46 protein-coding genes are annotated in these 50,416 nt (G+C 58.6%); 16 read left to right on the forward strand and 30 right to left on the reverse strand.

Features of this window, described 5'->3' with window-relative positions:
* Positions 1-100 precede the first annotated feature (100 nt).
* Positions 101-1,144: a rod shape-determining protein gene (locus ACH2ED_RS16010; RefSeq protein WP_395093199.1), complete on the reverse strand. Its 1,044-nt coding sequence runs from the start codon at positions 1,142-1,144 to the stop codon at positions 101-103.
* A gap of 100 nt (positions 1,145-1,244) precedes the next feature.
* On the opposite strand from ACH2ED_RS16010, the gene ACH2ED_RS16015 reads away from it, so the two are divergent.
* Genes ACH2ED_RS16015 through ACH2ED_RS16030 form a run of 4 tightly spaced genes read left to right on the forward strand, consistent with a single transcriptional unit; the run spans position 1,245 to position 6,082 of the window.
* Positions 1,245-1,766, forward strand: coding sequence for a hypothetical protein (locus tag ACH2ED_RS16015; RefSeq protein ID WP_395093202.1), 522 nt, complete (start codon positions 1,245-1,247; stop codon positions 1,764-1,766).
* 3 nt (positions 1,767-1,769) lie between these two features.
* Positions 1,770-4,328 (forward strand): DUF1592 domain-containing protein, encoded by a 2,559-nt coding sequence (locus tag ACH2ED_RS16020; protein ID WP_395093204.1) that lies wholly within the window; start codon positions 1,770-1,772, stop codon positions 4,326-4,328.
* Between the two features lie 3 nt (positions 4,329-4,331).
* The gene (locus ACH2ED_RS16025) at positions 4,332-4,754 is read left to right on the forward strand and encodes a DUF4058 family protein (protein WP_395093207.1); all 423 of its coding nucleotides are present in this window, start codon (positions 4,332-4,334) and stop codon (positions 4,752-4,754) included.
* 5 nt (positions 4,755-4,759) lie between these two features.
* The gene (locus tag ACH2ED_RS16030; protein ID WP_395093210.1) at positions 4,760-6,082 is read left to right on the forward strand and encodes a DUF1552 domain-containing protein; all 1,323 of its coding nucleotides are present in this window, start codon (positions 4,760-4,762) and stop codon (positions 6,080-6,082) included.
* Positions 6,083-6,088: 6 nt separating this feature from the next.
* Here the strand turns inward: ACH2ED_RS16030 and ACH2ED_RS16035 are convergent, their stop codons facing one another.
* Positions 6,089-6,919: a M28 family metallopeptidase gene (locus ACH2ED_RS16035; RefSeq protein ID WP_395093213.1), complete on the reverse strand. Its 831-nt coding sequence runs from the start codon at positions 6,917-6,919 to the stop codon at positions 6,089-6,091.
* Between the two features lie 42 nt (positions 6,920-6,961).
* Here ACH2ED_RS16035 and ACH2ED_RS16040 point away from each other — a divergent pair, with 42 nt between their 5' ends.
* Positions 6,962-7,462: a GNAT family N-acetyltransferase gene (locus ACH2ED_RS16040; protein WP_395093215.1), complete on the forward strand. Its 501-nt coding sequence runs from the start codon at positions 6,962-6,964 to the stop codon at positions 7,460-7,462.
* Positions 7,463-7,597: 135 nt separating this feature from the next.
* Positions 7,598-8,251: a cyclase family protein gene (locus tag ACH2ED_RS16045; protein ID WP_395093218.1), complete on the forward strand. Its 654-nt coding sequence runs from the start codon at positions 7,598-7,600 to the stop codon at positions 8,249-8,251.
* 1 nt (position 8,252) lies between these two features.
* Here the strand turns inward: ACH2ED_RS16045 and ACH2ED_RS16050 are convergent, their stop codons facing one another.
* Positions 8,253-8,939: a hypothetical protein gene (locus tag ACH2ED_RS16050; RefSeq protein ID WP_395093220.1), complete on the reverse strand. Its 687-nt coding sequence runs from the start codon at positions 8,937-8,939 to the stop codon at positions 8,253-8,255.
* A 174-nt stretch (positions 8,940-9,113) separates the two neighbouring features.
* Between ACH2ED_RS16050 and ACH2ED_RS16055 the strand changes: the two genes are divergently transcribed.
* Together ACH2ED_RS16055 and ACH2ED_RS16060 are read left to right on the forward strand one after the other, a co-directional pair.
* Positions 9,114-10,256, forward strand: a complete 1,143-nt coding sequence (locus ACH2ED_RS16055; protein ID WP_395093222.1) for a Gfo/Idh/MocA family protein — start codon at positions 9,114-9,116, stop codon at positions 10,254-10,256.
* A gap of 111 nt (positions 10,257-10,367) precedes the next feature.
* Entirely contained in the window at positions 10,368-10,976 is a 609-nt protein-coding gene (locus ACH2ED_RS16060; protein ID WP_395093224.1) for a pentapeptide repeat-containing protein, read from the forward strand.
* Between the two features lie 18 nt (positions 10,977-10,994).
* On the opposite strand, the gene ACH2ED_RS16065 is transcribed toward ACH2ED_RS16060, so the two are convergent.
* From ACH2ED_RS16065 to ACH2ED_RS16100, 8 genes are read right to left on the reverse strand one after another with little or no spacing between them, the layout of a single operon-like run.
* On the reverse strand, positions 10,995-11,840 hold the full coding sequence (locus tag ACH2ED_RS16065; protein WP_395093227.1) for an FkbM family methyltransferase: 846 nt from the start codon (positions 11,838-11,840) through the stop codon (positions 10,995-10,997).
* A 57-nt stretch (positions 11,841-11,897) separates the two neighbouring features.
* Positions 11,898-12,458 carry a sugar transferase gene (locus ACH2ED_RS16070; protein WP_395093230.1) on the reverse strand — a complete coding sequence of 187 codons (561 nt, stop codon included), beginning with the start codon at positions 12,456-12,458 and terminating at the stop codon, positions 11,898-11,900.
* Positions 12,455-13,309 carry an NAD-dependent epimerase/dehydratase family protein gene (locus tag ACH2ED_RS16075; protein ID WP_395093233.1) on the reverse strand — a complete coding sequence of 285 codons (855 nt, stop codon included), beginning with the start codon at positions 13,307-13,309 and terminating at the stop codon, positions 12,455-12,457. The genes ACH2ED_RS16070 and ACH2ED_RS16075 overlap by 4 nt, the downstream gene beginning before the upstream one ends.
* Complete coding sequence (locus ACH2ED_RS16080; protein WP_395093235.1) at positions 13,306-14,445, reverse strand: glycosyltransferase; 1,140 nt, start codon at positions 14,443-14,445, stop codon at positions 13,306-13,308. The genes ACH2ED_RS16075 and ACH2ED_RS16080 overlap by 4 nt, the downstream gene beginning before the upstream one ends.
* Complete coding sequence (locus tag ACH2ED_RS16085) at positions 14,442-15,296, reverse strand: glycosyltransferase family 2 protein (protein ID WP_395093238.1); 855 nt, start codon at positions 15,294-15,296, stop codon at positions 14,442-14,444. The genes ACH2ED_RS16080 and ACH2ED_RS16085 overlap by 4 nt, the downstream gene beginning before the upstream one ends.
* Entirely contained in the window at positions 15,293-16,327 is a 1,035-nt protein-coding gene (locus ACH2ED_RS16090; RefSeq protein WP_395093241.1) for a glycosyltransferase family 4 protein, read from the reverse strand. The genes ACH2ED_RS16085 and ACH2ED_RS16090 overlap by 4 nt, the downstream gene beginning before the upstream one ends.
* 3 nt (positions 16,328-16,330) lie before the next feature.
* Positions 16,331-17,836, reverse strand: coding sequence for an O-antigen ligase family protein (locus ACH2ED_RS16095; protein WP_395093244.1), 1,506 nt, complete (start codon positions 17,834-17,836; stop codon positions 16,331-16,333).
* Between the two features lie 27 nt (positions 17,837-17,863).
* A complete protein-coding gene (locus ACH2ED_RS16100; protein ID WP_395093247.1) occupies positions 17,864-18,907 on the reverse strand; it encodes a 3-deoxy-7-phosphoheptulonate synthase in 1,044 nt (347 codons plus the stop codon).
* A 260-nt stretch (positions 18,908-19,167) separates the two neighbouring features.
* On the opposite strand from ACH2ED_RS16100, the gene ACH2ED_RS16105 reads away from it, so the two are divergent.
* The 4 genes from ACH2ED_RS16105 to ACH2ED_RS16120 are packed head-to-tail and all read left to right on the forward strand — an operon-like array spanning position 19,168 to position 23,964.
* Positions 19,168-19,971, forward strand: coding sequence for a CpsD/CapB family tyrosine-protein kinase (locus ACH2ED_RS16105; protein ID WP_395093250.1), 804 nt, complete (start codon positions 19,168-19,170; stop codon positions 19,969-19,971).
* 51 nt (positions 19,972-20,022) lie between these two features.
* Positions 20,023-21,462: an adenylate/guanylate cyclase domain-containing protein gene (locus tag ACH2ED_RS16110; RefSeq protein ID WP_395093253.1), complete on the forward strand. Its 1,440-nt coding sequence runs from the start codon at positions 20,023-20,025 to the stop codon at positions 21,460-21,462.
* A 40-nt stretch (positions 21,463-21,502) separates the two neighbouring features.
* Positions 21,503-22,708 (forward strand): type II secretion system F family protein, encoded by a 1,206-nt coding sequence (locus ACH2ED_RS16115; protein ID WP_395093256.1) that lies wholly within the window; start codon positions 21,503-21,505, stop codon positions 22,706-22,708.
* Positions 22,709-22,716: 8 nt separating this feature from the next.
* Positions 22,717-23,964 (forward strand): type II secretion system F family protein, encoded by a 1,248-nt coding sequence (locus tag ACH2ED_RS16120; protein WP_395093259.1) that lies wholly within the window; start codon positions 22,717-22,719, stop codon positions 23,962-23,964.
* Positions 23,965-24,135: 171 nt separating this feature from the next.
* On the opposite strand, the gene ACH2ED_RS16125 is transcribed toward ACH2ED_RS16120, so the two are convergent.
* Together ACH2ED_RS16125 and ACH2ED_RS16130 are read right to left on the reverse strand one after the other, a co-directional pair.
* A complete protein-coding gene (locus tag ACH2ED_RS16125) occupies positions 24,136-25,020 on the reverse strand; it encodes a hypothetical protein (RefSeq protein ID WP_395093262.1) in 885 nt (294 codons plus the stop codon).
* A gap of 46 nt (positions 25,021-25,066) precedes the next feature.
* A complete protein-coding gene (locus ACH2ED_RS16130) occupies positions 25,067-25,657 on the reverse strand; it encodes a hypothetical protein (RefSeq protein ID WP_395093265.1) in 591 nt (196 codons plus the stop codon).
* Between the two features lie 74 nt (positions 25,658-25,731).
* Between ACH2ED_RS16130 and ACH2ED_RS16135 the strand changes: the two genes are divergently transcribed.
* The gene (locus tag ACH2ED_RS16135) at positions 25,732-26,073 is read left to right on the forward strand and encodes a hypothetical protein (protein WP_395093268.1); all 342 of its coding nucleotides are present in this window, start codon (positions 25,732-25,734) and stop codon (positions 26,071-26,073) included.
* On the opposite strand, the gene ACH2ED_RS16140 is transcribed toward ACH2ED_RS16135, so the two are convergent.
* The 11 genes from ACH2ED_RS16140 to ACH2ED_RS16190 form a co-directional block, all read right to left on the reverse strand.
* Positions 26,062-26,928, reverse strand: a complete 867-nt coding sequence (locus tag ACH2ED_RS16140) for a hypothetical protein (protein ID WP_395093271.1) — start codon at positions 26,926-26,928, stop codon at positions 26,062-26,064. The two genes, ACH2ED_RS16135 and ACH2ED_RS16140, sit on opposite strands and share 12 nt — an antisense overlap.
* Before the next feature lie 120 nt (positions 26,929-27,048).
* Positions 27,049-29,991: an ATP-binding protein gene (locus ACH2ED_RS16145; RefSeq protein WP_395093274.1), complete on the reverse strand. Its 2,943-nt coding sequence runs from the start codon at positions 29,989-29,991 to the stop codon at positions 27,049-27,051.
* Between the two features lie 69 nt (positions 29,992-30,060).
* Positions 30,061-30,912 carry a hypothetical protein gene (locus ACH2ED_RS16150; RefSeq protein WP_395093277.1) on the reverse strand — a complete coding sequence of 284 codons (852 nt, stop codon included), beginning with the start codon at positions 30,910-30,912 and terminating at the stop codon, positions 30,061-30,063.
* Positions 30,913-30,924: 12 nt separating this feature from the next.
* Positions 30,925-32,202 (reverse strand): hypothetical protein, encoded by a 1,278-nt coding sequence (locus ACH2ED_RS16155; RefSeq protein WP_395093280.1) that lies wholly within the window; start codon positions 32,200-32,202, stop codon positions 30,925-30,927.
* Positions 32,203-32,343: 141 nt separating this feature from the next.
* Entirely contained in the window at positions 32,344-33,111 is a 768-nt protein-coding gene (locus ACH2ED_RS16160) for a hypothetical protein (protein WP_395093283.1), read from the reverse strand.
* A gap of 15 nt (positions 33,112-33,126) precedes the next feature.
* Positions 33,127-33,762 (reverse strand): hypothetical protein, encoded by a 636-nt coding sequence (locus tag ACH2ED_RS16165; protein ID WP_395093286.1) that lies wholly within the window; start codon positions 33,760-33,762, stop codon positions 33,127-33,129.
* 103 nt (positions 33,763-33,865) lie between these two features.
* The gene (locus ACH2ED_RS16170) at positions 33,866-36,847 is read right to left on the reverse strand and encodes a tetratricopeptide repeat protein (RefSeq protein WP_395093288.1); all 2,982 of its coding nucleotides are present in this window, start codon (positions 36,845-36,847) and stop codon (positions 33,866-33,868) included.
* 38 nt (positions 36,848-36,885) lie between these two features.
* On the reverse strand, positions 36,886-38,115 hold the full coding sequence (locus tag ACH2ED_RS16175; protein ID WP_395093290.1) for a hypothetical protein: 1,230 nt from the start codon (positions 38,113-38,115) through the stop codon (positions 36,886-36,888).
* Positions 38,099-40,030 carry a PQQ-binding-like beta-propeller repeat protein gene (locus ACH2ED_RS16180; protein WP_395093293.1) on the reverse strand — a complete coding sequence of 644 codons (1,932 nt, stop codon included), beginning with the start codon at positions 40,028-40,030 and terminating at the stop codon, positions 38,099-38,101. Before ACH2ED_RS16180 ends, ACH2ED_RS16175 begins: the two co-directional genes overlap by 17 nt.
* Before the next feature lie 15 nt (positions 40,031-40,045).
* Positions 40,046-41,743, reverse strand: coding sequence for a hypothetical protein (locus tag ACH2ED_RS16185; RefSeq protein ID WP_395093296.1), 1,698 nt, complete (start codon positions 41,741-41,743; stop codon positions 40,046-40,048).
* A gap of 95 nt (positions 41,744-41,838) precedes the next feature.
* Positions 41,839-43,149, reverse strand: a complete 1,311-nt coding sequence (locus tag ACH2ED_RS16190) for an MFS transporter (RefSeq protein WP_395093299.1) — start codon at positions 43,147-43,149, stop codon at positions 41,839-41,841.
* A 103-nt stretch (positions 43,150-43,252) separates the two neighbouring features.
* Here ACH2ED_RS16190 and ACH2ED_RS16195 point away from each other — a divergent pair, with 103 nt between their 5' ends.
* From ACH2ED_RS16195 to ACH2ED_RS16205, 3 genes are read left to right on the forward strand one after another with little or no spacing between them, the layout of a single operon-like run.
* Positions 43,253-43,786 (forward strand): hypothetical protein, encoded by a 534-nt coding sequence (locus tag ACH2ED_RS16195; RefSeq protein WP_395093302.1) that lies wholly within the window; start codon positions 43,253-43,255, stop codon positions 43,784-43,786.
* Positions 43,783-45,246 carry a DUF1800 domain-containing protein gene (locus tag ACH2ED_RS16200; RefSeq protein WP_395093305.1) on the forward strand — a complete coding sequence of 488 codons (1,464 nt, stop codon included), beginning with the start codon at positions 43,783-43,785 and terminating at the stop codon, positions 45,244-45,246. Before ACH2ED_RS16195 ends, ACH2ED_RS16200 begins: the two co-directional genes overlap by 4 nt.
* 20 nt (positions 45,247-45,266) lie before the next feature.
* Positions 45,267-46,511 (forward strand): DUF1501 domain-containing protein, encoded by a 1,245-nt coding sequence (locus tag ACH2ED_RS16205; RefSeq protein ID WP_395093308.1) that lies wholly within the window; start codon positions 45,267-45,269, stop codon positions 46,509-46,511.
* 10 nt (positions 46,512-46,521) lie between these two features.
* On the opposite strand, the gene ACH2ED_RS16210 is transcribed toward ACH2ED_RS16205, so the two are convergent.
* The 6 genes from ACH2ED_RS16210 to ACH2ED_RS16235 are packed head-to-tail and all read right to left on the reverse strand — an operon-like array spanning position 46,522 to position 50,221.
* Complete coding sequence (locus ACH2ED_RS16210) at positions 46,522-46,941, reverse strand: EamA family transporter (protein WP_395093310.1); 420 nt, start codon at positions 46,939-46,941, stop codon at positions 46,522-46,524.
* Between the two features lie 3 nt (positions 46,942-46,944).
* Entirely contained in the window at positions 46,945-47,943 is a 999-nt protein-coding gene (locus ACH2ED_RS16215) for an ROK family protein (RefSeq protein ID WP_395093313.1), read from the reverse strand.
* A gap of 46 nt (positions 47,944-47,989) precedes the next feature.
* On the reverse strand, positions 47,990-48,166 hold the full coding sequence (locus ACH2ED_RS16220; protein ID WP_395093315.1) for a hypothetical protein: 177 nt from the start codon (positions 48,164-48,166) through the stop codon (positions 47,990-47,992).
* 23 nt (positions 48,167-48,189) lie between these two features.
* A complete protein-coding gene (locus ACH2ED_RS16225) occupies positions 48,190-49,203 on the reverse strand; it encodes a Gfo/Idh/MocA family protein (protein WP_395093318.1) in 1,014 nt (337 codons plus the stop codon).
* 42 nt (positions 49,204-49,245) lie between these two features.
* Positions 49,246-49,710, reverse strand: a complete 465-nt coding sequence (locus ACH2ED_RS16230; protein WP_395093321.1) for a PilZ domain-containing protein — start codon at positions 49,708-49,710, stop codon at positions 49,246-49,248.
* A gap of 16 nt (positions 49,711-49,726) precedes the next feature.
* Complete coding sequence (locus ACH2ED_RS16235; RefSeq protein WP_395093323.1) at positions 49,727-50,221, reverse strand: GNAT family N-acetyltransferase; 495 nt, start codon at positions 50,219-50,221, stop codon at positions 49,727-49,729.
* Between the last annotated feature and the right edge of the window lie 195 nt (positions 50,222-50,416).

The following is a 50,416-nucleotide window of genomic DNA, read 5'->3' on the forward strand; positions in this document are numbered from 1 at the left end:
TGCCACATAATTCCTCAATCTCTCCCGACATCTAGGTTCTCCCTCTACGAGCCACTTCTCAGAGAGCGATGTGAGGCACGATTTAGTCTAAACGTGAACTCTAGAGCGACCGACTCGATACCAGTGCATTGCGCAGCCCTGGATGGAGCTCCGCTTCCTCAAGAACCTCTCCGGCACCAAGAACCACACAGGAGAGAGGATCGGGGGCAATCTTTACTGGCATCTCCGTCTCTTTTTGAATCCGCCGATCCAGCCCACGCAAGAGCGCCCCTCCTCCGGCCAGATAGATACCAGAGTCCATAATATCGGCGGCAAGCTCGGGTGGTGTCGCCTCCAGGGCCATCTTTACCGCATCCACGATCTGGTTGACGGGCTCCGCAATCGCCTCCCGAATCTCGCCGCTGGAGATCTTCGTGGAGCGCGGCAGCCCCGTCAGAAGGTCGCGGCCTTTGATTAGCATCTCTAGCTCTTGCTCTAAAACAAAAGCGGAGCCGATCTGTAGCTTTACTTCCTCTGCCGTCCGGTCACCAATATAGAGATTGTACTGTCGCCGAATATAGGCCACGACAGCCTCATCTATTTCATCTCCGGCGACACGAATCGAGCGACTGGTGACAATGCCGGAGAGCGAGATCACGGCAACCTCTGTTGTCCCGCCCCCAATATCCACAATCATGGAACCGATCGGCTCCGCCACCGGCAAGCCCGCCCCGATTGCCGCCGCCATGGGCTCTTCAATTAAGAAGGCTTCGCCTGCACCGGCCTTTTTGGTGGCATCAATCACCGCCATGCGCTCCACTTCAGTAACGCCAGACGGAATCCCGACCACAACCTGTGGGGCATCAAACGGACGTTTCCGTGTCACTTTCTCGATAAAATAACGTAGCATCCGCTCGGTTTGGTCGAAATCAGCAATGACTCCGTCTTTTAAGGGGCGTACTGCAATAATATGTCCTGGTGTCCGCCCAAGCATCCGCTTAGCCTCGTCACCAACAGCTTCAACCACCTGACGATTGACATCGAAGGCGATCACGGAAGGCTCACGAAGCAAGATTCCCTTGCCGTGAACGTAGACGAGCGTATTGGCGGTACCAAGATCTATCCCCATCCGCCGCCGCCGTAGTGGAAACCCGAAAAAACGCATAATTTAAAGTTCGCTTGCCAGACGCTTCCCCCGGAGTCCGGTCCCTAATCAGGCGTGAAAATGGGAGCGGTGAAGGTAAGACGCTAATCAAAATTATATCATGGGATTGTCGCGAATTCGTCTTCTGCTCGGTACACTGGAAAACATGACATGGAGCGCTCTCGATGTGGTAGTAGTGGTGGCCTTTGCCGCACAGCTTGTCGGCTGGGTCTGCGTCGTGGCGGCGATATTCAAGATCAAAAACGGCCCGGTGACGCACGCCACCCGCCGCACCATGCCGCTCGCCACCGCCGCCAAAGAACTGGTCGCCGCGTGCAGTGTGATCGTCGCGCAGCTCAAAACACAGTCGCTGCAACTGCTCAGACGCTCAAAAAATATCCAGCGTCGCTGGACGGTAGGTAAGCCGCCCGCCGGTATGTGGATCGAGCCACAGCACCTGCGACAGGCAGCCGGAGTATTTACCCTGCTACGTCAGCGTAAGGCCACACCAAGCCAAGCATCTCGCCGACGTGTCTCGCTTGTACAACGCCTTGGCCTGCTCCCTCCGGTTCTGAGCAAGCTTGCTCCCCTTGGCAGAGTCGTCCGTATCGCCCTCCAGACCCTCAAACAACGGAGACGCTAGCCCATGCAACAGGACACTAATACCCGACGGAATCGCTCACTTCTAGGCGCTTCACTGGGGGCAGCTCTTGTGTTGAGTGGGCTCCTCCCTGCCGTACCCGCCCAGCAGGCACCAGGAGCTGATCCCGGCTATAAGACTATCGCACGGCCATTTCTCGATAAATACTGCATCGCATGCCATAGTGGCGACAAAGCAAAAGGGACATTTCGGGCTGACGGCGCACTCACACCGCGCTTCTCGGACCGCACGATCAAGGGGAAGTGGGCGGAGGTAGTTAACCAACTCAATAGCCACCTCATGCCCCCCAAAGAGACGCCGCAGCCAACGCCCACCGAGGTCTCGATGTTTATGGACTGGGTCTCTGTCCAGACAAAGAATGCTGAGGAAACACTACGGGATCGTGCACCCGTGATGCGGCGGCTCACACGCGAGGAGTATAAAAACTCCCTCCGGGATCTGACCGGCGTAGACTTTGACACCAGCGGCTTCCCCACGGACCCGTCGGCAGGAGGTTTTGATAATAATGCCCGTGCCCTCACGGTGTCTCCACTTCACATTGAGCTCTACGCCGTCGCCGCAAAACAAGTTTTAGATCGGGCCCTCGTTGACGATAGCCAGCCGCGTCCGGAGAAAATCGTCTGGCGCTTTGATCCGAAAGCCACGGCGATGGATGCGCGACGTGTCAAGCTGGATGCGAAAAATAACTTCGTGATTGTCAATGGCGGCAAGAACACCGAAGAGGGTGAGTGGGTTGTCGTGCACCACGAGAGCTGGGACAAGGGCGTGGATGCCCGTAATTTTGCCGTGCCGATTGAGGGCACCTACACTATCCGATTACGTGCCTCGGGGCGCATTCCAAGCCGTGAGCAAGTAACGGCAAGCGCTGAGAAATTTCTCGCCTTTCGCCGGGATGAAGACCTCCGTAAGAACCCCAACGGGGCGAAATATCACCAACAGACCTACCAGCGCGATCTGCTCCACTTTCAGACCGATCCGATGTACAACTATGGTTCGCCACGCGTGAAGCTCGTGCAGCATCTGGGGTCGCAGCCGCGCACGGTAGCGGAGTTCGATGTGGACGCCGCACCCAAGACCTACGAGTTCCCAGTGCGCTTTACCACACAGTCGGCGGGGTTGAACTTCCACTACGCCTACGACATCCCGCGAGTTCTGGAGAACGCCTGGTGCCAGAGCCACGAAAACTTCGCCCGCCCGGAGCTGTTGATTGACTGGTTCGAGCTGGAAGGCCCGGTCTACGATGCCTGGCCGCCCTCAAGCCACTCAAAAATCCTCTTCCCCTCGCCCTTGCGCCAGAGCAACGAGCGGGCCTATGCCAAGGAAGTAGTGGCCCGCTTCCTACGACAAGCCTACCGTCGCCCTATTGCCGAAACAGAGCTGACTGGCAAGCTCGCTCTCTTTGATCAGGCGCGGCAGGGCCAGAGCTTTGTCGAGGCGATCAAGGCTCCCCTGACGGCAGTGCTGGCCTCGCCCCACTTTCTCTTTTTGATGGAGCCTGTGGGTAAGCTCTCTGACCATGCATTGGCGGCGCGTCTCTCGTATTTCCTCTGGGGGACGCAGCCCGACCCAACACTTTCCCTGCTTGCGGACACCGGGAAGCTGCACGAGCCCGCCACGCTCCGCAGTCAGACCAACCGCCTGCTGGCCGATCCACGTGCCTCCGAGTTTGTGAGGCGCTTTGCCGGTCAGTGGCTCGGACTGGGGCAAGTGGGAGCAAATCCCCCCGCCACAGACCTCTATCCCGGCTACGACAGACACTTTGAGCTCTCAATCGTGCGGGAATCTGAGGCGTTCTTCGCCGAGATTCTGACGCATGATCTTGATGCTCTCAACCTGATCAAGTCCAACTTTGTGGTCATCAACGAGCGGCTAGCCCGCGCCTACGGCATTCCCGGTGTCAAGGGCGACTCGTTCCGCCGCGTTGCCGTCCCGCCCGGTGTGCATCGGGGCGGCGTGCCCACGCAAGCCTCGATTCTCACCACCACATCCAATGGCACGCGCACCTCGCCGGTGAAGCGCGGAACCTGGATCATGAAGACACTGCTCAACGCCGACCCGGGGCTTCCCGTTGCCAACGCCGGGGAGATTGCCGCGCGCGTGCCAGGGATCGAGAAAGCGACGGTTCGTAAGCGCCTGGAAATCCACCGGACGCGCCCGCAGTGCGCCCGCTGCCACAGCCACATTGATCCGCTCGGCTTTTCCTTGGAGAACTTTGATGCGTCGGGCGCGTGGCGTGAGCGCGAGGGCTTCGGCTACAAAGGCCGCGTCGAGCAGAACGATCCTCTGATTGATGCCAGCTCCAGCCTCCCCGATGGCACGAAAATTACCGGAGTAGACGGTCTCCAGGACGCGCTTCTGGCCCAGAGCGATGCCTTTCTCACCTGCCTCGCCACCAAAATCCTCACCTTCGCCCTAGGCCGCGAGCTAAGCCTAGCCGACCGACCACTCGTGCAAGGCGCGGTCGTCCATATGAAGCACAACAAGCGCACCCTGCGCGCTCTGATCGAGTACACCATCACCTCTGAGGCATTCCGGATAAAATAGCCTATGCCCAGCCCCTTCCCCGGAATGGACCCCTGGCTGGAGAACCGGATTCTCTGGCAAGATGAGTTCCTTGAGAGTGAGACAAGCCTGATCGAGATTGACCTGCTCCGCGTGGGAGCACACACGGTCGCGGTGCCTGTGGAGAGCCTGCGAGAACGGGGCGCACGCTGGGACTATCTGGTTTGCCTCCACGATGTCACCGACCGCTGGCGGTTTCAGGTATGGCCGCTCCTGATCGCCGACCGCCTGCCCGAGCTCCCCATTCCCCTTGGGACAGATCTCGCCCCTATCCTACTCAACCTGCAAGCTGTCTTTTCGGAGTGCTACGACACCGGGCGCTACCGTGCCCTCCTCCGCTACAACGAACCGCCCGAGCTGCCTCTCCCTGAGGAACAAACACAGTGGGTGCAGGAGCTGAGACTATGAACCCCATGAACCGACGATTTGTTTTGAGGGCGACGGGCGCGAGCCTGCTCTTACCGCTGCTGGATGCCATGCTGCCCCGCCGTGGAACGGCGCAGTCCGGGTTTCAACCGTGGGCAAAATCCGGTGCCAAGCATCCCCGCTTGATCTGCTGCTACATTCCCAACGGGGTGAATATCGCCCAGTGGGTACCCACAGACGCAGGCACGGGCTACACACTCTCCCCGACACTCTCGGCTCTGGCCTCTATGCGCGACGAGTTCACGGTGCTCTCGGGCCTCGGCCATCCTGGCTCCGAAGGGGGTCACTCGGGCGCGGACACGTGGCTGACGGGCGCGAATCTCAAGGGCCGCCCGGGCGCGGACTACGCTAACTCCATCTCGGTAGATCAGCTCCTGGCGGCGGCACATGCCAAAGCCACACGCTACCCCTCGCTCCAGCTCTCGGATCTCTCGGGCACGGGAAGCGCGGGGCACTCCCACACGCTCTCATTTGATCGAAATGGCACGCCGCTGCCCTCGGAGAACTCCCCACGACGTCTGTTCGAGCGCCTTTTTGTCCCGGAAAACGCCGCGGACCGCGCCGCTGCGCTGCGTCGGTATACCCAGCGTCGCTCCATTCTGGATGACATCGCCGCCGAGGCGAAGGCGCTGGACAAGAAGCTCGGCATAGACGATAAGCGCAAGCTCGATGAGTACTTCTCGTCGGTGCGTGAGACGGAGCAGCAAGTAGGGCGCTTGCAGGGCTGGATTGATGTGCCAAAGCCCAAGGTGCCGGAAACGGGGCTCGGCCTGAATATGCAGCCCGCCAACGCGCACGACAGACCCATGTGGCTGGATGTCATGCTCCAGCTCTCGTATCTGTCTTTTGTGACCGACACGACACGCGTGATTACGTTCGAGTGGTCCCGCGAGGCCGGAGGCTTTGGCGGCGGCGGCGAGAACCATCACGAGCTCTCGCACCACGACGGCAGCCCGGACAAGCTCAAAAAACTGGCCGAGATTGATACGTTTCATCTGAGCCGTCTGGAGCGTTTCGTGAAGCTCCTTGCCGCCACAGCGGAGGGCGAGAGCCGGATGCTGGATCGGACAATGATTGTCTACGGCTCCGGGATGAACTCAGGCACCGGCACCGGCGATCACTCTCCCAAGAACCTGCCCCTTCTTCTCGCAGGTGGGAAGGCACTGGGGCTCAAGCATGGGCAGCACCTGGCGTTTGACCAGGAAAGGCACCCTCCTCTCGCCAATGTCTTGCTGACGCTTCTGCAAAAATCCGGCATCGAGACCGACAAGTTCAGTGATGCCACGGGTACTCTGGCCGGGCTGACTTAGTGTATTCTATTTCGCGTAGTCCAGTAGGAAAGCAAGGGTCAAGCGTGCCATATCGGCGACATAGGCAAAGTCCACTTTATCGGGCGTGTCGGTGGACTTATGGTAGTGGGGATACCGGTACTCGCCCTCATAAAGACCCGTGACAACGTAGCCAAGCTGTTCAAAGGGCACGTAGTCCGATGCCTCCACGGGGTCTATTTTTGTCGGAACCTTGACCACCGTCTTTGCCAGAGTCGCCAGCCGCGCGACGAGCTTTGCGGAGGCGGCGTTGTTGGCAGGCACTCCCCCTTCGTCGCGGTCAAGAAAAAGGTTTTTGGCCTTATCCGGGTAGCCCACTTCGTCCAAATTGAAGACCAGCGTGAGCTTCTCGCCGCGCTTCTGACACGCCGCCGCATAGGCCGTCGAGCCCCAGAGGTCTTGCTCTTCGCCGGAGAAGAGGGCAAAGCGCAGCGGAACCCGCAGCGGGATATCCTTCAGGAGTCGCGCCATTTCGAAAAGAACAGCCACTCCCGTGGCGTTGTCGTTCGCGCCCGGCGCACGTGCTTCGGGTGCACCAAGATCCTCCTGGCGGCTGTCGAAATGCGCACACAGCAGGATCGCCCCCCCAGAGCCGCCAGGCTTCTGCGCTAATATATTTTGTAGTTGCTTGCCACTATGTTCGTAGGTATGACGTGTGGGCCGGTAGCCGATGGCTTGAAACCGTGTCTCCAGATGCGCCACGATTGCAAGATGATGCTTTGAGAGCGTGTGCCGAGTCGGCCAGCGCGTCGCTAGCTCTTTAACATCCCGCTCCAAATTAGATCGGGAAATTTTTGTTAGGAGTGCATATTTATCCACAAACAATTGTATCGGATGGACGCATTATGGTAAAACGATCTCGTGAGTTTTGTAATTCGTTTCGCAAAAACAGAGGATCTAGAGTCTATCCGGGCTATATATAATAATGCTGTAAAGACTAGTACTGCCACACTCGAAACCGACGAGCGCGATATTACCGCACAACGACACTGGCTCGCGCAGCACAATGGAGACCCCTACCCTTGTTTTGTCGCCGAGGACCGCGATGGGATAATCGCCGGTTGGGCCTCTCTCTCGCCTTATAATGCCAAACCGGGCTACCGGGGCGCGGCGGAGAACTCGGTGTATGTGGACACGCGGGCGCAGGGCCAGGGAATCGGGGAGGCACTTCTGCAAGCGCTGCTCGATGATGCCCCCCAGCGCCACATCCGAACCATTGTCGCCCTCATCTCCACCGATAATCTTCCCTCGGTCAGTCTGCATGAGAAGCTGGGCTTTCGCCTGATCGGAACCCTGGAGCGTGTCGGTGAGAAGTTTGGACGTGATGTGGATGTCAGTATTTTCCAGTGGCACCTCAGATAGAACCTGATGTTCCCACAGATGCGACCCGTCAGTCTGGCAAAGATAATTCCCATGGTTTTGACAAGTTGGAACGTGTAGATCACCAAGAATGTGGAGAGGAGGGCACACACGCCACGCTGTCGAACTGTCTTTTTCATGAACAACTTAGACATTCGTGATATTTCGTATCCGCTTCGAGAGGGCTTTCCGGTCTGGCCGGGGCATGAGCCGGTGAAACTGAGCATCGTCAAGAGCCATGAGGCAGGCGACGGTGTGCAGGTGACGGACATGGCGATTGGGTGCCACACTGGGACGCATTTAGATGCGCCACGGCACTTTGTGGCAGGCGGTGGACTGGTAGACAAGCTGGATCTCCAGACGCTCATTGGGCCCTGCCACGTGGTGCACTACGACGGCAACGGGCCGCTGGATAAAACCTGGTTCGAGGCGCAGAACCTTCCCAGCCCGATCACACGCCTGCTGCTGCACTGCACGATCCACGACGGCAAGCTGGAGGAGTCGCGCTTTTTCTCCAACTACGTCGGGATCACCGAGGACGCGGCGCAGTTCTTAGTGGAGCGCGGGCTAAAGCTCATCGGCATTGACTATCTCTCGATTGGGCCGTTTTATGGAGGAAACCCCGAGACCCACCGGGCGCTGCTAGGCCCGGCAGTGATTATTGTGGAGGGGCTAGACCTGCGCGGCGTCGCGGCGGGAGCCTACACGCTGGTCTGCCTGCCGCTGAGCTTGCCTACCGATGGCGCTCCCTGCCGTGCTGTGCTCCTGCCCGAAGGCGCCCTGGTCGGCTAGGTCACGCAGCGGGCCGTGAGTAGAGCTTGCGGGGGTTGTTGGGGCGCGGCTCTGTGGCAGTCGCGCTCTTTTCTACCACAATTGCACTCTTCTGCTCAACAATCTCCTCAATGGCTTGCAGACTCTCTCCCAGGGGCCGTAGCTCCATCATCGGCAGACGAACCTCCGTGGCAGGCAGCGGCACCTGAACTGCCTCGTCGGTGAGTGAGAGGCACTGAATGAGCTGATCCAACCCCTCAATTCTCTCGTTGCCCTGAAGCGTGATGCGCTGGTGGTGTTCCGTGAGCTTTTCGCGTTTCCCCCAGAGCGCATCCACGGCCTCCGTAATCTTGACTTGCTGCAGATCGAAGTTCACATTCTGGTTCTGAAGGACACTGGCAATGCGCGCTTTTTCCTGAAGCACTTCGGCAAGAAGCTGCTGAAGTGTCTGGCTCTTATTCTCCTGTGTCGCCGCCAGTGCCGACCGTAGTGCCGGAAATCGCTGGGCATCGTCGGTATCTTTGGGAAAAGCGTGAAGCATCGAGTAGGCGGCCTCAACGCTCACGCTGGCCCCCATAGGGTTGGCGGATGCGGGGACAGGAGCGGGTGGCAAGGGAGGTGCAATCGGCGCTTTATCGAGGGGCTCCAGCGCCCCCGTGGCATGTCCCTTTCCAACAAAATCCCGTATCCGCTCAGTCAGTCTTTTCATAGTGCCTCCCTCTTCTCATTGGCGTTCTAGCGATATAAATTTAGGCAAGAACTGTGCCTGAGTCTCGCTTTTCGACGGGTTCCCGTAGCTCTGCGGGGAAGGAATACGCTTGCTCGTTGGCGAAACGAGATCGGGCGGGGCCAGGTGTGCTCTGCCACAGGAGAGAAATAGCAAATGAGCAAACGTGTTGGAATCGGCGTCGTCGGGTGTGGCAGTATTGGCATTCGGGGCGCTCTGGACCATCTGGTTCTGGAAGATGTGCAAGATCAGGTGCACCTCGCCGCCTGCTGCGACCCCGCGCCGGGCCGCGCACAAGCCGCAGCGGATAAGTACGGTGTCGCAAAAGCCTACGAGACCGAGGACGAGCTCTTCGCCGATCCAAACGTGGATCTCGTGATTATCTGCTCCCCGATTGGTCTGCACTACCAGCAAGGCATCAAGGCGATTGCGGCGGGCAAGCACATCCACTTCAACAAGACCATGACGGTCACCAGCGGCGAGGCACTGGATCTGATCGCGCGGGCACAGGCCAAAGGCGTGCACTTAGTGGCGTCGCCTGGGCAGATGCTACGCCCCACGAACCATAAGATACGCGAGATTATCCAGAGCGGTGGGCTGGGCAAGCTTTCTTGGGCCGTGGCGGGCGCTGCATTCGGCTCCTACCACGAGACGGAGGGTGTCCGCACCGGGGACACACCGCTGAGCAACATCAACCCGAGCTGGTACTGGCGCAAGCCCGGTGGCGGCCCTCTGTATGACATGACGGTCTATGCGCTGCACTCGCTGACTGGCGTTCTGGGACCCGCCCAGCGCGTCACGGCGATGTCGGGAATTGGGATCAAGACCCGGCACTTCAAGGGCGAGGCGTATGAGTGCGATGCCGACGACAACACGGTGATCCTGGCGGACTTTGGCGACAATGTGTTCGCATTTATCCACGGCACGTTTGCGGGAATGGTCAGTGAGTTCGGACAGCCCAGCTACTTTGGCGAAAAAGGCTCGATTGTGGGCACCAAGCTCAACGGTGAGCCGATTGACTACCCGGGCAAGTCCGACGGCCTCTCGCCGCTGCAAGTCACACCCCACGTCGCGGGCAAGTACGCCGCCCACGGCAAGCTCGGCGAGCACCATGTGTATGAAGACACGATGCAGCTCGTGCGCTGGGTGCGAGACGGCAAGCCCAGTATCGTCACGGCAGACCACGCGGCGCACGTCATCGAGATCATCGAAGCGGGCTACGCGGCAGCAGAGACCGGGATCACCCAGGCTCTCAAGACCACCTTCACGCTTCCTGAGGACCTCACGGCGGCCTCATAAACGAGGCCATACCGCTTCGCTGCTGGCGTCCCGCCACAAAGTCGCTCCGCGACAGCGTGTAATGTGGGAGGAGGTTGGTGGCGAAGTGGGAGGAGAGAAATAGGCAAGTTCATGGATGGTCCTGATGAAGAGCCGGAGCGTGTAGATACAAACTTCAGCCATAGCAATTTTGCCGAGGTGTTCTATCGCAACTGGCGTTTTATTCGATGTCGGTTTATTGGAGCAAACTTTCAGGAATCCGATGTGGCGGGCTGTCTTTTTGAGGAGTGCGACTTCTCAGGTGCCCAGCTCAATGCCGCAAAATTTACCCAATGTAACTTCACTAACTGCCGCTTCGTGGGGGCGAATCTGTTTATCGCAGAGCTTTCTCAGTGCCGTCTGCTTGGTGCGGATTTCACGCAAGCCGATCTGGGGGGAGCGACTTTTCGTGAGTGTGATTTAAGCTTTGCTAATTTCCGGCACCAAGTATTGAAGAAATTTGACTTTCACGATCAGAAGCTCGAGGGCGCGGACTTTCACGCAGTCGATCTCACCGAGGCCAACTTGGGTGGAGCCGATCTCAGTGGGGCGAATCTCACGGGGGCGATATTGAAACAGACGAACCTCGTCGGCGCCACTCTTGATCGCATTGACTTTCGCAATGTCTCGCTTGACAAGACCAAGCTCGACATGAGCCAGGCTATCTACGTCGCCCGTTGCTACGGTGCCACGGTAAGTTAACCACCTAAGCATGCATTTTCATGCGGCGATTTCTAGAGATTGCTTGACATCCGAAGATTGCTTGACATCCGAAGATTGCTTGACATCCGACGTCCGCAAGAGGAAAATATTTTCACCATTAATGAACTGGTCAAAATTATATTGTGAAACCGCACGATAAAATGCCATACTACAACCAGATTGTAGTTGATCATGAAGCTCAATGACCAACACTCGGACATTACCTAACCAAGACTCCGTTCCCGATAAAAAAAGTTCTTTCTCAGCCGATTCAATATCAATTTTAAGAATATCAATCTGATCTTTTTTCGCAATAGATAATATATCAAGAATGGTTACAGTTTCTATTAAATCTTTTTCGGCAGATGGAAATAAAATAATGTCATTTGAATCAATTAGTGCAACTTGAATTGCCCATTTTTCCGATTTCGTGTCTTTAATAACGAGTTGTGTTTTTTCACTCCATACTGCTGCATTTATGGGGACAATATTCTTACAATGTTTCGTATTTTTTTTCAAAATCTCAAAATTTGAATTCTCAGGCTCAACGCAATATATGTGAGCACCAGGGTACATATGATCAAAGAACAACGCAGAATAACCAACATTTGCCCCCAGATCAATGATAAACTCCGCTCCGACTTGATCGTGTTTATACTCTTCTCTAATAAAGACTTTCTCAAATGTTTCAACATCCGATGTCGCCCCACGGACCAGGATAGGACGAGAATATCCGGGGAGCACGATACTAAAGGTACCGCGCCCAGTTAAAAGCTGACGGGCAATTCGTAGCCCCACAAACACGCCAAAACGATGCAGACTTCGAGCCGTCAGGGAGAAAATGAATTTTTGTGAATATTTCATTGATAACCTCTCTCTGAGAGGTCGGCAGTTCGCTAGAAAATCTTCATCGAGTGCAGCTTATTTGTTTCCCTTTCCCGTAAAAATCGTCGCGATCGTTCGTCCGATAATGCTCCCATCGAGAAACAGCGACTGGCGAATCAGGTACTCCGTGTCACGAGATAGTTTTTCCTCGTCGGTTAGGTCGTCGCGGCCATTGATCTGTGCCCAGCCGGTGATACCTGGTCGGAGAGCGTCAATCCCATTCTTCTTTCTCCCGAGGTTGAGAGCGGTCTGACTGGGCAATGCGGGCCGTGGGCCAACCAAGCTCATCTCCCCCCGCAGGACATTCCAGAGCTGCGGGAGCTCATCGAGCGATGTACGGCGTAGCCATTTCCCCAAACCCGTGTACGGCTCCAGTCGCGTGGCCCGTAGCTCCGCCGTCGAGAGATTGGGGGTTTCCGTGCGCATCGAGCGGAACTTGAGCAAGACAAACTCCTGCCCGTTTCTTCCCACCCGCACCTGCCGAAAAAGCACCGGGCCAGACGAGTCGAGCCGAATGAGAAAGGCAAGCACTAGCCACAGCGGCATAAAAAGAGCCAACCCCACCAGTGCCGCCAGAAGATCAGCAAGGCGCTTCACAGCCGCCGCGCCCCAAATAGCCGCGATGCTTTGTAGACATTGTCCGCCGCTAGCTTCCGCACCTGCGCCACGCCTTCCGGGCCTTTGAGAACACGGGCAACAAGCAGGGCCAGCGGCAGAGGCAGCACAAGCGGCTTGCCGCCTAGTGCCGTCACAATTTCGCGCAACGTGTAGGGAGCCGCATCGGCGATCACAAAGCGCTTCCCCACCACGTCCATCGAGCCTGCGCGGGAGAGGGCAACGGCCGCTGCCGCCGCGTTCTCCACCGCGCAGAGCGTCTTTTTATTCTTGCCATCACCGGGGATGAAAAAACGCCCGGCTTTAAGAGCGGCTTCGAGTTTGGCGATATTGCCCCGATCTCGCGCACCATAAACCGTCGCCAGCCGCAGGTGAACGGCAATGGCTCCCACATCGTCGGCCCAGCGATCAATGAGCTTCTCGGCGGCGAGCTTCGAGGCGGCGTAGGGGGTCTGGGGGTTTGGCGGCGCACTCTCCACAATCCCCGTGCGCGGCGTGCTCTCCCCGTAGACCGCGACGGTGGAGAAAAACACAAAGCGCGGCGGACGCTCCGGGTTGCAGGCATCCAGAATCTCGCCCGTGAATCCGACATTGGCAGCGTGGTACTCGTCTTTGGTAGCGCTAGGTTGGTGCACCAGCGCGGCGCAGTGGAAGATAATATCCGTGTCGGCACAGCACGAGAGATCGTTCACGAAGCGCACGACAGTATCTGGCAGCTCAGAATCGGCACGACGCACCAGGCCACGAATCTCGGTAAAGCCCCCGTCGGCAAGAAGCGCCTCGCAGAGCGCGTACCCGACGCAGCCACTCGCACCGGTGACGAGGGCGATCATGGCAAGAGCCTCCGGTAAATCTCCAGCCACTCGGCGACGCAGACCGGGCGTGAGTAGTGCTGGATCATTTTCTGCCGTCCCGCACGGCCCAGTTCTTTGCGTTGTTCAGAGGATTTTTGTAGCAGAGCACTCAATGCAATATTCCAATACAGAATAGAAGGAATATGCCTGACAATTTTTCCACAATTTTCATCCACTAAATCCTCACAACCTCGGATTTGATAACAAAGTACCGGTATTTCCATACAAAGCGCTTCCTGTATTGCACATGGGAGCCCTTCCTGTAGAGAGGGAAAAACAAAAACATCGGATGCCGCAAGAATTTTTTTAGTGTCACGACGGAATCCTGCAAAGATGACAGGATTAAAAGTTTGATTTGTCTTCGAGATTTCTTGTAGCTTTTCATTTTCGATACCATCCCCTACTAAAACCAGACGCATTTTCTCGGCACAGCGTCCCAATGTTTGATCGGATACGGAGTGAAGAAGTAATCGTTGATTCTTACGCGGGATCAGCTCTCCGATGCAGGAAATCAAAACACCATCCTCGCAGACTCCGAACTCGTCACGGATGGCTTGTCGTTCCTCGGTACTGACCGTGGCGGGGTCGAACTCGTCTGTCGAAACGCCGACGCCGTGGGTGAAGTGGACGCGCTCTTTGGGCATGAGTTTTTGGGCTTCCTCGAAGTCCCAGGCATTGATGGTGAGCACGGCATCGGAGAGATAACGCCCCGCGAAACCTTCGATGGCACGGTAAATTGCGTTGCTAAACTTCCCGCCGAGCGGGTGGAAGTGGAAGCCGTGTGCTGTATAAACCCGTTTTGCGCCGGTTCGAGCCATCGTCGCGGCGAGGCGTCCGATAAAGCCACCACTCGGGTTGTGGCAGTGCACAATATCGGGCTGGAGCTTTCGGATAAGCTTGACGAGCTGAAAGAGCGCCAGCAAGTTCCGTGGGTCGAGGGGGTTGCGCTGAATCGGGACGTGGTGCAGCGCGTCGGCGTGGGCGGCGATCTCGTCTTTGAAGCGCGTGAACTGACAGGCGACATGGGTTTCGTAGCCCGCGTCTTTTGCGCCCTCCAGATGCGGCAGCATCACGCGAACAATATGATCCAGGGTCGAGATGTAGAGCAGTGTCACCGCAAAGCCTCCTGGGCGGCGGCGATCATGGCCTGCTTGTCGGGGTTTCCACGGGTCGCGAGCTTCTTCAGCGCTAGCGCGAGCAGAAAGACGCGGCGGACAAATTTTTCGGAACCTGGTCCGTATTTCGCAACGTACTGAAGCGACGAGACATGCGTGTTGGCGTAGGTGCGCGGCTTCTCACTCTTCCACGACTGCCCGCCCGTATGGACAATCCGCGCCCCCGGCCAGTACAGCAGTTTTCTGCCTTTCTGCGCGAGCTTCCGGCACAAATCCACGTCCTCGTACATCAAAAAAAAGCGTTCATCGAAGCCACCGACAAGCTCCCAGGCAGAGAGCCGTAGCAAGACAAACGCCCCCAGAACACAGGGGACAGCTTGCTCACGGGTTTCGTCGAAGCCGGGGATCGCGTCCCAGCGGCGGTACGGAAAGAAAGCTTTGTCGCACTCGGAAAAAACCGTCGGGAAGCGGCGGGCACACTCCCACTGGAGCGAGCCATCGGAGGATTCGACGCGGCAGGTCATCCCAGCAACCGTTTCCGGCTGGGTGGCGAGGTAGGCAATGCAGCGAGCGAGCGTGCCCGGTTCGGGAATCACCGTGTCGGGGTTGAGCAGGAGGAGAAACTCGCCCGTCGCGTGTTTCGCAGCAAGATTGTTGGCCCGCGCAAACCCCATATTCTCATCGAGCGCCAGCACACAGACCGACGAAAACTGCGCCCGGATCGCCTCGACGGTTCCATCGCCACTCGCATTGTCCACGACGATAATCTGGGAATCTGTGGGAAGAGTCGCGAGACACTTGAGCACATCTTCTTTGCAGCGGTAGGTCACGATCACGATGGAGAGCCTCACCAGACGAGCCTCCGTAAAAGACGTTTAACTTTCCCTTTTCGATACCCTCTACCATTGTCAAAAATCACGGGGGAAATCGTCGTGCCTTTGTTCCAGATAGCAAATGTCGTTGGAACTTTCGCTTCTTCCTGTGCCGCAATCTCATGAACACGCACCTCGGCAAGTTCACCCATTCCTTGCCGCAGATTCACATCGTCAATCAACCGGCTCAGTTTCTCTTCCCATTCCTCCATGCTGTCTGCAAGAAATCCATCCTTGCCATCTTGCACAACCTCAGCAAATCCCCCCCAATTACTTGCCAAGCATGGGGTCAGGTGACAGCCTGCCTCCAACCACTTCAGCTCACTTTTGCCAAAATTGAAATGTGTCTTCTCCAAAGGTGCAATGGCAATATCGCACTGATGGGTGAAAGCATGGTAAGTATCCCAGCCACCAGAAAACCAGACAAAGTGCTTGATTCCCCAAAAGCGCCAGTCGTACCGGATCTTTCCCAAGAGAATGAGTTTTGCGTAGGGGCGTGAAGCCAAAATTTTCCTCAGAGCAGGAAGAACAAGGCGAAGATTTTGGTCATGCGTTCTCGTTCCCGCAGAGAACAGCACTTCAACCGGGGCAATTTTTGCTCGGACGGAAGCATAGCAAAGCTCAAGTGACGTATTCCAGTTCCGAACCACGGCAACGTCTTTTGCTCCAGCCTCTCGTGCAAACTCCGCTAGGGCATTTGTCGAGACCAGCACCCCATCGGCTTGCTGGAGCATGGCATGGTGCGGCCCTTCTTCAAACACCAGATCGTCCGCGCCGTAGATTAGTGTCGCGCCGCTTTTTCGGACGGCATCGGCGAGCGCTTGGCCTTCTTTATTGGCGCAGATGCGGTGGAGCACCACAATATCGTGGTCGAGCCGAATCACCGGGTCGTAAATGGTTACGACATCGGCGTGGTGCCCGGCGGACTTCAGCGCGTCGGCGAGGTGCGTACAACGGTAGCGCGTGACAGCGCCCTCAAGCGGGTCGCAGGAGACGAACAGAACACGCATGACTCAGCCGCCTCCGCGTATTCTCCCCCTCCCTCCCGATAACGGGAGGGAGGGGGCCGGGGGGAGGGAGGGCAACTTCCCCGCCTCACACCGGCAGACGTACACTCCGACCAGCAGCCAGAAGACCGGCCAGGTGTAGTAGTACTCGAAGACATTGGCAGAGGCCGCGTGGACACACTCACCGGACAGATACGCAATGAGGGTCATGCCCAGCGCCTTGAGGCCCGGGTCGTCGGTGGTGCGCTGCCAGCGGCCCAGTACCCAAAAGAGGCCAACGAGCATTGCGATCAGCCCCAGAATACCCGGAATTCCCATCTCACCCAGATAGGCGACGTAGTTACTATCAGCCACCACGGTACTGCCCGCCCCTGAGCGCGATGCCGCATATCCCACGGAGCCTAGGCCCGTTCCCGAGGGGTGCTGGAGGAAAATTTCCAGCCCGGCCTTCCACTGGTGTGCGCGGTCCTGTCCAAACCTGCCGTCCAGTACGCCGGTTCCCTCAATCATCTTCACCCAAAAGTTCACTTTGGGGTTGTCGGCAGCAAAAAGAAAAAGCCCGACGGCAAGAGCGGTCACGGATCCAAGAGCCACGGTCAAGCGCCAGGAGTAGCGCCGCCAGAGCAGTAGCAAGACGACGATTCCCACCACCCACCCCGCGGTGCTTCCTCGCGAGACCGAGAGCAGAAGCCCCCCCGTGCTCAGTACCCAGAGCCAGAAGAAACGGCCCACGGCCCGGCGGCTCAGTGTGAACCAGGAGAGGCAGTACAGCGAGACCAACGACGAGAGTGAACCGAAGACATTCTCCTCAAAAAGCAGCGACTGCATCCGGGCGTAGCGTGTCCAGAACTCAACCGTGTTCGCAATCTTATCGTCCACATTCATTGCCCACTCCGCCACCTCCGGGCGAGCCACTTGCGCCAGCTTTGCCGTGTACTCAGGCCGAATGATGAAGTCAGCCAGAGAGAGCAGTGTCAGGCAGACATAGGTTACTAGCAGCAGACGCACGGTTCCTGCGGCATCACGGGCACTGGGACGAATCTGGCGGATCGCAAAGTAGCCCACCACGGGGGGAAGGGCGTAGTGCCAGCCGAAGAGCAAGATAAACGGGTGCTGGTTCTTAAAGGCGATCACCGAGCCGTAGGCCACCGTCACGACCCAAACCAGCGCGGGCCAGTCGTCGCCATAGAGCTTTAAGCGCCGACGGTGCCCAATGGCGTGCAGGACGATCCCGATCCCGATCAGCCCGAGCAGGGCATCGGGCCAGAACTTGATCCCCATCAGCACCAGCGGAAGATTGAGCTGCGCCCACGCGCGAAATGCGGGATAGAGTGGGAAGAAAAACAGCATCAGCCAGAACCCAAGAATGGGGCGGCGGATCACTCCCGAGCAAATGCCAAGCAGCGCTCCCCCCACCCCAAGTGCGATCCCAAACGGCTTATAGGCTATCCCCGCACCACCCGCCGCAACGGCAAGCAATGCAATCAGAATGGTTTTAAGGGTCGCTGGCACAGCGGCATTATACTCCCTTTAAAACATCTAAAACATCGAATACAAGCGCCCTAGTAGCGCTTCGGTCTCTTCCCAGCCCAGGCAGGCATCGGTCACGGACTTGCCGTAGACCATCTCGGAACTAATGCTCTGCTTGCCCCCCACTAAATTGCTCTCCACCATCACTCCAAGTTGCGACTTATCGCCCTCCAGGCGCTGGCGTCCGATCTTCTCAGCGACAAACGGCTGGCGCTCCGGGTCGTAGCCGGAGTTGGCATGACTCGCATCCACGACGATACCCGGGGGGAGACCGGCTTTGTCTAGGCACGCCACGGCGCGGGCAACACTCACCCGGTCGTAGTTGGGCTGGCTCTTCTTGCCACCCCGCAGAATCAAACACACATCGGGGTTGCCCTGCGTACGAACGACGCAGCAGCGCCCCTCTTCGTCGAAGCCCAAATACGAGTGGGGACTCTGCGCCGAGAGCATGGCATCCAGCGCGATCTGTAGCTCACCGTCGGTGCCGTTCTTGAAACCCACGGGCATGGGCATTCCGCTCGCCATCGCTCGGTGCGGCTGACTCTCGGTAGTGCGTGCACCAATCGAGCCAAAAGAGATCAAGTCGGCGAAGTAGTCGGGTGTGGCCGTGTCGAGCAGCTCCGTGGCGACGGGCAAGCCCAGCTCAGTGATCTGCACGAGAAGCTTACGAGCGCGGCGCAGTCCTTCAGGCATGTCGTAAGTACCATCTAAGTGCGGGTCGTTGATCAGTCCGCGCCAGCCAATGGTGGTACGAGGTTTTTCAAAGTAGGTGCGCATCATCACGACGAGCTTGTCGCTGTACTGTGCCGCCAGCGGCGCGAGGCGGCGGGCATAGTCGAGCGCAGCCTCAGGGTCGTGGATAGAGCACGGGCCGGTGACGACCAAAAAGCGGCTGTCCTGACGACTAAGCAAGCGCTGAAGCGCCACGCGGCCCTGGGAGACGGTGCGGTAGGCGGCGGGACTGACGGGAAACTCCTCGCGAAGAATCGCGGGGGCAGGGAGAACGGTGCGCGTCACGGCGCTGGCGTCACGTTTATCGGCGAGCTGATCCATAGTAAAACTCTTTTCCAAAGAAAAAGCCCGCCCCGGTGAGTTCCGGGGCGGGCTTTGTGTGGGTGTCTGACTGACGCTACACAACGGCTCCGTCCCGGATCGGGAAGAAGTAAAAGCTAAAATACCAGTAGCCGTTGGGAGTGTGTGCCATAACTGGTCAGCACTCTATCATGAATTTTGTCACTGCGCGAGCGGCAAACGCGGTGTGCCCGCTTGCTATCGAGAGAGAAATAGGGTTTCATTGCCGTATGGAACCTGAAATGTTAACCGATACTTCCGATACGTTTCTGACGCCGGAGGACGCCGAGAGCCTGCTGAGTGTCCCGGTGCTGGGTTTTATCCCAATGATTGAGAAGCAGGAGCTTCGTCTAATTCGCGATGTCAGCACTTTTTCTCCGCTGGTGGAGGCTTTTCGTAGCCTGCGTACTAACCTCCGCTTTGTCGCGGAGCAGCCCCTGCGCTCTCTGGCGATTACATCGGCGGTTCCGGCGGAGGGGAAGTCCACCGCACTTGCCAATCTGGCGATGGCAATGGCGATGGATGGAAAGCGCGTGATTGTGGTAGATACGGACCTGCGCCGCCCATGGCAGCACAACCTCTTTAAGCTGAACTCGGTGCCGGGGTTGGTGGACGTTCTGGTGGGCACCCATGAGATCGCTGAGGTTCTGAAGCCCAGTGGCGTTGACAATGTCTCCGTGATTGCTGCCGGATCGCCGCCGCCCAACCCGACGGAGCTTCTGGGCTCGGACAAGATGCGGCACTTGCTGGCGGAGCTAGAGACACGCTGCGATATCGTGCTGCTGGACACCTCGCCGCTGTTAGCCGTCGCCGATGCCGTGCTGGTGGCGTCCCTGGTGCAGGGCGTCCTGGTGGTTATTGGGATGGGAGAAACAAAACGAGTTAACGTGCAGAAGACCATACAGCTTCTGGCGCGTGCAAGAGCCACGACTCTAGGAACCGTCTTTAACCACTGCCCAGGGCCAGAAGGCGGCTACTACTACGGCAGGGTCTATGTTCCCTCGGAAACCCTGACGGCCCCCGCAGAGGCTGCAACCCTGCCTTAGGCAGGCAACGCGGAACCTCGCCACAGAAACAACGGTCTAACGCAAGAGATTATGTCCCTGTCTGAAATCCAACCCAAGCGTACGGCGCACACGCTCTTCATAGACTTTGTCGGGTACTCGCGCCTCTCCGCCGACTCGCAGGCGGCGGTTCAGATAGCCCTTCAGAACCTTGTCTACAACCTCCCGGCGTTCCAGGTAGCACGCACCGAAGGTCAGCTCATGGTGCGCAAGACGGGCGATGGGATGGCGATTGTCTTCTTTCAGGATATTGAGTACCCCCTGGCTGCCGCCGTCGCGCTGGATGAAGTGATCAAGCACCAGGCCGCCGCTCTTCGAGAGCAAGTGGGCGCGAACTTCAGGCTCCGCCAGGGAATTCACTCTGGGCCAGTGGTAATCGTGGACGAAGACGGCGATAGCGTGATGGACGTCGCGGGTGAGGGAATCAACACGGCGCAGCGTGTGATGGACTGTGGCGATCAGGGGCATATTTTAGTCTCTGCCGCAGTCTTTCACGCGGTCGCGGAGCACGAGCACTGGAAGACGTTACTGCACGACTTGGGAATTGTCCGCGTCAAGCACGACGAGCTCGTGCACCTCTACAATCTCCACGGGGTCCGCCCAGATGGCACCATGATCGGCTTTGAAGCGATCCCCCATAAGATCCACGAGAGCCACGAGCGTGCCAAAGAGCTGGCCCAGCGGGAGGAAGTGCTAGAGCGGCAGTCACAGCGCACGACAATCACCGGCTACGCGCTCCGTGCGGCGGTTCTTCTGGGGGCACTGGTCGCGGTGGGCTCGATCCTCTGGTCCTTGTGGAGCTACCATGCTACCGATGACATTGCCAAAGTACGGGAGGCGATCAAGAGGCGCGAGGCGGAGAAAGCCCGACTGAAAAACCCCACTCCGGCACCCGGCGTTGTCACCGTGGCGACCCCCGCCCCCAAGCCTCCGGTGAGTAGTGAGACCGTTATAGAAGCCAATGTCCCGAATCTTATGGGTATGCAGCGTGCCAGTGCGGAGGCCGCACTGGCCAAGATCGGGCTGACGCTGGCCCTCTCGGAAACTACCCCCGAGGTAGTGAACCCCACCGTCCCCCCGAATACCATCGTCAATCAGTCGCCTGCCTCTGGGCCGCAAAAAATCAAAGGGGGCGTGGTCTATGTCAGCGTGGCAACGGCGGGCGCTCTGGCTCCGACACCGGCTGCCCCTCAGAGTACCTACACAGGCGTTCTCATAGATGCTCGGAGCTTTTCACAGCTAGCCAACCAACAGAGTGCCGGACTCTTTGGCCCGGATGAGGCTCCTCTCTACAAAGCAATGGGTATCACCGACGATGAGCTTCAGGCGATTCAGGCCGTCGGTATCAACCCCCTGCGGCTCACAGCCGCTCTGGCTGGCCCGAACGGCGTCGGACTCTCCCAGGAGGATGTGGGGAAACTCCGCGCCCTTCCCAGCGAGATCCGCGCTAAAACGGTCGTTCTGCGCCCGTAACGGAGCAACCCCAACAGACTGTTTACAATAGAGCAAGCCCATGCCAATCTTTCGTTACGAAGCCACCGAAACCAGTGGACGTGTCCTCCGGGGCGCGATGGATGCTACCACCTCACAAGAGGTCGAAGCACGTCTTGCGGGAAAAGGCTATGTCCGGGTCGCAGTACAGAGTAACCTCGCCTTCGCCGCCCCGACCTCGGTGCCCACGCTAGAGGTTTCGGGCATGCAACCCGCTGCAAAGGCCGAGGATCTCGGACTGTTTTTTCGGCAGATGGCATCCCTGCTGCACTCCGGAATGACACCTGGGGCGGCGCTTTCCAATCTTGCCCCACGCACGGCCAATCCGAGAATACAGGCAGCCGGATCGGTCATGGCACACAATGTCGGGCAGGGGGCGTCGTGGGCGGGGGAGCTGGCCCGAACCAATGGTGTTTTCCCAGAGCACATGGTTGGCTTAGTGGCGGCGGGCGAGGCTGGGGGATTTTTGCCTTTTGCCTGCGAGGAGGCCGCCCTAGGTGCGGAACAAGACGCGGCGCTGCGTCAGGGCATGTGGTGGGTGCGCTTTTTGAGCTGGCAGAGCCTCTGGTCGGTGCTTGTCTTTCCCCCCACCCTGATCTGGATCGCCACCCGGCAGCTCGATGATCCCAGAGGCCTGCTCGTCACCTACTTAAAGTGGGAAGCATTTTTCTATATCCCGCTTGGGATTGCTTGCCACGCCGTGGCGTATTTTGGGGGGAAGTGGTGGGCAACTCCCGCTGCCGCCTCGCTGCGCGACTCCCTCTCTCTGCGCATTCCCGCGATGGCAAAGCTCCACCGGGCACGGGCGCTCGCCAGCTTCACCCGCGTTCTTTCTCGTCTGCTCCGTTCGGGCGTCGCCTCGTCCACAGCCTACGAGGCGGCGGCACGTGCGGTGCCTAACTCCGTGCTCCGCGAGCAGCTCCTGCGGGGCCTGCCAAAGATTCGTAGTGCACAAGGGCTGGATCAGGCGATCCAGGCCAGCGGCTTGATGGACCACGATCCCATCCAGCTTCTTGTCACCGGGCAACACACCGGCCAGCTCACTGAGATGCTGGATCAGGTGACGGCGCTCTACCAGGAAGAGGCGACGCGCGCCACCGACACTGCTCGAAAGGCACAGAAACAGTTTGCCGGAATGATCACGCTGGTGACATCGGGCTATGTCCTGATCCTGGCGCTCTACGGGGGCTTTAAGCTCATGTGGCAGTTCCTGGGAACCTTTGAATAGAACCAACCATGCCAACTTTCTCTTACGACGCTAAAGACCGCCAGGGGCGACAGATCTCCGGCCTGATCGAGGCAGTGAACCCCAGTCTCGCCGCCGCCGCGCTCCGGGAACAAGGTCTCTTTCCCAGCAAGATTGCCCTCTCTGCGCCCGGCACGGTCTACGATCACACGCTCAGCCCGACACCCAATCCACACCGCCCGCTCTCCGTTGGCACGCCTAGCCGTGTGGCGTTTGCCCCGTTTGCCGTCTCCGTGCCGTTGCAGGAGCTGGCGATGTTCTACCGGCAGTTCGCCACACTGCTGCGCTCCGGTGTCCCGCTCATTCAGGCGCTCAATGCCTTGGAGCAGCAGACCAGGCACACGCGCCTCAAGACCATCTTGCGCGAGTGCCAGGCGGCCATTTCCAGCGGTGCCCCGCTCTCGCAAGTGATGGACAACTACCCCGCTGTCTTCACCACGATGCAGATCGAGCTGATCCGCGCCGGGGAGACAGGTGGGATGCTGGAGACGATGTGTAACCGGCTGGCAGACTATCTGGAGCGGGAGATCGAGATCCGGCGAAAGCTCTCACGCGAGACGCTCTATCCGAAGATCGTGCTCTCTCTGGCGGGGATTGTCTACCTAGTGATTAAGTGGACTCAAGCGGGTATGGGGGCATCGGGCACGGCGCTGGTGCAGGAGAAAGTCAAGTTCGCTGCCATTGTCGCGGTGGCCGGGGCGCTGCTCTGGTGGCTGGCACGGTTTCTCAACCAGTTTCCGGGGTTTGGCGCGGCGTGGGATAACTTCAAGATGTTCATCCCCGGCGTCGGTGGTGTCTCCCGGCGCTACGCCACCGCGCGGTTCTGCCGGGCACTCTCGGCACTATTTGCCGGTGGGGTGAACATTGTCCGCGCGGTTGAGATCGCCGGTCGTGCCTGTGGAAATCGTGCGATTGCCGAGGCCATGCTGGATGGTGTCCCCCTGCTGATGTCCGGGCAGGGAATCGCCGCCGTGCTGGCACGCTCGGGAGTGCTTTCCCCGATCGCGGTGCAGATGGCGCGCACGGGTGAGCAGACAGGAAACCTGGATGACATGCTCAATCGAGTGGCGGATTTCCTGGAAGGCGAGGCGGATCTGAAGTCGCACCAGCTCGCGGTTGTATTGGGCGTCGTCGCGATTCTTGTGGCTGCCGTGATCGTGCTCCTGCTTGCAATTCAAGGCTACATGGGGGTGGCAAACCAGGCGATGAGCGCGGGTGACGGAGGCGGAAATGAGTGAGTTCTCCCCACACGCTTGGGGCGAAAAAAAAAGAAGAAACTTTTTTATCGGGAACTCTTGACATAATCTATAGCGTACGTTATAGTTTCGTCGTGTGATCTCCTTTTCTCTCCACATGCTGTGGAAGCGGTCAATCGTTTTGATTGACCGCTTTTTTTTGGTTTCGCTCCCCTAGATCTCCGCGATGGCGCGGTTCATCAGACTTCGGCAGAGCGACTGTGTCCCCGTGTGGGCGAAGTAATCCGTGTGGGTGTCAATGAGTGCGGCAACCACATCCATCTTGCCATCCAGACCATCAATGCGGCCTTTGAGGCTCTCGTAGATGTTCTCGGGGGTCAGGCCGTGTTCTTGTACGAAGTTCCCAATCCAGCCGGAGACTGCCCCGAAGGTCTGGCCGATAAAGCCAAGCTGCCCGAGGGTATCGCCGCCCGGGATCATCGAGCTGAGCGCCTTAAAAGTCGCGTTGCCCTGTAGGTGGCTGGCAGAGAAGCCGCGCAGGCTACTATCTACTTTATCCAGGAACTCTGGGCCCAGCGGGAGCAGGCCATCGAAGGTCACTAAGGCGGCCATCCGGATCAGCGAGTCGTGCTCGTACTCGCCCAGTGCGGCCACAAAGTCGCCGATCGAGTCGCCGGGCAGCCCGTTGACATAGGTAAATGCCGTCAGTTCCGCGACAATTTTAATCGTCAGGTCAATGGTCTGGGTCACTTCGTCGCTCGGTGTGAGCTTTTCCAAAAATTTCAGCGCCGAGAAGCGCTCCCCGAGCTGGTGTGCCAGCGAGACATTGCCCAGCTTGTGGTCGGTGGAGTCCACGGCCTGGTAGATCCACAGCGCCCGCTGATAGCCCTCTGCCGTGTCGGCAAAGAGTGCAAGACTTCGCTCAGAGACTTGCTGTAATATCCCCAGATCGCTCTCACCCGTGTAGGCGGAGAGCATGTTCTCGTAGCCGACAATATTCTCCCACTGGCCCGGCGCGACCCAGTCCAGTGCCTTCAGCGCCCCAATCGTGATCCCCGCCGTCGGCAAGCGATCCGCGTAAACATTAATTGCATCCATAAATTTTCTCCTTGTCGTCCCCCCCGTCCGATGGGGGATTAGGGGGCTACTTCAGCCCCGCCAGCCCGGCGAGGTCGAACTTCAGAAGCCAGCTTTGCTGCTCCGAATCGCTCAGAGCGGAGCCTGTGGCGCGAATTTTCACCTGGTAACGGTCTCCCACTAGTACTGCAATTGCACTCATCCCCTCCTTGGCCGCCGGAAAGCCCTCAATCGAGAACCCTGTGCCCTTGAACTTATCGCGCGCACTCGGGTTGGCAGCCGTGTCGTTGATGGAGAGCTGCGCAAGGGTTGCTTTCCCTTTGTTCAGGTTCGCCATGGCAAAGCCATTCTTCTCCTGTGTGAAAACCCGGTTCAGGCCATCGGCATCATTGGGGAAGAACTTGTTGAGCGCACTGCCCGGTACCGCTTTGGCCGGAAGCGCGGAAGTTCCCACGGCACCCGCGCTCGTGGGCACCTGGCCACCCCGAGCAGCGCGAGGGTCGGGGGGGAGATCGGGCAGGCTAGAGCGGCCCGCAGGGGCTGTTTGAGCCGGGGGAGCAGGCGGCGGAACGCTGTTCTGCAGGCTCGGACAGCCCATCAGTGGCTGGGTTGCCAGACCCGCAAGCACGATAAAAACAAGTCCTCGTTTGAGTCGCATCAAATAATCCTTCTCATCTTTCGTTGCGAAAAGTCGCAGACGAATTATATACCATGTCGGGTACAACGTAGACTATGACGACTCAGCAGTGCCAACAGTTTCACCGCGATGGTTATGTGATTCTTCACACTAACTTACCCACCCCACTTCACGGAAAAATCCAGCAACGGCTCGCAGGGATTCTCAAGGACGAAGGCAACCCGGGCAATAATATCCTGCCCGCAATCCCCGAGCTTCAAGCGATTCTGGACGCTCCTGAGCTTGTCACCGCCGTGTTGACACTGAGCATGGCCGTGGCATTGTCCGTGGAAAGTCGCTCTCCAAAGATCTTGCGGAGGGCGGTGCGGAGGCTCATGCGTCCCTGCTCCAGCTCACTCTCGGGCCAGAACCGTTCGATCAGCTCCTCACGCGACTGAGGATTCCCGCTGTGGAAAGCAAGAAACGCCAAGAGCGCGGCGGTCTTCTGGGTACGAAAGTGGGTCAGCACTTCGTCCCCCTGCGCCACGCTCAGGCCCCCCAGTAATCGAATCTCCCACTGCATCAGCTATGGAATTGAGGTTATTGCCCCCCAATGCCACGATGTTGCCTCCTCCAAGTGCCACGATGTTTCCCCCGCCGAGTGCCACGATCCCAGCATTTGGAATCTGAAACACCTCGGAGATGGGCCGTGAAGGGCTAGAACTAAGGCCTGAAGTCCCCTGACCACCGGGCTGCCGGGCTTTCCAGGCAAGGTGTTCCGCCACAATCTGCAGGTAGCATTTTCCATTTCCAAAGCCATTCACCCAACCATTGATGTCGCTCTCCGTGTGGCTAAGACCCGCTTTGGCATAGCTATCCTTAACCACTTTCGCCTTAAACGCCTTATCCTTGTCCATCTCATTCGTAAGGATCTTGACCAGATCCACGTATGTCTTCCAGCTCTTGCCACGCTGTTCGCTAAATCGCTGGTAGTTACCAGGGCGGTTCTGATATCCCCACGTTCCCCAAGCCGCTTCCGTCGCACGAATGATGGTCTTTTCCACCTCGACGAACCCACCGGGGCTAGCGAACCAAGCAGCATGGCTATTGACATACTGCTGCACACTCCAGCTCCTAGCATCACTACGCGCTTTCCACGTCTGGATCTCCTCCGCCTTCGCAAAGCGTCCAAACATGACCTGATAGCTCAGGTCGATCCGTTGTGTCCGCTCATCCTGGGCAAAAGCGGGTTTCGGGGTAACGAGGGCGGCAACAGTCAGGGTCGCCAGTGTAGTGGTCAGTACTCGGTTCATTCTTCTCTATCCTTTCGAGGCCGGTGGTTTCCGGCACTTACGGACAGGAGTCTATAACCCTGGCGTGACAGGGGCGTGACAAGAAAACGTCTGCGGAGTCAGCGAGGGATCTGGAGTCTACTAAGCTTGCAGAGCGAGAGTAACCGCTCGCTCTAGCGTCAGCTCCGCTCCCTTGGTAAACGCAGCGTTATAGGCGGTCTCACCCAGCGCCCTACAGCAGTCTTCGTAGTTCTGGGCATGACGAACGGCCCAGAGGTCCAGCTCGCCCATCTGGGAACGGAGCGTGGTGGCCGCTCCATAGAGCACAGCAGCAACCTCGGGAGCGAGCTGTTTTCCGATCTCAATAAATGCGAGGGCAACATCTTGAACGATTCCCAAGCGATGCTTTATAGCCAAGCTCGCCCGCTGAAGCCGCAGGTACTCGTCGCGATTGCCACGAAGCAGCAGCACAACGGAGAGGTTCGCCTGAGCATAGGCCAGCATCCGGATATCCCCCATTTTCTCCGCCAGCGCCACTGCCTCGGAGTACGCCTGCTCAGCACCGTCTAGATCGTGACAGAGGCCAGCCAGCGAGCCCTGGTTGATCCGCACTCTTAGCCGCAGGGCTTCCTGCCCCTCAGAGGAGACCAAGGTCAGTGCACGGTTGTAGCACTCCCTTGCACGCCCACAGGCCCACTCAAACTCCACAAGCTTTCCCTGATCCTCGAGCGCCGCCGCACGCAGGTGAAAAACAGGGCCAAGACCATTCCAGGCTTGAGCCGCCAGAGCTGTCAAGCCTTGCGCCTCAGCATCGGAGATAGCGTGAGTGAGTAGGGTTTCGGCTTCATCAAGTGCCCCTTGTTTTCGCGCGATCAATCCCAAGGTGACCAGACTGGGGACATGATCTGGCTGAAGGATAAGAGCCTGCTCCCCATGGTTTCGGGCGCGGCTAAAGTCGCTGGTGAGTGTGTGGTAGAGCTGACTGAGTAAGTAGTGCGTTCGGACACGCTCGGTATTAGTCAGCTCTTGCTCCAGAGCTTGGAGCAAGAGTGATTCCGCTTGAGTGGTTTCGTTGTTCGCAAACGCCAGTCGCCCGGCGGTAATTAGAATCGCGGCGGGGAGGTTGCTCCCCTCTAGGGCACGCTCCCACCAGAGACGCGCTTCCACTAAGGCCCCGCTGCTCACCCAGTGCTCCTCCAGTGCAAGCCCGAACCTGAAGAGCATAGATTGTGGGCTCGTCGCCACTGCAGCGGTCAGGTTCTCACGTTCACGGTGAAGTCGCCCCACATCGGCCTTATCTTCTGCTAACCGAAGGAAAAATTGTTGGTGCCGCTCGATAAGCTCCGCCTTTTCTTGCGGCGCGAGTGTCGCCTGACCAAAGTCTTGAAGGTTGCGGTGAAGAGAGAAACGCAGAGTCGTACCAAGCGACTCGGTGCGAATCAAGGCACGGTCTCGCAGGCTCGCGAGTGCGCCACGGCTCGCCGCACAGACCGTGTGCGCCGCATCGGCTTCCCAGCCGCCTTGAAAGACGGAGAGGCGCAAAAACGCATCCCGGAGCGCAGGCTCTAGAAGCTCCGCGCTCCACGCAATCGCCGCTGTCATCGAGGCGTGGCGCGGGTCTTTCCGTGCGTCTTCAGGAAGCGCGAGGCGGCTGGCACGAACCTGCCGAGCCTGCTCCGATGGTGTCAATGTCCCTGCCCAAGCGGCTGCCAGCTCAATGGCAAGGGGTAAGCCGTCAAGCACGGTTACCAGTTCTCGGAGAGCAGGCTCGTCCGTTGACGAAGAAAAAAGCTCAGGAGCAACACTTCGGGCTCGATCTCGATAGAGGGCAATTGCGTCGTCCTCTAAGAGCGCTCCCACCGCAATAAGTTGCTCGTCGGGGAGGGCGAGCCGGTGGCGCGATGTGGCCAGAATGACGATGTCCGGTGCCCCACTTAGGAGTCCTTCCACCAGAGCCACCCCATCGGGAAGCAGCTGCTCCAGGTTATCGAGAATCAAGAGACAGGGGGAGTGTGCTCGCACGTAGTCCTGGACACTCTCGCGTGGCTTGCTTGAAGTGAGGCCTAGTGCCTCCACGAGAACTTCCCATGCCTGCACGGAAGTCGTCGCACCTGCCAGACCCACAAAATGCACCTCGGCAAACCCGTAGCCAACCGCAAGCCGATGCCCTACCTCAATCGAGAGACGGGTTTTCCCAATGCCACCTGGTCCAAAAAGCGTCACGAGCCGCATTGTTTTGGAGCTGAGTGCATCGGCAATGCGTTGAACCACATCAGACAGCAACTCTTGTCGTCCCCGAAACCGATCACGCAGCTGGGGGAGATTGACAAGAGCGGCTGGTGGCGCGGGTTCACAGGCGGCTGGCAAGTCCGAAACCAGTGCACGTGTTGAGGCTATGGGTTCTGCTCCAAGCTGCTGGAGAAGAGCCTGCTCTAGCCCGTCAAACTGTCGCCGCGCCTCGGCGGGACGGCTCGCGACGATCAGCAAGCGGATCAGGTCAGCCCGAATCGGTTCGTTGAGCGGGTCAGCAGCGGCGGCACGGTGTGCGTAGTCGAGCGCACGGATGGGCTCCCCGAGGCGCTCGTGCCAGCGTGCCAGCGCACAAAGCGCAGCGAGCTGGGCACTGGCAAGCCTGTCTCGCTCCGGAAAAATCCATTCGTCGTAGAGGCTGGGCAGGAGAGGCCCACCATAGACCTCGATGGACAACCGAAGCGACTCCACCCGCTCTTGCCCAGAAAGAGAGGACAAGCTTGCTCGATGTGTCGCAAGCTCGAACTGCTGGAGATCCGTTGTTGCCTGGAGAGTCACGTTTGTCTTATCGGTCACAATTGCTTCCCCAAAGTCCTTGCGCAGGGAAGAGAGCGCTGTCCGAAGGCTCATTCGTGCCTGATCAAGCTCACTATCGGGCCAGAAACGCGCACAAAGCTCTTCGCGCGACTGCGGCACGCACGCATGGAAGGCAAGAAAGGCAAAAAGCGTCGCCGTCTTTTGGGTGCGAAAGTGAGTCACGGACGACAAACCTGGCGCGTTAGCGGGAACCGCCGCCAGGCTTCCCAAGAGCGTGACTTGAACACGGGATTCCATTACCTCGGAGGTTCACCGCCAACAGACTCTATTCCTTTCCTCTAGGGATTTGGGCTGTTTTTCCATGCGTTATTTGGGCGCGATAAACTCGCACTCGCCGGTGTTACAGTTCCACGCCCATTCGAACCGCGAAAACGGTTGCTTGCAGGCGTCGCCGTAACCACGCCCTTCCGTGCAGCCCGGCGGCCCGGTGGCAACGGTCACTGGAACCGAGATGGTCTTTTTGGAATCGCGCTCCGTGCCGATAAGGGTTGTTTCGCCTGCGCGTCTCGGGCGAACCGCCACGGGATTGTGGGTGTTCGGGTCTGCAGTAGCCACTTCCGGGTCTTGTATGCGCCATGACCAGGAGTTAGGGTCGGTTGGAACAACATCGCCAGCCTCGTTGTAGGCGGTGACGCGAACCTCTTTGAAATCGTTCGCCTTGAGTGAAACTGAAGATGGGGCAGCCTCAATGCGAAAAATTGTGGAGCCAAGCGCAATATCCATGTCCGTATTTGCGCCCGCCTCGCCGCTAACAATCTCCTGCTCGGAGAATGCCTGCGCGGTTCCTGTTCCGTCCTCGTTCGGGAAGGCGAGAACGCGAGTGCGTAGTTTCACCTGCGCGGGAAGGTTTTCCAGGGTCACCTCGGACACCGGCTCTTCGCCTTCAGGCCGCGCCATCCGCATCTCGCCGACCTTCACATCAAACTCCGGCTCGTTTGCAAACAGCGTTATTTGTATGCTTTTGGCTCCAAGCGGAATCGCCCGTGACACTTTAGGCCACGCGACGTGCACCGTCATACGGCTTCGCCCCGCGCCCACCGTGCTTGAGAGATTCTGACGGCCCACGGCGCTACAACCAACGATGACTTCTACAACAAGCGCGAGAAATAAGACAGATATGGCAAAACGCTGCCAGGAAAATATTTTTGTGTTTTTCATCTTAGGCCTCCTTTAGCGGATATTGAACGACGTTTTTGCGGAATCATCAAAGAACTTCTGATAGTTGACCAACTGCCGGTCGAAGATTTTCTGCTTGGGCAACGACAGTAGGCTGAAACTGTCGCTGATGCCAATCTCCGCCGCAAGATTTGCCCCGATGGAGACGCCCAAACCATGAAAAAGCGTGTCATCCGTTCGGGTGAACTTGGCATACACGGACGGTGCCGCCATATCCAGAAACGGCCCGACAACGCCGCCGACATAGAGTTTCAGTACAGGGTTGAGTGTCACCAGAAACTCTGTACCCTTGTACGGGTTGAGAGAGGAATCATAGGTAAACGACGGCGAATCAAAGGTCGGCTGTGTTCCGGCGATAGAGAAACCATTGGCCTGTGTCCACGAAAACCCGGCGGCTCCGCGCATCGTTAGCCCCGTTGTGAAAGCGATATTGGGCTGAAAGCCGCCGGTGAACGTCGCCTTGACTTCCAAAATCGGCTTGAGTATAGTCGGCGTCTTCTTTGTGACGTCGGCAATACGCCCTAAGCCTTTTGTCGCAATATCTTTAAGGTCAAAGGAGCCGGGAACAACGGCGATTTCACCCTTGATTTTCATCTGCCCGGTTACATGGTACTTGACCTTGAAGCCGAACAACTGAAGCGAGCGTGCGGACGCCGCCTGACCTTTTTGTATTCGCACAACCGCCGCCATTTGTCCACCGAGCTTCAGGTCACCGCTCAATTTCACGCTTTTTGCGCCGGAAGAGAACAGGGATAAACTCGGAATGGGAATGTTTATATTGAGCGGCAGATTACCCTGCTGGCGGCTACCCTCTTCCGTCAAATCACTCAGTGCGCGTATCTCCAGTGAATCAAAAGCGTCCTCCAAAGTCGCCGGTGACGTTTCTAAGACCGTGCCGCTCCCACCGTCGCTCGTGATATTGACTATGCGGCGCGTAAATCCTTCGCCCAGAAGCGAGGCGATAACAAGGCCCGGAGCCAAACTCATTCCTGCCACATTGCCGGAGAGAACGACGCGGTTGTCTTCCACATTGACCAAGCCACCTTCAGGAACCAATCGCGCCCCCGGCGACACAACCGTCGGAAGTTGCGCCCCCGTGGGAAGAATAGATGCGGGGTCGTCTTCCGCAAGCGGGCCTGTCGGTAATGTGCCGCCCCCACCACCACAGCCTGCCCCGATAAGGCCTGCCGCCGCGTTGCCGCCCAAGAGGAGAAACCCGCGCCGACTCAAAGTCGGGAATCTGTTATCCGTCATTGACTTGTAACCGTTCATTCTCCTCCTGTGCCCCCTTTGCAGCCACTATAGCCCATCAGTCCCGATAAGCCCACACTTGCAAGCATGAGAAAGCGGCGACGGTTCAGTGAGCGCTTATGTTGCGAGAGATTCTGAGACATCGTTTGCTCCTTGTTAACGTTAACGACCAACGGGAACGGCATAGAAGCTGCCATTGTCTAGGGAGCGGACGGTGAACTGCGCTCGCTGTTGCGCCGTGGCGGGTGCAATCGGACTGCTCACCTGCTGGCCATCGGCGGCGATTACCTTGACCGTATCCACGCCATTTTCACGGACGAGAACGGGGATCGCATTGGCTGGCCCCACTTGAACCGGGCCAATCTCGCGGTAGTTGGACTCCATCAACTTGCCAAGAGGCGAGATGACATAGCCATAGCGCCGGAAAGCGTTTCGCGCCTTGACAATCTTGTCCTTGAGATCGTCTTTGCCAGACCACGAGCCGCCGCCATAGAGGTACATGTTGCACTCGCCCAGCTCGCCTGTCCCACGAGGACGAATACGGTTCTGTGTGTTGCTGATCGTCCCCGGTTTTGAGGGGGGAGAGTTGAGCTCGATCAGCGTGTCTGTGAGGAGCTGGTCACGGCAAGAGCTCGGCGGTACCGTGGCTCCGTACAGGCGAACTTTCTTCCGAAGATCCTCGTACGAGCTCCACTGTCCCCCGCCGTAGTTGAGCGGGTTGCACTCTCCCGTATCTCCCAAACCACGCGGTGCACGGCGAATATCGTCGTTGTAGACTTTGTTGATCAACGGATCACGGCAGGCCGCCGACTGCGCTGGCTGCGCTGCCGAGGCGGGTCGTCCAGGGAGGGGGCCGCTCCCCGCCACGACTCCATTGAGTCCGATGAGCCCCAAAAGACCAAGGGGGATGGTTATTGTCGTCGTTTTCATAATTTATCTTTTCTCTTAAATCTTGGGTTTGGCGCTTCCATTGAAGAGGCGAAAAGTCAGCGTCGAGCCACTGGGAAGTTTAGTGTCGTCGCTGTCTACTGAGAGCTTGGCATCCACCGCGTTGGGATCCTCTCCCCCCGTGACGATAGCCAGGACTTGCTGAAGCGATGTTCCTGCCGCATTGATCGTAAAGACAACCGGCCCAGTCGCTGCATAGACATTGCTGGAAGGGCTGGTACGGGTGAGGGTCACGGAACCTGTAACCGTTGCAGAGAGGTTAGCGGCGCTCCCCGTCCCTTCACGAATCGTCAGTTGCAGGGTCAGGTTGCTGATAGGAAAGTCTGTGGGCATGGTCGCGCCCGCAGGAACCGTCACGGTTACCTGAGGATCAATCGACTGCGAAAATACCAGTGAGGCAAGCTGGCTGGCCTGTGAGATACTCTGGTTGGGAAAAGAAACCGTGACACTCTTATTCCCAGAGATCACGGCGCGGCCTTCCCCCATAATCGCCACAAGAGTCTGCTCATCGAGCTTTAAGAGGTTCGAAACCGCAGGAATGTTATTGTTGATAATGCTCTTAGCAGCACCGCAGCCCATCAGAGGCAGTGCCACAAGAGTAGCCAGAGTTCCAAAATAGACCATATTTTTCATTTTTCTGTCTTTTTCCTTATGCTTCAGGAGATGAACTGCATTATAAGAGTCTAGCGTGACACTTCCGTGACAGCGACTAAAACAGGCTCGTTGTCGTTGCCAACTACGCTGGCATTACCGCTAGGATCTCCAGCGCACGGCCTGTAGCCTGCTCCAGAGTGAGCGAGGCGCAGGTGGACTCTCCTAAAGCAGCGCGCATCTGAATTTCTTGCTCCTCGCAGCCCTCCGGGTCTACTTCCCCGGCATCATGGGCCAATCGCCACGTAATGCTCGCCGTACGTAAGGCTACAGCATCCTGGCCGAGTAGAGTGTCTAAGTGGGTGGCGGCGTGGCAGAAAAATAAGTTGGTTGCACCGTCAAGCCCTGCGGCCATGCTGAAGGGATCATGCAGAAGTATCCGAAGACGGAGCGACTCTTGCCAGAGAGAGGCGGCTTTACTAAAGTCTCCCGCTTTCGTTGCCAGCCGGGCCAGGTTTCCCAGGCAGAGGGCACAAGCCCAAGTCTCCCCGAGCTCACGGAACGCTGCCAGCGATGCCTGGTAGTGAGAGCGGGCCTGTTCCGGTTCGCCTTGCTCAAGTGCCAGGGTTCCCAGGTCAACGCGTACATAAGCCAGTCCCGCGGGGCTATTCAGCCTGGCCATCAGTGCCTCAGCAGCCCGTAAGTGGTTCTGGCACGCTTCCCAGTCTTTACGCGCTAAGTAAGTAATGCCCAGTCGGTGGTGTGCGGTGGCAGCATCCGCTGTCTCGCCCGCTTGCTCCGCGAGTTGCAGGCTGCGCTGTTGGTACGCGAGGGCATTCCCAGGGTCTCCCTGAATGGTCGCCAGAACCCCGAGGCCGATCAGACAGGCGCACTGACCCGAAATATTCTCCGCACGCTCAAAGTGTTCCCGCGCCCGCTCGGTGAGGCGATGGCACTCTGTGTAGTCGGCGTGGTAGTGCGCAAAAATCCCGGCTAGTCCCAGCAGGGCACGCCCAAGACCTCGCTCGTCTCCACGCTCCTGGGCAAGCACACGTGCCGCACCGTGGTAACGCTCTGCTGCTTCGGCGTCGCAGAGACTGTAGCAAAGCCGCGCCACGGCGTGCAGCAGTTCCGCTTTTTGAGCAGGAGTGAGTTCCTGAGTAAGCACCCTCTCCAGCCAGCGCCGCCCTTCGTGCCAGTGGCCCTGCTGATCCCAGAAAGGGGCAAGCGCCTGGCAGAGAGCAACAGAGGTAGTGCTATGGCTGCTCTCTAGAGCCTGCTGGAAGTTGGCATACTCTCGTGCAAGCACTTTAGGATTCTTCTCTCGCTCTGCAAGTCGCAAAAAATAGATAGCTTGTCGCACGAGAAATACGTCTTTTTCAGGAGCCGTGAGTGAGGCTAGTCCGTAGACCCTGAGAGCCTCGTGCATCCCAAAACGTAGCTTGTCACCCTGCACCTGCGCGGTGATAAGCGAGCGATCCCGGAGGCTGGCAAGTCCGTCGCGGCCCACCCCGCAGATCTCCGCGGCGGCCTCAGGAAACCAGCCCCCTCGAAAGACAGAGAGAGCAAAAAACGCCAGGCGAAGCTCTGGGTTCAGGAGCTGGACACTCCAACGAATCGCGGCACTCAGCGAGCTGTGTCGCTCCTCCCCCTCAGTGCGCTCAGGAAGTGTGAGCAGCCCTTCGTCAAGCTGTGTGAGCATCTCCGAAGGCGTCAGGGCTGCACTCCACGCGGCAGCGAGCTCGATAGCGAGTGGGAATCCCTCTAGGCGTGCCACCAGAGCCTGAATCGCTTCGTGCTCCTGAGCTGTCGGGGAAAAGTTCGGCACGACACTTCGGGCGCGGTCCACAAAAAGCCCAACAGCATCGTCGTCCGAGAGGGCTCCCACAGCGACCAGAGTTTCGTCGGGTGTCCCGAGCCGTCGCCGAGTCGTAGTAAGAATCAACAGGTTTGGCATCTCGGCGAGAAGTACAGCCGCGATCTCCCCCGCCTCAAGTGCCACCTGCTCCAGATTATCGAGAACCAGAAGACAGCTTCCCGTGTGTAGCCGTGCCGCCATCTGAACAATAGGCGGAAGGCTGGCCGCTCTCGGTAGCTCCAGTGCCTGAAAAACTCCCTCCCAGACCTGCTCCAGCGTAGTCGCACTGGCCAGCGAAGCGAAGTACACCTCCTCCACGATCCCATGCGCAGCCAGCCGCCGGGCTGCCTCGATTGCCAGGCGTGTTTTACCGATTCCTCCAGGTCCAAAGAGCGTGAAGAGCCGCGCCCCTTCCGAGTCGCTCTTACCACCAGAGAGCCGCTGAATTAATGCCGCAAGCTCGTCGCGCCGCCCACGAAAGCGGCCACGTGAGAGGGGTAAGCGCACGGAACGCCGGGATGGAGTCGGCTCACTGATCGTACCCTCCTTGAGCCCCGCGACCAGAGCGCACGTCGCAGGCGAAGGCTTGGCCCCGAGCTGTTCGTCGAGCAGGCGCTCTAAATCCTCGAACTGCCGCCGCGCTTCTTGAGGCTGCCCTAGTTTCTTGAGGAGATGGATCAGCGCAACACGGTACTCCTCAGAGAGCGGGGCGGAAACGGTCGCACGACGGACGTAGTTCAAAGCGCTCTGTGACTCGCCCAGAGATTCGTGCCAGTGGGCCAGCGCCATGAGGGCTGCCCGTTGTTCGTCGGCAAGCCGGTCTCGTTCGGGGAAGATCCAGTCATCGTAGAGCCCCGGTAGCAGAGGGCCACCATAGCTGTCAACTGCCACACGGAGCTGCGCCACTTTTCCCCCATCGGTCAGTATCGGCGAGCGCGCACCGCGCAGCGTGTGTTCAAACACCTGGATATCCGTCTGTGCAAGCAAAGTGACAGTCATTTTGTCGGTTACGAGTGACTCACTCAGGTCTTTGCGTAGGGCGGAGAGAGCCGTGCGCAGGCTCATACGTCCCTGCTCCAGCTCGCTCTCTGGCCAGAAGCGTGCGATAAGTTCCTCACGCGACTGAGGTACCCGTGCATGAAACGCCAGATAGCCAAAGAGCGCGGCAGTTTTCTGTGTCCGAAAGTGAGTGATCGGGGGGCTGCCTGGCTGTGGCAACACCGCCGCAGTCAAGCTTCCCAGGAGAGTTACCTGAAGAAGCGTGTCCATCTAGCCTCAGATTCACCAGCCAGAGAGGTGCTTCCTGCTCACTTACCGGGAAACAGTACAATCGGTTTCACTCCAAAACGAGGCATGGGGCCGATATCACTGGGCAGAAAATCCACAGGTACCGACGGCTTCCAGTCCATCACGGTCATGTCATAGCCATCAGGTGAGCCTTTTAGAATCGTCCGTGCCCGTGTTAATGCCAGACGTAGCGGCACGATCTGTCCTGTCGGGGTCGTCAAGCGAGCCGTTGCGGAATAGACACCTGGGAAGATACCGCGCTGGGAAAACGGATACGTGCCATGGTCGCCCAGACGTAAGTTGATGGTCAGTACCCGTCCCACCGAGCCATCCACCATTGTCCCTTGTGGTGTCAGCGTGATCTGCAGTCGGGAGTCTGGTGGGTAGGCCGTGTTAACAAGCCCAGCGAGGGGCGGGGCGAATGTGTGCCCTCCTCCCATAATCTGCTCGGTTTGTCCACCGTCGAAGTTCAGACGCCCTCCGTAGTAGGCCGCGTTGTAGACTGTTTCAGTTTCTTCAGCAGCACCCGCTTTCTTAGCGGTCATCTTGAGCACGAAATCGCGTACGAGCCCACCCCGCAGATGATCAAGCCCAAGGCCATCGAGATCGTGTCTGGCGGGCGGGTTGAGTGCCTCCAGCTCAAAGTGGTAGGTGCGCCCCTGGTAGAGATAGGTGGCATACGCGGAGACCCGGTAAGACCCCGGTGGTACTTTGATCGCGTAGCTGCCCCCCGCGCCTTTGACATTGCCCTCGACGTTTTCAAAGTGGTTGACGATAAGCTTACCGTCCTGAAAACCAGAGTACCGCACCGTGATATTGGTGGCCGCGCCGCCCCGCTCATTGATAACCCGGCCCACGATCATCCCCGCTCTTGGAGCAATCGGCGAGAGCTTAATCATTTTGGCTTCTTGGGGCGCACGGACGGCAGCGACAGGTTTTACGGGGACAGCCACAGGCGCTGCCAGTGCGGGGGGGCGTGGCGGTGCTTTTGGCGTGCGCGTTGGATTCAGAAGCGCATCGGCCTCTTTTTCATAGAGGTCCGCCGCTTTGCCATAGGCCTTGGCGGCGGCACTACTATTCCCCTCAGCAGTGTAGGCCTTGGCAGCACTCGTGTAGGCATCACCCGCTTCGTGAAGCTTGCCCGCCGCGCTGAGTGTAGCGGCTTTGGTTTCGAGCGCCGAGCCACGGAGAACTTGGGCTACGATCGCAACACAATAAATCACATCAATCTCCTTAATGTATCGTGACAAGCTGAGTGTAGTTCAGCCCATTCGAGTTTGGGTCATTGGTGCTACGGAAGCTGTAGAGTGTCCCGTCTTTACCAATGATCGGGGCAAGATAGTACATCCCACCATTCCCCGAAGGATTCTCCGGGGTAATGCTCCATCTTATGCTGCCAGAGCTAGCATCTAGTGCAACGATCTGTGTGAAAGAGGCCATGCCGGTGTTGGTGCTTTGGGTAATGTCACGAGAGGCGTAGAGGGTGCCGTCCCCAGCGCTCGCGGCGGGCAAGACACCGGGCTGTCGCCAGAGAATAGCTCCCGTTGCTCCGTTCAGTGCGAGTATGCCCGGCTGTGCCCTTAGCTCGGAGCTGGCGATGTAGACCGTACCCGTGCGGCTGAGAACGACTTTGTTCTGGTTCACCGTGACGTCCTCGGTAGACAGCCACTTCACGGTTCCGGTCGAGGGCTCCAGGGCAACAAGGCGATAGGCGTAGTTCCCTTGTGGGACGATGGCATAGACGGTTCCATCCGGCCCGACACCGACATAGGTCGCGAAGACACCTGTGGCCCCCACTCCAAACGCCGTCTCCCATTTCTTGGTGCCATCGGTGGGATTCAGCGCCGCAATTCCCGCATCCGTGACGACATAGGCCGTCCCGTCTAGCCCAACTGCTGGTTTCTTACTGGCTTTATAAACTCCGGTGCTAACCGTAGTCTGCCAGCGCTTCGAACCCGACGTGGCATCGAGGGCATGGAGCACGCCATCGATCACGATATAGAAAGCGCCGTCTGCGGTAAGGGTTGGTGGCGCAATGTCATATCCTGGAACCGTGTAGGTCCAAGAGTGACTTCCTTTTCCGTGCGTGTAGGCGTTGCCATCGTAGCCTGCATCCACGGTGTAGAAGCCACCGTCTGCGCCGTAGGTGGGCCAGTAAGCGCCCCACTCGCCCGAAAATCCAACCTTGTTACCACTGGGGGTAAACTGGTAGACACCAATATTGGGAATCCAGTTGTTGTCGCCGTGGAAGGCAAGGGTTCCTGTCGGCCCCTCGACAATCGTGCGAGCTCTGGTGAGATAGAGATAGTTATCGAACTGCCCCCCGACCTCTGCGGGAAGCGGGAACATGCCAGCGAGCGTGCCGCTGACGGCAGGCGCTGCGCTGCTGGAGCTGTTCTGGGCATCGCCCATGGCCTGCGCCCAGCCAAGCGTGCCAACAACCCTAATATTGACCGTCGTCTGCTTCCCGCTCTCCGTTTCCGTCACGTGTAGCGTCGTCAGTCCCACGGAGCCTGCTGTGACACTCGCGGCATCCTCCGTCGGTGAGATCGCACAGACCGTGCTGGAGGCCGTTGCCCAGCTCCAGCGCTTCGGGTCGGTGAGCACCAAGTTGTTGTCTGCATCCAGCGCCGTGGCCGTCAGCGAGTCGCTCGCCCCTGGTGAGAGTATCACGGTCAGGGGCGGGTCTTCCCCACGGGTGAGACTCACCGCACGCTGCCCGTTCTTGCGTGTCACCCGAACCTGGGTAATGGTCGTGCCCAGCGTCACACTAACACTTCCCGTCACGCCCACGGTGACCGCCACGTCCTGAGCGCCCGTCGCCTGCGCCGTTCCCGTGGCGTTGACCTCGGGAAAGGCCGTGGCCGCGATATGCAGCGTCCCGACCGGCACCTCCTCAATACGTGTGTTCGTGAGCGAATTTCCCACAGGCCGAGCAACGATCACGTCTTTGATGCGCGTCGTGCCCGCACTCACGGTGATGAGGATGCTCTGCGCCTTAGTCGGAATGGCGCGTGATCCCACTTCGGGCCATTTAATATTGATCTGAAGGGCGGCGCGACCCACCGCCTGTGCCTGGGGCGTTTGTATGCTCCTGCCCCCACCACAGCCTGCCAGAGCGAGTGCCAGTAGCGCAAGTACCCCACTGATTGATGTTGATTTCATGATTCTCACCCTTTCCTAATTCACTCCGACATCGAGCGAGGTACTCTGGATGCTGACAGTGCCTTTCACGGATGCCTTCGCGCCCGTGCGGTCGTTTTGTGAGGCCACAAGATCGGCAAGCGAGGGGAGCAACGAGGCGAGAGACCGGGTCGTCATGTAGGCCCGGTAGCCAGCGTTGGTACCGCCATGGATACCTTTCAGATACAGCGACTGGTCCGCGTTCACCCCCCGGGCGATAAGATTGGGCGAGAGAATCTGAATATCAACCACATCGGAGTGATTTACGTTGGTCGGCGGGTACTTAAAAAACGGGAAATTCATGGATTTGGTTCCCATCCACTCACCTGGAGGCGAAACACCCGCGGCGAGGTTCCAGAGAGAGTCTGTGATCGAGATCATCCTAGCCGTAAAGAGATCGTAGAGGGGGTTTCCCTCCGCCTTAAGCTTCGCAACGTAGGCCTTGAGCCGAGGAACCTTCACCTCGAGCACCGAGAGAACCAGCTCGCCCATGCCCGCTAAAGTGAAGTTAACACCGCCGGTGGACTGTGTGACGACAAAGACGTTCAACGACGTTGGTGTGTTGATAGGGATATCGACCGCCGGATCGTTGTTGTGCCGGTTTACCCCTTTAACAACCACGTAGAAATCCGAAATCAGCCCCGGCATCACACTTGATATCACCGAGATTACCTTACCTCCGAGGCCGATAATGACATCTGCGAGGAAGATCGCTGGCAGTAGCTCTGGCTGCACTGCGATTGCCATAGCCTGCACAATGATCATCCCAGCAGTGTAGATGATATTGACTAAGTTTGCGCCCGGTGAGTTGGTGACTGCCTGGAGCAACTTCTGCACCTGTAGCGTGAGAACGATTCGTTTTGCCGTGTCCACTTTTGTCCAGTCAATGCCCAGTGACCGAAAGCTCGACCGAAGATCACGGCCTCGTCCACGGGATACCAGGGCTTCGGGGGCAACTTCTGCAATAGCGTTTTGGAAGGTCTGAGCAAGATCTGACATCCCAGAGAGCACGGGGCCCTGAGCGAGAAGCGCATCAATGAGCTCTTTGGGTAGCTTCTGACCAGGGGTAACTGTGGAGGTGCCGTTCATCAGAGCTTGCAGGGAGTTGGGGTTTTCCGGGCCGTTCATCGCATCCTGATAGAACGCCATGAAGGCTGCGCCTTGAATGAGGGCGGCGCTGTCCAGCACGGGATTATCGGCGAAAAGAGGCAGAATGCCCTTGGTCAGGAAGTCCTGAAAGAAGCCGCCAAAGGCCGCAAACTCTGCAATAATGGTATCGGTGGTTCCGGGAGCCGCAACGAGTGCCTCGACTGTGAAGGTGTTCTGCGCTGGCTTTGGTGTGCCTGTACCGAGCTGAACCGTGACGGCGACCGGCCCGTCGGGCGGAGTGTGGGCTGTCCCCCCCGCAGCAAGAAAGGGGGGCACCAGAACCCGCATCCCTCCCGCCTCATCCCAGGAGTGGATAATCGCGGGAACCTCACCAAATAAAACGCTCGCACCGTCGTTTTCCGTTAGCGTGAGCCCAGTAAGCTGGACAACTGCCCCTGGCGCAGCGCGGCTTGGTGTTACCGTGAAGTTGGTGAGGCCACCCCCGCCACTACCTCCGCCGCCCCCACAGCCCGTCAGAAGATAGCCCGTGGCACCGCTTCCCACGGCAAGCAAAACCGCCCGCCGCGAGAGTAGAGTTGTTGTCATTTTTGCTGTCCTTATCTCCCACTCGATTTTGGGGACAAGTAGCAGTATAGGAGCCTAGCGTGACATTTCCGTGACAGCGTACGTTTCCGCGCGAACTACGCGTCGGAGCCTGTTGGATTTCTCTCCAGTTTCTTTGTCACAAACGCGGCGAGCAAACCTCCCGCCATGACAAAGCTTGCCAAGAGGAGCAGGCTGGGCAGAAAGTCATTACCGTCCGCTTTCACTTTCCCAAAGAGCTTTGGCCCGGCAAAACCCGCAAGATTCCCCACCGAGTTAATGAGCGCCAGTCCTGCCGCAATATAGGTGCCACGCAGAAATTGCGGTGGCACCGCCCAGAACGGCCCGAGCGTGGACCACATCCCCGCCGCCGCCACCGAGAGGCAGACGAGCGAGCCCCAGAGTGGCATGAACACTTGACCGGAGAGTGCCAGTCCCACGGAGCCGACAATTGCAGGAACGGCGATATGCCAGCGCCGCTCGCCGGTCTTGTCCGAGTGCCAGGCATTGGCAACCATCGCAATCCCCGCAGTGAAGTAGGGAATCGCCGTGAGCTGGCCGACCAGAGTGTTATTGCCGCCACTCATTGACTTCAGAAGCTGTGGGAGCCACATCGTGATCCCGTACATTCCAAAGACTAGGAAAAAATAGACACCACACCACATCCAGACCCGTGGATCACGGACGAGTGTCTTCAGAACCGCGCTATCGTGGCTTTCCTCAACGGAGGTCGGCGTGCCAAACTCTTTCTCCTCGACGCGCAGTCGCTCCTCGATCACATAGCGCTCGTCATCGGAGAGCCACTTGGCATCTTTGGGGCCATTGGGTAAGTAGAGAAGAACCACAAAACCGATTAGCGTCGCCGGAACGCCTTCCAGCACGAAGAGCCACTGCCACGGAGCCAGAGTGGGAAGATTCTTGGCCTTGTCCAGAATCCAGCCCGAGAGCGGCCCACCAAACGTAAGCGCGACGGCATTTGCAGTCATGAACAACGCCACAACCCGTGCCCGCTCTTTTCGGGTGAACCAGAACGTGAGATAGAGTAAGACACCCGGGAAGAAACCCGCCTCAGCAACCCCCAGCATAAATCGAAAAAAGTAGAAAGTGAGAACACTGTTAGACAGTGCCATCATTGCGGAGATCAGCCCCCAGGTAATCATGATCCGCGTGATCCATAGGCGCGCCCCGACTTTTCGCAGAATCAAATTCGAGGGCACTTCAAAAAGAAAGTAGCCAAAAAAGAAGATTCCCGCCCCGCTGGCAAAAATGGCGTCACTGAACCACGACACCTCCTTCATCTCCAGCTTGGCAAAACCGACATTAACACGATCAATATAGGCGATGACATAGAGAAAGAAGAGAAAAGGGATCAGCCGGAAAGCGGCTTTGCGAACGGCAGGATGTTCCATGTGAGCCTAGTTCGACAGAGGTCTGTGAAAAACCTCCCCCAGGGATCTGCAACAAACGGATTACACAGGGTATCCTCACCACAAAGCAACGGAGGTTAGATTAATGACAAATGGGGACGTACTCGCCTACATCTCTGTGATTCTTACGATTCTGGTAACCCTATGGGCCGCGATTCTGGCCGTGGGGTTGGTGTTCGCCGCGAAGACCCAGCACGCCGCGCAGCGGCTGGAACAAGCGCCGGGCCGCGCGATCGGGGTGGGCATCGGGCTGGCACTCGGGGGCATCGGGCTGGGAGTGGCGCTCCTTAATAGCAAGAATGGCCTCTTGATGCTGATCGGCTGGGTGCTTCTGGCTCTGACACTCTGTCTCGCGATGGTCGGCAGTGCGGGTCTGGCGCGGGTAGTGAGCGCTAGGATGCAGAACATGGCCCCGACTCAGAGTGCCCTGGCGCTGCTGGCACGCGGCGGGGCACTGCTCATCGCCGCAGGGGCGCTACCTGCCGTGGGTTGGGTTTTGTTGTTCCCCCTACAGCTCTTCGCCTCGCTCGGAGCCGGGTTTCAGGCACTCACGGCCCGCGAGCGCCGCGCCTACGAACAGCCCGTCGTGCAGGCGCAAGCACAGACCAATCCCCAATGAAACGACGGGAGCTACTGGTGGGGGTAGGTGTTGCAGGGGCGGCGCTCACGGGCTGTCAATCCCGAGGCGAAGGGCCGATTCGTGAGGCGCTACGCAGTGTGCGTGACCCACGACCTCATATCCCCCGGCCGCCCATGCGGCCCATTGGCGACTCCAAGTTCCTCAACCGGGCTGCCTTCGGGCCGTCCGTCGCGGATTTAGAGCGGGTAAGCACTCTGGGCAACGCAGGCTGGCTCGCCGAGCAGCTCAAGGCTCCAGTGCATGATGAGGAGGAGTCGGTGGCACTGCGCTGGCGGCTTAATGGGCTGGAGGTCTTCCGCACCCCCGCCTATGAGCTGCGAGACATGCCCCAAAAATCCGTGATGGAGCAGCTCTCCCGAGGCGCGATTCTGCGGGCGACCTACTCCAAGTGGCAGCTCCGCGAGCGCCTCTGTGACTTTTGGGCAAACCACCTGAATATCTACGCCCGCAAGGTCTACTCCGCGCCAAGCCGACCTGGTGTTGCTGCGGAGCTGATGTATCTCCTGCCCACCGACCTTAAGAAGGTCGTACGTGAGAACGCACTGGGCTCGGTCAAGAAAATGATCCAGGCATCTATGCAGTCGGCGGCGATGCTGGGCTATCTGGATCAGCAAGTCAGTGATGCGAAACACCCCAATGAGAACTACGCACGTGAGCTTTTAGAGCTGCACACGCTGGGCGTGGACGGTGGCTACACGCAGCGCGATATTATGGAAGTCGCGCGCTGCCTGACCGGATGGACTATCGAGGATCGGTTTATGTCGGGCTGGAAGCTCACCGACGGCATTTCGCATCACGAGATGGGGGGGGCCTACTTCGATCCGAAGCGCCACGACAACGGCGCGAAAGTGGTGCTCGGCGAGAAAATTCCTGCGGGGGGCGATGAAAAAGACGCGGCGCAGGTGTTGGATATTATTGCCAAACATTCCTCGACAGCACGGTTTATTTCCCGGAAACTCGTGCGCTACTTCTACGGTGAAGACGAGCACAGTGCGGCGCTCACCGCGAAAGTGGCCGCGAGCTACGCGGAATCCAGCGGCGCGATCCCAGCCATGGTACAGGCGCTCCTCACGGCACCCGAGTTTGAGCACGCCCCCCCGATCCTGAAGCGCCCATTTGACTTCACAGTCTCGGCGCTACGGGCTACCAACGCGCTCACCGATGGCAGTAAGGGTGTCCAGGATCATCTGACTCGCATGGGCCAGCCGCTCTACGAGTGGCCCATGCCCAATGGCTACCCCGAGAAGACCCAGGCGTGGACCGGCTCGCTACTTGCCCGCTGGAACTTCGCGATTGCCCTAACTGCAGGTGGGGTAGGCGCAACCCAGATAGACAAAGACACGGCGGCGGCACTGCTTGGCCCCCTGCCCGAGTTTTCCGGCACGCCCGAGGAGCGCCTCGCACTTGCCCTCGCATTGCCCGAGTTTCAGTGGAAATAGCGGAGAGAGTGGAGAGTACGATGAGTGATAGTCTCTGGGGATTGTGTGAAGATAGCGGTGTCGGTGCCAGCAGCCGACGGAACCTGATCGGCGGCGCCCTGGCTGCCGCGATTGTCGCGTGGGCGGGGCGCTCGGCACTGGCGCAGCTCACTGTGGGCAAGACACACCGCAAGCCACTGATCACCATTTTTTTGCGGGGCGCAATGGATGGCCTCACCGCACTTGCTCCGATTGGTGATGACGACTACTTTAAAAATCGCCCGACAATCAAAGTTTCCAACGCGCTCAAGCTCGACGGTTTCTTCGGGCTCCACCCTGCGCTGGGTGCCCTGCATCCGCTCTATCTGGAGGGGAAACTCGCGCCACTTCATGCCGTGGGCTCACTCGACCAGAGCCGCTCGCATTTTGAGGCGATGGCAGTGATGGAGCGGGGCGCAGCGAGCGACCCGGCGACGATACCCTCGGGCTGGGTGGCACGCTATCTGATGGCCCTCCCTGATGATAACCCATCGCCACTTCGGGGGGTTGCCTTCAACACCATCATGCCAGATATCCTGCGGGGAGCGACCAGCGCAATGGCGATCAATGAGCTGAGCGACCTAAAACTCAATGCCACACCGAGCCTTCGCGGGGCACTCGAAGGGCTCTATGCACACGGCGAAGATGCGGCGGCAATTGCGGGCAGAGAGACATTAGAAGTTCTGACGATTCTGGAGAAGCTCGATCCGAAGCGCTATGTTCCTGGTGGCGGCGCGAAGTATCCCGTGTCGAACCTGGGAAATGGCCTACGACAGACTGCTATGCTGCTCAAGGCTGGAGTCGGGGTAGAAACGGCCTGTCTGGACCGTGGTGGCTGGGATACGCATGTCGGGCAGAACACCCCCTATCTCGCGCAGCAGCTCCAGGATCTCGGAGACTCTCTCGGTGCATTTACTAAAGATCTGGGCTCCCAGCTCGACGATGTCACGATTGTCGTGATGACCGAGTTCGGGCGACGTGTTGCTGAAAATAGTGGCCTCGGCACGGATCACGGGCGGGCGAGCGCCTGGTTTGTGGCGGGCGGGGGGGTCAAAGGCGGTAAGGTCTACGCACGCTGGCCTGGCCTGAAAGACGAACAGCTCGAAGCTCCAGGTGATCTAAAAGTGACCATGGACTATCGGGATGTCTTGACGGAGATCGCCGCACGTCAGCTTGGGGGGGATAAAGCTGCCGCGCTCTTCCCCAGTGCTCCCGGAAAGCTCCCCGGGCTGTTCGGGCCTGCATAACTCCAAAAAATCACCCTTTAAGAGTTAGAAGCACCCCAGCAACAATAAGAGCACAGCCCGCCGCCAGCGGCCAAGTGAGCTTTTCGCGCAGAAAAACAACAGCAAGGATCGCCGCGAGCACAAAACTGAGCTTGTCAATGGGGGCGACTTTAGAGACGGGGCCAAGTGCCAGTGCCTTAAAGTAGCACATCCACGAGGCTCCCGTGGCAAGACCAGAAAGAACCAGAAAGAGAACGGTCTTTTGTGGGAGCTCAGTAAGACCCTTTGCCTCGCCACGCACGAGCACCAGCGCCCATGCCGCCACCAGAACCACCGTCGTACGAACTGCCATCGCAAGATTAGAGGGAATTCCCTGGATGCCAATTTTTGCGAGAATCGCAGTCGTGGCCGCGAAGCAGGCCGAGAGAAGGGCCCAGCCTGCCCAGCTCACCAGTTAAACCGCGCTCTCTAGTGCATCGAACACGAGCCCAGCGCCCCCGTAGATACCCGCATCGTCGCCCAGCTCCGCGGCGATAATCGGGCAGTCTTTGATCAGTGTGCTCGACGCGTTTGCCCAGGCGGTGCGCCGGATCGTCTCAAAGAGCAGCTCACCTGCACCCGCGACGCCGCCGCCAATCACGATCTTTTCCGGGTTGAGGAGCATCACAACCGACGTGACCCCTAAACCAATGTAGTAGCCGGTCTCTTCCAGAACTTCCAGCGCAACCGCATCGCCCTCTTGTGCGGCATCGGCGATATCCTTGGGCGTGATGCGGTGCCAGTCGTAGGCACAGCGCTCGGCGAGAGTGCTCTTGCGCCCCTGGCAGAGCTTGCGCGAGGCGCGCTCACAGATCGCCGCGATCTGGGCCATGGACTCCAGGCTCCCGTAGGCCGCTGCCCCGCCACGCTCGCCTGCGGCCACAATAATATGCCCCAGCTCGCCCGCACCGCCCGTGAAGCCCGTCCAGAGCTTACCGTCTAAGATCAGTCCCCCCCCCACCCCGGTGCCAAGGGTGAACATCACCATCGTGCGCGTGCCACGCCCCGCACCGAAGCGAAACTCCCCGAGAGCCGCAACATTGGCATCGTTACCCATCAGAACCGGAAGCCCCGTTGCCTCAGCGATAGGATCGCCTAGTTCGATATTGCGATAGGGGAAGCCATCTTCGTAAAAATTCGGAGCCCAGAGAACGCGCTTGCCCGCGGGATCAATGTGCCCGGGCACACCAATTCCCAACCCACCAATATCAGCTCTTATGATGCCAGCCTCAGTAATGGCTTCGTCCACGGCTTGCTTGATCTGTCCGATGGTTCGTGCCGAGCCTTCCAGGGCAAGCGAAGGACGCTTCCCATGCCCGAGCATCTTACCGTCGCGATCCAGCACCGCGGCACGAATATTAGTTCCACCCAGATCCGCTCCTACCACAAAGCGGGCGTCCCGATTCCAACTCAAAGTTCCTTGCCTCCCCAAATTACCAGGTCAGTATAGCACGCCAACTCTATTTTCCGCTGGTGAGCGCGTCGTTTTCCGCGACACGTTTCTGCGTCTCTTTCTGGAGTGCCTCTGCCTGGTCAATCGTCCGACCCGCCGTTTTCCCGGCTTCCTGTGGCGTTGCGTCTTTCGCACAGCCTCCCAAAAACAACAGAACACTTGAGAATAAAATAATAGATCGCATGCCCAGATGGTCGGCAGAAGTGCCTATTTCCTGAAGCGTGTCGCCAGTGCTGCCTCCGTTGCGCGGCGGGCGATACGGGTAACACGCAGGCCCTCCCGCGCTGAGGGCAGGGAGCCGAGCTTGCCCGTGTAGAGTGCATCGCGCCAGGCGGCGTACATCCCGTGGAAGTCTTTTTCACTCCCGCCCGGCAGTTGCAGTGTGCCCTGAGAGTTGCGCACCTCGAAGAACCAGCCGTCGCGGACGTAGCGGATAATACCGTCGGTGCCGATTAGCTCGTAGGTAAAAAGGTCCACGGGGTTCTGCGCGGTGTGGGCGTAGGAGTAGCTGATCTCAATACACGTGTGGCAGTTGCTCGCGTGGTCCATGTGCAGCCACATGTGCCCCGGTGCATCGTGTTCCTCCACCCACGAGGCGGCGGCTTGCTGACGAATAATCTCCGAGCCGGTCCACCAGAGCGCCAGATCAATCTGGTGTACGCCACAGTCCACCATCGGACCGCCCTCTTCAAAGCGCCCAATTCGTCGCGACGACTCAAAACGGTTCCCGTGCTCGTCCCGTTCCCACTTGCCATGTAGGTTCCACAGATAGATTAGACGCATCGAGCGTACTTCGCCGATCCAGCGCTCGTCCACCATTTGTTTGATCTTCTGCGCCACGGGGCTAAAGCGATAGCAGAGCGCGGTGGCAAAGAGAATCCCGGCCCCCTCGGCGATCCCGATCATCTGCTCGATCTCGCTCTCCGTCATGGCAAGAGGCTTCTCGCACAGTACATGAAGCCCGTGCTGGGCCGCGCCGCGCAGGTTCTCCAGATGAAACGGGGCGGGCGACGTGATCGAGACGGCATCAAGCCCCGAGCGCCAGAATGCATCAATGTCGGTAAAGGCCTGCGCCTCCGGGTAGCGCGAGGCAAGTCGTGCGAGCGCCTCGGGATTCGGATCGTAGAGAGCGGCCAGCGTCAGGCCGTCTGTCTGGGCGATGGCGTGGGAGTGCCCGTAGTCGGCAACGACTCCGCAGCCGAGAATTCCAATTCGTTTCATAGTATTTCCTAGTTGTCCCCCCGCGGAGCGGGGGTTAGGGGGTCAGCTCACGGCGTGGCGGGCAAGTAAGGCATCAATCAATCCACCCGACCAGTTCTCGCGCTCGTCTTCGTCGCGGAACTCAAAGCGAATCCCTGCACGACCATCATTATCTTTCCACATCACATCACAGAGCACCAGAACAGCCTGTGTGGAGGGCGCTTTGAGGCGAGCGGGCGTGGGGCCATCGGCAAACGGCAGGAGGCTATTCAGACGTGCGCCCCCCACTCCCATGTCTAAAACATCGGCGTCGTGCCAGTCCGCACTATCGTGTAGCTCCAGGGTGACCCCCTCAGGGAGCGGCCAGCGGCGGAACTCACGGCGGCGTGCACCCTGCTGGTCTGACTTGGGGCGGCGAAACGGCTCCATGGTGCGTAGACGATCCAAAAGGGCCATGGCCTCGTCTTGGCGGCGCAGGATGGCCTCCACATCATCGGGAATCTCTATCTCTTCGTCATCAAATTGCATGGTTGTATTATCGTCTTTAACGAGTGCCTTCTTCACCATCGGAATCGAGCATATCCACATAGATTCCCGGCTCAGAGCCCTCAATCACGGTCGCACCACAACATTTCTCATAAAATGCCACAGGCCCCGCCCCCGCAATGATACCGTACCCGTAGCCCATTTCCTTGAGCCCGTGGAGCGCGGAGAGTAAGAGGGCGGCGCCTATTCCTCGTCCACGAAACGTCGGCTCCACACCCGTCGGACCAAAAAAGCCACGCATCGTGGCGTCCACGCAAGCAAACCCAATCACTTTCTGCTCCGAAATCGCGATCCAGCAGGTAATGGGCTGACGCGCAAATCCGGCTTCGGTCTCGTCGGCCCAGCTCTCGGAAAAAGTACGGGCGATAAAGCGGCGCGTGCGCGAGAGATCAAAAGGAAAAGCGCGGCGCACAACAATCCCCTCAGCACGCAGCCGTGTAAGTTCGTCTTCGACGGCGGCTAGCTTATAGAGTGGTACAAGTAAGTCAGGCATGAAGAATTGTACCTGAACTGGGGGTGACGGGAGCGTGGGATGATTATAGGCGTAACGGGCATTGAAAACCTGCAACGCACTCGAGACAAGGCGAGGCACAGGGCGAGCGCATCTAAATTCTGGGGATTATTTTGGGCCATAATAATGCATGGCCGACTCCAAAAAACGAAAAACACTTGCACTGATTTTCGTAGA

The sequence above is a fragment of the Armatimonas sp. genome (genome assembly GCF_043757465.1).
Classification (GTDB): Bacteria; Armatimonadota; Armatimonadia; order Armatimonadales; family Armatimonadaceae; genus Armatimonas.

Excerpts from the sequence above, each read along its gene's own strand:
- ACH2ED_RS16010 (WP_395093199.1), bottom strand. The coding sequence starts at position 1,144 with ATGCGTTTTTTCGGGTTTCCACTACGGCGGCGGCGGATGGGGATAGAT.
- ACH2ED_RS16015 (WP_395093202.1), top strand. The coding sequence starts at position 1,245 with ATGGGATTGTCGCGAATTCGTCTTCTGCTCGGTACACTGGAAAACATG.
- ACH2ED_RS16020 (WP_395093204.1), top strand. The coding sequence starts at position 1,770 with ATGCAACAGGACACTAATACCCGACGGAATCGCTCACTTCTAGGCGCT.
- ACH2ED_RS16025 (WP_395093207.1), top strand. The coding sequence starts at position 4,332 with ATGCCCAGCCCCTTCCCCGGAATGGACCCCTGGCTGGAGAACCGGATT.
- ACH2ED_RS16030 (WP_395093210.1), top strand. The coding sequence starts at position 4,760 with ATGAACCGACGATTTGTTTTGAGGGCGACGGGCGCGAGCCTGCTCTTA.
- ACH2ED_RS16045 (WP_395093218.1), top strand. The coding sequence starts at position 7,598 with ATGAACAACTTAGACATTCGTGATATTTCGTATCCGCTTCGAGAGGGC.
- ACH2ED_RS16050 (WP_395093220.1), bottom strand. The coding sequence starts at position 8,939 with ATGAAAAGACTGACTGAGCGGATACGGGATTTTGTTGGAAAGGGACAT.
- ACH2ED_RS16055 (WP_395093222.1), top strand. The coding sequence starts at position 9,114 with ATGAGCAAACGTGTTGGAATCGGCGTCGTCGGGTGTGGCAGTATTGGC.
- ACH2ED_RS16060 (WP_395093224.1), top strand. The coding sequence starts at position 10,368 with ATGGATGGTCCTGATGAAGAGCCGGAGCGTGTAGATACAAACTTCAGC.
- ACH2ED_RS16065 (WP_395093227.1), bottom strand. The coding sequence starts at position 11,840 with ATGAAATATTCACAAAAATTCATTTTCTCCCTGACGGCTCGAAGTCTG.
- ACH2ED_RS16075 (WP_395093233.1), bottom strand. The coding sequence starts at position 13,309 with ATGATCGCCCTCGTCACCGGTGCGAGTGGCTGCGTCGGGTACGCGCTC.
- ACH2ED_RS16090 (WP_395093241.1), bottom strand. The coding sequence starts at position 16,327 with ATGCGTGTTCTGTTCGTCTCCTGCGACCCGCTTGAGGGCGCTGTCACG.
- ACH2ED_RS16100 (WP_395093247.1), bottom strand. The coding sequence starts at position 18,907 with ATGGATCAGCTCGCCGATAAACGTGACGCCAGCGCCGTGACGCGCACC.
- ACH2ED_RS16105 (WP_395093250.1), top strand. The coding sequence starts at position 19,168 with ATGTTAACCGATACTTCCGATACGTTTCTGACGCCGGAGGACGCCGAG.
- ACH2ED_RS16110 (WP_395093253.1), top strand. The coding sequence starts at position 20,023 with ATGTCCCTGTCTGAAATCCAACCCAAGCGTACGGCGCACACGCTCTTC.
- ACH2ED_RS16115 (WP_395093256.1), top strand. The coding sequence starts at position 21,503 with ATGCCAATCTTTCGTTACGAAGCCACCGAAACCAGTGGACGTGTCCTC.
- ACH2ED_RS16120 (WP_395093259.1), top strand. The coding sequence starts at position 22,717 with ATGCCAACTTTCTCTTACGACGCTAAAGACCGCCAGGGGCGACAGATC.
- ACH2ED_RS16125 (WP_395093262.1), bottom strand. The coding sequence starts at position 25,020 with ATGGATGCAATTAATGTTTACGCGGATCGCTTGCCGACGGCGGGGATC.
- ACH2ED_RS16130 (WP_395093265.1), bottom strand. The coding sequence starts at position 25,657 with ATGCGACTCAAACGAGGACTTGTTTTTATCGTGCTTGCGGGTCTGGCA.
- ACH2ED_RS16135 (WP_395093268.1), top strand. The coding sequence starts at position 25,732 with ATGACGACTCAGCAGTGCCAACAGTTTCACCGCGATGGTTATGTGATT.
- ACH2ED_RS16140 (WP_395093271.1), bottom strand. The coding sequence starts at position 26,928 with ATGAACCGAGTACTGACCACTACACTGGCGACCCTGACTGTTGCCGCC.
- ACH2ED_RS16145 (WP_395093274.1), bottom strand. The coding sequence starts at position 29,991 with ATGGAATCCCGTGTTCAAGTCACGCTCTTGGGAAGCCTGGCGGCGGTT.
- ACH2ED_RS16150 (WP_395093277.1), bottom strand. The coding sequence starts at position 30,912 with ATGAAAAACACAAAAATATTTTCCTGGCAGCGTTTTGCCATATCTGTC.
- ACH2ED_RS16155 (WP_395093280.1), bottom strand. The coding sequence starts at position 32,202 with ATGAACGGTTACAAGTCAATGACGGATAACAGATTCCCGACTTTGAGT.
- ACH2ED_RS16160 (WP_395093283.1), bottom strand. The coding sequence starts at position 33,111 with ATGAAAACGACGACAATAACCATCCCCCTTGGTCTTTTGGGGCTCATC.
- ACH2ED_RS16165 (WP_395093286.1), bottom strand. The coding sequence starts at position 33,762 with ATGAAAAATATGGTCTATTTTGGAACTCTGGCTACTCTTGTGGCACTG.
- ACH2ED_RS16170 (WP_395093288.1), bottom strand. The coding sequence starts at position 36,847 with ATGGACACGCTTCTTCAGGTAACTCTCCTGGGAAGCTTGACTGCGGCG.
- ACH2ED_RS16180 (WP_395093293.1), bottom strand. The coding sequence starts at position 40,030 with ATGAAATCAACATCAATCAGTGGGGTACTTGCGCTACTGGCACTCGCT.
- ACH2ED_RS16185 (WP_395093296.1), bottom strand. The coding sequence starts at position 41,743 with ATGACAACAACTCTACTCTCGCGGCGGGCGGTTTTGCTTGCCGTGGGA.
- ACH2ED_RS16190 (WP_395093299.1), bottom strand. The coding sequence starts at position 43,149 with ATGGAACATCCTGCCGTTCGCAAAGCCGCTTTCCGGCTGATCCCTTTT.
- ACH2ED_RS16195 (WP_395093302.1), top strand. The coding sequence starts at position 43,253 with ATGACAAATGGGGACGTACTCGCCTACATCTCTGTGATTCTTACGATT.
- ACH2ED_RS16200 (WP_395093305.1), top strand. The coding sequence starts at position 43,783 with ATGAAACGACGGGAGCTACTGGTGGGGGTAGGTGTTGCAGGGGCGGCG.
- ACH2ED_RS16205 (WP_395093308.1), top strand. The coding sequence starts at position 45,267 with ATGAGTGATAGTCTCTGGGGATTGTGTGAAGATAGCGGTGTCGGTGCC.
- ACH2ED_RS16220 (WP_395093315.1), bottom strand. The coding sequence starts at position 48,166 with ATGCGATCTATTATTTTATTCTCAAGTGTTCTGTTGTTTTTGGGAGGC.
- ACH2ED_RS16225 (WP_395093318.1), bottom strand. The coding sequence starts at position 49,203 with ATGAAACGAATTGGAATTCTCGGCTGCGGAGTCGTTGCCGACTACGGG.
- ACH2ED_RS16230 (WP_395093321.1), bottom strand. The coding sequence starts at position 49,710 with ATGCAATTTGATGACGAAGAGATAGAGATTCCCGATGATGTGGAGGCC.
- ACH2ED_RS16235 (WP_395093323.1), bottom strand. The coding sequence starts at position 50,221 with ATGCCTGACTTACTTGTACCACTCTATAAGCTAGCCGCCGTCGAAGAC.